This window comes from Marinobacter halophilus (assembly GCF_003007685.1).
Classification (GTDB): Bacteria; Pseudomonadota; Gammaproteobacteria; order Pseudomonadales; family Oleiphilaceae; genus Marinobacter; species Marinobacter halophilus.
Genome location: NZ_PXNN01000011.1, coordinates 399,888 through 455,545, shown reverse-complemented (window position 1 = coordinate 455,545; position 55,658 = coordinate 399,888). Strand labels below are relative to the sequence as shown.

At 58.2% G+C, this 55,658-nt stretch carries 58 protein-coding genes and 1 other RNA gene (2 of these 59 cut by a window edge); 21 read left to right on the top strand and 38 right to left on the bottom strand.

Annotated features, from left to right (window positions below):
* Nucleotides 1-407, top strand: the 3' portion of a protein-coding gene (locus tag C7H08_RS08495) for an SLC13 family permease (RefSeq protein ID WP_106671557.1). Its footprint begins 1,423 nt before the window's first position; only the last 407 of its 1,830 coding nucleotides appear in the window; the start codon falls outside the window, past its left edge; it ends in the stop codon at nt 405-407.
* A 164-nt stretch (nt 408-571) separates the two neighbouring features.
* On the top strand, nt 572-1,909 hold the full coding sequence (senA, locus tag C7H08_RS08490) for a selenoneine synthase SenA (RefSeq protein ID WP_227663157.1): 1,338 nt from the start codon (nt 572-574) through the stop codon (nt 1,907-1,909).
* Here senA and C7H08_RS08485 read toward each other — a convergent pair.
* The 12 genes from C7H08_RS08485 to C7H08_RS08430 all read right to left on the bottom strand — a co-directional run bounded on the left by C7H08_RS08485 (nt 1,898) and on the right by C7H08_RS08430 (nt 14,576).
* Nucleotides 1,898-2,539, bottom strand: coding sequence for a methyltransferase (locus tag C7H08_RS08485; protein WP_106671297.1), 642 nt, complete (start codon nt 2,537-2,539; stop codon nt 1,898-1,900). The genes senA and C7H08_RS08485 overlap by 12 nt on opposite strands.
* A gap of 124 nt (nt 2,540-2,663) precedes the next feature.
* Nucleotides 2,664-3,599 (bottom strand): alpha/beta fold hydrolase, encoded by a 936-nt coding sequence (locus C7H08_RS08480; RefSeq protein WP_106671296.1) that lies wholly within the window; start codon nt 3,597-3,599, stop codon nt 2,664-2,666.
* 105 nt (nt 3,600-3,704) lie between these two features.
* Nucleotides 3,705-4,991, bottom strand: coding sequence for a phosphoribosylamine--glycine ligase (purD, locus tag C7H08_RS08475; RefSeq protein WP_106671295.1), 1,287 nt, complete (start codon nt 4,989-4,991; stop codon nt 3,705-3,707).
* A 22-nt stretch (nt 4,992-5,013) separates the two neighbouring features.
* Nucleotides 5,014-6,594, bottom strand: a complete 1,581-nt coding sequence (gene purH / locus C7H08_RS08470) for a bifunctional phosphoribosylaminoimidazolecarboxamide formyltransferase/IMP cyclohydrolase (RefSeq protein ID WP_106671294.1) — start codon at nt 6,592-6,594, stop codon at nt 5,014-5,016.
* Nucleotides 6,595-6,695: 101 nt separating this feature from the next.
* Nucleotides 6,696-7,013 carry a DNA-binding transcriptional regulator Fis gene (fis, locus tag C7H08_RS08465; protein ID WP_106671293.1) on the bottom strand — a complete coding sequence of 106 codons (318 nt, stop codon included), beginning with the start codon at nt 7,011-7,013 and terminating at the stop codon, nt 6,696-6,698.
* Nucleotides 7,010-8,008 carry a tRNA dihydrouridine synthase DusB gene (dusB, locus tag C7H08_RS08460; protein ID WP_106671292.1) on the bottom strand — a complete coding sequence of 333 codons (999 nt, stop codon included), beginning with the start codon at nt 8,006-8,008 and terminating at the stop codon, nt 7,010-7,012. The genes fis and dusB overlap by 4 nt, the downstream gene beginning before the upstream one ends.
* A 201-nt stretch (nt 8,009-8,209) precedes the next feature.
* The gene (locus C7H08_RS08455) at nt 8,210-9,424 is read right to left on the bottom strand and encodes a DUF3426 domain-containing protein (RefSeq protein WP_106671291.1); all 1,215 of its coding nucleotides are present in this window, start codon (nt 9,422-9,424) and stop codon (nt 8,210-8,212) included.
* 84 nt (nt 9,425-9,508) lie between these two features.
* Nucleotides 9,509-10,405 carry a 50S ribosomal protein L11 methyltransferase gene (gene prmA / locus C7H08_RS08450; RefSeq protein ID WP_106671290.1) on the bottom strand — a complete coding sequence of 299 codons (897 nt, stop codon included), beginning with the start codon at nt 10,403-10,405 and terminating at the stop codon, nt 9,509-9,511.
* A 2-nt stretch (nt 10,406-10,407) separates the two neighbouring features.
* Entirely contained in the window at nt 10,408-11,754 is a 1,347-nt protein-coding gene (gene accC, locus C7H08_RS08445; RefSeq protein ID WP_106671556.1) for an acetyl-CoA carboxylase biotin carboxylase subunit, read from the bottom strand.
* 18 nt (nt 11,755-11,772) lie between these two features.
* Nucleotides 11,773-12,234 carry an acetyl-CoA carboxylase biotin carboxyl carrier protein gene (gene accB / locus C7H08_RS08440; RefSeq protein ID WP_106671289.1) on the bottom strand — a complete coding sequence of 154 codons (462 nt, stop codon included), beginning with the start codon at nt 12,232-12,234 and terminating at the stop codon, nt 11,773-11,775.
* A gap of 27 nt (nt 12,235-12,261) precedes the next feature.
* Entirely contained in the window at nt 12,262-12,702 is a 441-nt protein-coding gene (gene aroQ, locus C7H08_RS08435; RefSeq protein ID WP_106671288.1) for a type II 3-dehydroquinate dehydratase, read from the bottom strand.
* A 260-nt stretch (nt 12,703-12,962) separates the two neighbouring features.
* Nucleotides 12,963-14,576: a diguanylate cyclase gene (locus C7H08_RS08430; protein ID WP_106671287.1), complete on the bottom strand. Its 1,614-nt coding sequence runs from the start codon at nt 14,574-14,576 to the stop codon at nt 12,963-12,965.
* 196 nt (nt 14,577-14,772) lie between these two features.
* Between C7H08_RS08430 and C7H08_RS08425 the strand changes: the two genes are divergently transcribed.
* Both C7H08_RS08425 and C7H08_RS08420 read left to right on the top strand, forming a co-directional pair.
* Nucleotides 14,773-16,776, top strand: a complete 2,004-nt coding sequence (locus C7H08_RS08425; RefSeq protein ID WP_106671286.1) for an EAL domain-containing protein — start codon at nt 14,773-14,775, stop codon at nt 16,774-16,776.
* A gap of 4 nt (nt 16,777-16,780) precedes the next feature.
* On the top strand, nt 16,781-17,833 hold the full coding sequence (locus tag C7H08_RS08420) for a DUF2333 family protein (RefSeq protein WP_106671285.1): 1,053 nt from the start codon (nt 16,781-16,783) through the stop codon (nt 17,831-17,833).
* A 72-nt stretch (nt 17,834-17,905) separates the two neighbouring features.
* On the opposite strand, the gene ppa is transcribed toward C7H08_RS08420, so the two are convergent.
* From ppa to rpiA, 3 genes are all read right to left on the bottom strand, one after another.
* On the bottom strand, nt 17,906-18,433 hold the full coding sequence (gene ppa / locus C7H08_RS08415; protein WP_106671284.1) for an inorganic diphosphatase: 528 nt from the start codon (nt 18,431-18,433) through the stop codon (nt 17,906-17,908).
* 176 nt (nt 18,434-18,609) lie between these two features.
* Nucleotides 18,610-19,749 (bottom strand): acyl-CoA dehydrogenase family protein, encoded by a 1,140-nt coding sequence (locus C7H08_RS08410; protein WP_106671283.1) that lies wholly within the window; start codon nt 19,747-19,749, stop codon nt 18,610-18,612.
* Between the two features lie 149 nt (nt 19,750-19,898).
* Nucleotides 19,899-20,570: a ribose-5-phosphate isomerase RpiA gene (gene rpiA / locus C7H08_RS08405; protein WP_106671282.1), complete on the bottom strand. Its 672-nt coding sequence runs from the start codon at nt 20,568-20,570 to the stop codon at nt 19,899-19,901.
* 132 nt (nt 20,571-20,702) lie between these two features.
* Here rpiA and ilvA point away from each other — a divergent pair, with 132 nt between their 5' ends.
* Together ilvA and C7H08_RS18180 are read left to right on the top strand one after the other, a co-directional pair.
* A complete protein-coding gene (gene ilvA, locus C7H08_RS08400; RefSeq protein WP_106671281.1) occupies nt 20,703-22,232 on the top strand; it encodes a threonine ammonia-lyase, biosynthetic in 1,530 nt (509 codons plus the stop codon).
* A 182-nt stretch (nt 22,233-22,414) separates the two neighbouring features.
* Entirely contained in the window at nt 22,415-22,579 is a 165-nt protein-coding gene (locus C7H08_RS18180; RefSeq protein WP_165793948.1) for a hypothetical protein, read from the top strand.
* Here C7H08_RS18180 and C7H08_RS08395 read toward each other — a convergent pair.
* From C7H08_RS08395 to C7H08_RS08370, 6 genes are all read right to left on the bottom strand, one after another.
* Nucleotides 22,561-23,196 carry a 5-formyltetrahydrofolate cyclo-ligase gene (locus C7H08_RS08395; protein ID WP_106671280.1) on the bottom strand — a complete coding sequence of 212 codons (636 nt, stop codon included), beginning with the start codon at nt 23,194-23,196 and terminating at the stop codon, nt 22,561-22,563. The genes C7H08_RS18180 and C7H08_RS08395 overlap by 19 nt on opposite strands.
* Before the next feature lie 4 nt (nt 23,197-23,200).
* A non-coding RNA gene (gene ssrS / locus C7H08_RS08390) (6S RNA) lies at nt 23,201-23,381 on the bottom strand.
* Between the two features lie 61 nt (nt 23,382-23,442).
* Nucleotides 23,443-23,739 carry a cell division protein ZapA gene (locus C7H08_RS08385; protein WP_106671279.1) on the bottom strand — a complete coding sequence of 99 codons (297 nt, stop codon included), beginning with the start codon at nt 23,737-23,739 and terminating at the stop codon, nt 23,443-23,445.
* A complete protein-coding gene (locus C7H08_RS08380) occupies nt 23,739-23,945 on the bottom strand; it encodes a TIGR02449 family protein (RefSeq protein ID WP_106671278.1) in 207 nt (68 codons plus the stop codon). Before C7H08_RS08380 ends, C7H08_RS08385 begins: the two co-directional genes overlap by 1 nt.
* A gap of 119 nt (nt 23,946-24,064) precedes the next feature.
* Entirely contained in the window at nt 24,065-25,342 is a 1,278-nt protein-coding gene (locus C7H08_RS08375; protein ID WP_106671277.1) for an ABC transporter permease, read from the bottom strand.
* Nucleotides 25,339-26,052 carry an ATP-binding cassette domain-containing protein gene (locus C7H08_RS08370; protein ID WP_106671276.1) on the bottom strand — a complete coding sequence of 238 codons (714 nt, stop codon included), beginning with the start codon at nt 26,050-26,052 and terminating at the stop codon, nt 25,339-25,341. The genes C7H08_RS08375 and C7H08_RS08370 overlap by 4 nt, the downstream gene beginning before the upstream one ends.
* 69 nt (nt 26,053-26,121) lie before the next feature.
* On the opposite strand from C7H08_RS08370, the gene C7H08_RS08365 reads away from it, so the two are divergent.
* Nucleotides 26,122-26,643 (top strand): DUF3299 domain-containing protein, encoded by a 522-nt coding sequence (locus C7H08_RS08365; RefSeq protein WP_106671275.1) that lies wholly within the window; start codon nt 26,122-26,124, stop codon nt 26,641-26,643.
* Here the strand turns inward: C7H08_RS08365 and C7H08_RS08360 are convergent.
* Complete coding sequence (locus C7H08_RS08360) at nt 26,640-27,236, bottom strand: ZrgA family zinc uptake protein (protein ID WP_106671274.1); 597 nt, start codon at nt 27,234-27,236, stop codon at nt 26,640-26,642. The genes C7H08_RS08365 and C7H08_RS08360 overlap by 4 nt on opposite strands.
* A gap of 190 nt (nt 27,237-27,426) precedes the next feature.
* Here C7H08_RS08360 and C7H08_RS08355 point away from each other — a divergent pair, with 190 nt between their 5' ends.
* From C7H08_RS08355 to C7H08_RS08340, 4 genes are read left to right on the top strand one after another with little or no spacing between them, the layout of a single operon-like run.
* Complete coding sequence (locus tag C7H08_RS08355) at nt 27,427-28,026, top strand: UPF0149 family protein (protein ID WP_106671555.1); 600 nt, start codon at nt 27,427-27,429, stop codon at nt 28,024-28,026.
* Nucleotides 28,027-28,038: 12 nt separating this feature from the next.
* Nucleotides 28,039-29,358, top strand: coding sequence for a Xaa-Pro aminopeptidase (gene pepP / locus C7H08_RS08350; RefSeq protein WP_106671273.1), 1,320 nt, complete (start codon nt 28,039-28,041; stop codon nt 29,356-29,358).
* A 4-nt stretch (nt 29,359-29,362) separates the two neighbouring features.
* A complete protein-coding gene (ubiH, locus tag C7H08_RS08345) occupies nt 29,363-30,649 on the top strand; it encodes a 2-octaprenyl-6-methoxyphenyl hydroxylase (protein ID WP_106671272.1) in 1,287 nt (428 codons plus the stop codon).
* Nucleotides 30,639-31,862: an FAD-dependent oxidoreductase gene (locus tag C7H08_RS08340; RefSeq protein WP_106671271.1), complete on the top strand. Its 1,224-nt coding sequence runs from the start codon at nt 30,639-30,641 to the stop codon at nt 31,860-31,862. Before ubiH ends, C7H08_RS08340 begins: the two co-directional genes overlap by 11 nt.
* Nucleotides 31,863-31,879: 17 nt before the next feature.
* On the opposite strand, the gene C7H08_RS08335 is transcribed toward C7H08_RS08340, so the two are convergent.
* The 9 genes from C7H08_RS08335 to ubiE form a co-directional block, all read right to left on the bottom strand.
* Complete coding sequence (locus tag C7H08_RS08335) at nt 31,880-32,599, bottom strand: 16S rRNA (uracil(1498)-N(3))-methyltransferase (protein WP_106671270.1); 720 nt, start codon at nt 32,597-32,599, stop codon at nt 31,880-31,882.
* A complete protein-coding gene (gene tatC / locus C7H08_RS08330; protein WP_106671269.1) occupies nt 32,596-33,369 on the bottom strand; it encodes a twin-arginine translocase subunit TatC in 774 nt (257 codons plus the stop codon). The genes C7H08_RS08335 and tatC overlap by 4 nt, the downstream gene beginning before the upstream one ends.
* Complete coding sequence (tatB, locus tag C7H08_RS08325) at nt 33,366-33,827, bottom strand: Sec-independent protein translocase protein TatB (protein WP_106671268.1); 462 nt, start codon at nt 33,825-33,827, stop codon at nt 33,366-33,368. The genes tatC and tatB overlap by 4 nt, the downstream gene beginning before the upstream one ends.
* A gap of 11 nt (nt 33,828-33,838) precedes the next feature.
* Entirely contained in the window at nt 33,839-34,069 is a 231-nt protein-coding gene (gene tatA, locus C7H08_RS08320) for a Sec-independent protein translocase subunit TatA (protein WP_106671267.1), read from the bottom strand.
* Nucleotides 34,070-34,156: 87 nt separating this feature from the next.
* Nucleotides 34,157-34,486, bottom strand: a complete 330-nt coding sequence (locus tag C7H08_RS08315) for a phosphoribosyl-ATP diphosphatase (protein ID WP_106671266.1) — start codon at nt 34,484-34,486, stop codon at nt 34,157-34,159.
* A 12-nt stretch (nt 34,487-34,498) separates the two neighbouring features.
* Nucleotides 34,499-34,915, bottom strand: coding sequence for a phosphoribosyl-AMP cyclohydrolase (hisI, locus tag C7H08_RS08310; protein ID WP_106671265.1), 417 nt, complete (start codon nt 34,913-34,915; stop codon nt 34,499-34,501).
* A 26-nt stretch (nt 34,916-34,941) separates the two neighbouring features.
* On the bottom strand, nt 34,942-36,585 hold the full coding sequence (gene ubiB, locus C7H08_RS08305; RefSeq protein ID WP_106671264.1) for a ubiquinone biosynthesis regulatory protein kinase UbiB: 1,644 nt from the start codon (nt 36,583-36,585) through the stop codon (nt 34,942-34,944).
* Nucleotides 36,582-37,223: a ubiquinone biosynthesis accessory factor UbiJ gene (locus C7H08_RS08300; protein ID WP_106671263.1), complete on the bottom strand. Its 642-nt coding sequence runs from the start codon at nt 37,221-37,223 to the stop codon at nt 36,582-36,584. The genes ubiB and C7H08_RS08300 overlap by 4 nt, the downstream gene beginning before the upstream one ends.
* Complete coding sequence (gene ubiE, locus C7H08_RS08295) at nt 37,223-38,005, bottom strand: bifunctional demethylmenaquinone methyltransferase/2-methoxy-6-polyprenyl-1,4-benzoquinol methylase UbiE (RefSeq protein WP_106671262.1); 783 nt, start codon at nt 38,003-38,005, stop codon at nt 37,223-37,225. Before ubiE ends, C7H08_RS08300 begins: the two co-directional genes overlap by 1 nt.
* A gap of 116 nt (nt 38,006-38,121) precedes the next feature.
* On the opposite strand from ubiE, the gene C7H08_RS08290 reads away from it, so the two are divergent.
* Nucleotides 38,122-38,400, top strand: coding sequence for a polyhydroxyalkanoic acid system family protein (locus tag C7H08_RS08290; protein ID WP_106671261.1), 279 nt, complete (start codon nt 38,122-38,124; stop codon nt 38,398-38,400).
* Between the two features lie 6 nt (nt 38,401-38,406).
* On the opposite strand, the gene C7H08_RS08285 is transcribed toward C7H08_RS08290, so the two are convergent.
* Together C7H08_RS08285 and C7H08_RS08280 are read right to left on the bottom strand one after the other, a co-directional pair.
* Nucleotides 38,407-39,156, bottom strand: coding sequence for a DUF8198 family protein (locus tag C7H08_RS08285; protein WP_106671260.1), 750 nt, complete (start codon nt 39,154-39,156; stop codon nt 38,407-38,409).
* Between the two features lie 101 nt (nt 39,157-39,257).
* Complete coding sequence (locus C7H08_RS08280) at nt 39,258-40,181, bottom strand: alpha/beta fold hydrolase (RefSeq protein WP_106671259.1); 924 nt, start codon at nt 40,179-40,181, stop codon at nt 39,258-39,260.
* Between the two features lie 342 nt (nt 40,182-40,523).
* On the opposite strand from C7H08_RS08280, the gene C7H08_RS08275 reads away from it, so the two are divergent.
* From C7H08_RS08275 to C7H08_RS08260, 4 genes are all read left to right on the top strand, one after another.
* On the top strand, nt 40,524-41,873 hold the full coding sequence (locus tag C7H08_RS08275; RefSeq protein ID WP_106671258.1) for a WS/DGAT domain-containing protein: 1,350 nt from the start codon (nt 40,524-40,526) through the stop codon (nt 41,871-41,873).
* Between the two features lie 175 nt (nt 41,874-42,048).
* Nucleotides 42,049-43,167: a porin gene (locus C7H08_RS08270; protein ID WP_106671257.1), complete on the top strand. Its 1,119-nt coding sequence runs from the start codon at nt 42,049-42,051 to the stop codon at nt 43,165-43,167.
* Nucleotides 43,168-43,430: 263 nt separating this feature from the next.
* Nucleotides 43,431-44,582 carry a nitric oxide-sensing protein NosP gene (nosP, locus tag C7H08_RS08265; protein ID WP_106671256.1) on the top strand — a complete coding sequence of 384 codons (1,152 nt, stop codon included), beginning with the start codon at nt 43,431-43,433 and terminating at the stop codon, nt 44,580-44,582.
* A gap of 7 nt (nt 44,583-44,589) precedes the next feature.
* Complete coding sequence (locus C7H08_RS08260; protein WP_227663256.1) at nt 44,590-46,830, top strand: hybrid sensor histidine kinase/response regulator; 2,241 nt, start codon at nt 44,590-44,592, stop codon at nt 46,828-46,830.
* Nucleotides 46,831-46,848: 18 nt separating this feature from the next.
* On the opposite strand, the gene C7H08_RS08255 is transcribed toward C7H08_RS08260, so the two are convergent.
* Nucleotides 46,849-47,526 carry a response regulator gene (locus C7H08_RS08255; protein WP_188445235.1) on the bottom strand — a complete coding sequence of 226 codons (678 nt, stop codon included), beginning with the start codon at nt 47,524-47,526 and terminating at the stop codon, nt 46,849-46,851.
* 349 nt (nt 47,527-47,875) lie between these two features.
* Here C7H08_RS08255 and C7H08_RS08250 point away from each other — a divergent pair, with 349 nt between their 5' ends.
* From C7H08_RS08250 to C7H08_RS08240, 3 genes are read left to right on the top strand one after another with little or no spacing between them, the layout of a single operon-like run.
* Complete coding sequence (locus tag C7H08_RS08250; RefSeq protein ID WP_106671553.1) at nt 47,876-48,820, top strand: ABC transporter substrate-binding protein; 945 nt, start codon at nt 47,876-47,878, stop codon at nt 48,818-48,820.
* Nucleotides 48,817-49,593 (top strand): ABC transporter permease, encoded by a 777-nt coding sequence (locus C7H08_RS08245; protein ID WP_106671254.1) that lies wholly within the window; start codon nt 48,817-48,819, stop codon nt 49,591-49,593. Before C7H08_RS08250 ends, C7H08_RS08245 begins: the two co-directional genes overlap by 4 nt.
* Nucleotides 49,586-50,257, top strand: coding sequence for an ABC transporter ATP-binding protein (locus tag C7H08_RS08240; RefSeq protein ID WP_106671253.1), 672 nt, complete (start codon nt 49,586-49,588; stop codon nt 50,255-50,257). The genes C7H08_RS08245 and C7H08_RS08240 overlap by 8 nt, the downstream gene beginning before the upstream one ends.
* Nucleotides 50,258-50,277: 20 nt before the next feature.
* Here the strand turns inward: C7H08_RS08240 and C7H08_RS08235 are convergent, their stop codons facing one another.
* Genes C7H08_RS08235 through C7H08_RS08220 form a run of 4 tightly spaced genes read right to left on the bottom strand, consistent with a single transcriptional unit; the run spans nt 50,278 to nt 53,977 of the window.
* Complete coding sequence (locus tag C7H08_RS08235; protein WP_106671252.1) at nt 50,278-51,081, bottom strand: ABC transporter permease; 804 nt, start codon at nt 51,079-51,081, stop codon at nt 50,278-50,280.
* A 1-nt stretch (nt 51,082) separates the two neighbouring features.
* The gene (locus tag C7H08_RS08230; RefSeq protein WP_106671251.1) at nt 51,083-51,805 is read right to left on the bottom strand and encodes an ABC transporter ATP-binding protein; all 723 of its coding nucleotides are present in this window, start codon (nt 51,803-51,805) and stop codon (nt 51,083-51,085) included.
* Nucleotides 51,802-52,776 (bottom strand): YVTN family beta-propeller repeat protein, encoded by a 975-nt coding sequence (locus C7H08_RS08225; RefSeq protein ID WP_106671250.1) that lies wholly within the window; start codon nt 52,774-52,776, stop codon nt 51,802-51,804. Before C7H08_RS08225 ends, C7H08_RS08230 begins: the two co-directional genes overlap by 4 nt.
* A gap of 31 nt (nt 52,777-52,807) precedes the next feature.
* Nucleotides 52,808-53,977, bottom strand: a complete 1,170-nt coding sequence (locus C7H08_RS08220) for an ABC transporter substrate-binding protein (protein ID WP_106671249.1) — start codon at nt 53,975-53,977, stop codon at nt 52,808-52,810.
* Nucleotides 53,978-54,150: 173 nt separating this feature from the next.
* Here C7H08_RS08220 and C7H08_RS08215 point away from each other — a divergent pair, with 173 nt between their 5' ends.
* Both C7H08_RS08215 and C7H08_RS08210 read left to right on the top strand, forming a co-directional pair.
* Entirely contained in the window at nt 54,151-55,383 is a 1,233-nt protein-coding gene (locus tag C7H08_RS08215; protein WP_106671248.1) for a sensor histidine kinase, read from the top strand.
* Nucleotides 55,380-55,658, top strand: partial view of a response regulator gene (locus C7H08_RS08210; protein WP_106671247.1) — the beginning only. It continues 378 nt past the right edge of the window; only the first 279 of its 657 coding nucleotides appear in the window; the start codon lies at nt 55,380-55,382; its stop codon lies off the right edge, out of view. The genes C7H08_RS08215 and C7H08_RS08210 overlap by 4 nt, the downstream gene beginning before the upstream one ends.

Here is a 55,658-nt window from a genome sequence, read left to right as displayed (position 1 = left end):
CAATGATTCCGGTGGGTCAGGCACTGGAAAAGACCGGCGGTGCGGCGCTGATTGCCGACCAGATATTGGCGATTGCCCAAGGCCAAGCGGCCTGGGTGGCGGTGACCATTATTCTGGTGGGCACCATGTTGCTGTCAAATGTGGTTAACAACGCTGCGGCCGCAATTCTGGTGGCCCCCATTGCTTTGGGCATTTCCGCCCAGCTTGGATTGGCCTCGGATGCGGTGTTGATGGCGGTTGCGGTGGGGGCATCCTGCGCCTTCCTGACGCCGATCGGTCATCAGTCCAACGCCCTGGTGATGGAGCCGGGGGGCTATCGCTTCGGGGATTACTGGCGTCTGGGTTTGCCGTTGTCGGTGGTGGTGACGGTGGTCGGCGTGCCGATGATTCTGTGGGTGTGGGGCTGATCGATGGTCGGTCAGTACTTCGGCGGTTTTCTTTGTTATGGTTGAAAGCTAGCATGGTGTCTGATGAGCGTGTTTTGGAAAGGCTTTCCCTTACCTGCTCTCGCACTGCACCGGATGGTATGGGATGCCGATCTCCGAGGTTCTGGTTTATGGTAGCTGAAGATATGAAGTCACAACTTCTTGATGAACTAGAGTTGGCCAGAGCGCGAACGGTGCAGTTAATCGATTCGCTGTCAGAAGCAGAGCTAAACGTGCCGTACCATCCCGGGGTGAACCCGCCGCTTTGGGAAATGGGGCATTCAGCGTTCTTCTACGAAGTCTTCGTGTTTAACCTGCTGGATGGCACGGCCAGTTACGATCCTTCCATGGACGATCTGTGGGACTCGTTTCATGTCGAACATCGCGATCGCTGGCGGCGGGATCTGTTTCCCGGCCGTGAGGAGACGCTCAGCTACTTCAATACCATCTATGACCGTGTCGCCGAGCGCATTCAGAGTAACGAACTGACCAATCGGGAGCTGTATCTCTACCGTTATGCCATTTTCCACCAGAACATGCACATCGAGTCGCTGATCTGGTGTCGGCAGACGGTGGGCTACCCGGCGCCGGCGGATTTCAAAGGTGATCGGCCGGCGCCCGGTGACAAGGTGGCGGGTGATGCCCGTATTCCGGCCGGTCGTTGGCTGATCGGTATGCCCGGGGAGTCGTCGGCTTATGCCGCCGAGGACTTTGCCTTTGATTGCGAGAAACCCCGTTTTGAGGTGGCGCTTGAGGCGTTTTCGATCAGCCGGACGGCGGTGAGCAATCGGGAATTTCAGGCGTTTGTCGACGATGGCGGCTATCAGCGGCCGGAGTTGTGGTCGTTTGGTGGTCGCAAGTGGCTGGACACCGAGGTGGATGTGGCGTTGGTGCATGGCGCGCATGAGTCGATGATGCGCCTGCCCGGGCACCCATTGTATTGGCGCTGGCACGAAAAGCAGTGGCAGGAGCGGGTGTTTGATCAGTGGTTGTCGCTGGCGCCGGATGCGCCGGTGACTCACGTCAGCTATTGGGAAGCCGAGGCCTGGTGCAACTGGGCAGGGCGACGGTTGCCGACGGAGCACGAGTGGGAAGTGGCGGCGCTTGGCAACAAGCCCGGTGAGGCCTTTCGGCGCTATCCCTGGGGCAACGAGGCCCCGGATTCAGTCCGGGTGGATATGAACGCTCGCGCCCTGGCGCGGAATCCGGTCTGGGATTATCCGGCCGGTGACAGTCCGTTCGGTTGTCGGCAGATGCTGGGGTCGGTGTGGGAGTGGACCAGCAGTCAGTTTCTGCCCTATGACGGCTTCAAGGTGGATATGTATCCGTTTATGTCCACCCTGCAGTTTGGTGATCACAAGGTCAGCAAGGGTGGCAGCTGTGCCACCTCGTCCAATCTGATCCGGGGCACCTACCGGCAGGCCTATCTGCCGCTGCGTAATGACGTCTACACCGGCTTCCGGACCTGCGCGTTAAGCGATTAACTCAAAGGCGGCGGTCTGTGTCGGGTAGCCAACATCCGGGTGCAGATCGCCGATGCCGCCAAAGCTGACGCTGTAGCCGTTTCGTTTGGCGACACCGCTGGCCCACTGGCGGAACTTCATGCGATCCCACTCGAATTTATGGTCTTCCTCGCGAAACTCCCCGGGGGCAAGGTCGAACAGCGGGTTATATTCGCGGTTAGGGGTGGTCATGAACAGGAACGTCGGGCGCATACCGCCAAACACCGCGAGTTCGACTTTCGACAGCTCTGACGGATTAACGTGTTCTATGGTTTCAACCATGGCGGCGACGTCGAAGCCGATGAGTTCGGGTTGCGCTTCGCTGTAGGAACCGGTCACCAGACGAATGCGGTCGGGGCTGGCTTGTATCCAGCTTTCCAGGTTCAACCGGGCCTGGCGGATGGATACGCCGGACTGCTCAAGGCCGACAATCCGCTCGAATTCCGCGTTTCCGGCCAGCCGGAACAGCAACGAGCCGGACCCGCAGCCGAGGTCCAGAACCGTTCGGGCACCACGGCTGCGCAGAGTGCGCGCCACAAAATCCAGTCGCTGCTCATGCAGCGAGGTCATCTGGGTCATGCTGCCGCGGGTCATTTCTTCAAGATCGAACATGTCAGGCCTTCGTCGGGAGTGGTGAGCACCCCGTTCTGGCCGATAGGAGCCGGTACTGGGAGTGCAGCTGGACGCAGCCCCTAGGGTACCGGTTTTCGATACGGGAATGTATGGGCCGGTGGGTTCAGTGCGGCGGTTCTTGCAAAAAGTCCCGGAACAGCTGCGCGGATTGATCCGGAGCTTCGACCATCGGGGCATGACCGATGTCGTCGAGGATGACCTTGCGGGCGTTGGGAATAGCTTCGACGAACACATCGGCATTGCGGTAATTGATGACCCGGTCGAGTTTGCCCCAGACTACCAGTACCGGTGCTTCAATATTGACGATGGCGTTGCGGAAATCCGGCTCGAAGCCGGTGTCCCGGATGGCGGCAAAGATGGTTTCGTTGACCTCGCGGTTGGAGATGGCGTTTTTTTCCATGACCTCGAAGATTGGCCAGGGCACGAAAGGCCGCTTCTCGAGGGCAAAGTCGAGCAAACGATCAAAGTCGCCTTGTTTTTTCGGAATCAGGGGGTTCTCGCCGTCAAGAACCAGATCCACCAACTCGCTTTCGTACTCAAAGATGCCGGCCGGGTCGAACAGCACCGCCGATCGAATCTGGTCCGGGTGCTTAGCCGCGTAAAGTGCGGTGATGGCACCACCCATGGAATTGCCCATCATGTGGGCCCTGGTAATGCCCAGTTCGGCAAAGATCTGATTCAGGTAGCGCACCTGATCCTCAAAGCGGTAGCCGATGTCCAGCGGTTTACTGCTGTCGCCGTGGCCGGGCAGATCGAAGGCGTAGATATTGAATTCGCCTTTGAGCTCCTTGGCCAATCGGGTCCAGTTGTCCTTGTTGGCACCAAAGCCATGAATCAGCACCACGGTGTCGCCGTCGACGGTGTCTTTGCTGCGGAGGTAGGCGATGTCGAGTTCTCCCACCGTTAGCTGTGCGGTTTCCAGTCCTGCACTGGAGCGTTCCCAGCCAATGGCGCTTTCGTAGATGCCCTGCTTGGAACAGGCGCTGACCAACAGCGTGGTGACCAACAGAAGGAAAATGCTGACGGGGGTGCGCTGCACACGGAACTCCTTTTCGTTATGGATATTGTTAAGGGGCTAACACTACCCCAGAAAAAAGCCCGGTCAATGACCGGGCTGACGATGTTGTCGAGCTATGACAAAAATTCAGCCCTGTTCGCGGGCAATGGCTCGGTAGGCAATGTCGTTGCGATAGAAGGCACCCTGCCATTCGATCTTTTCAGCCAGCGCGTAGGCCCTTTGCTGGGCCTCGGTGACGGTGTTGCCCAACGCGGTGGCGCAGAGTACGCGGCCGCCATTGGTCACGACCTGACCGTCTGTCAGGCTGGTGCCGGCGTGGAATACTTTCTCGCCATCCACGTCAGCCTCCGGAAGGCCGGAAATGACATCGCCCTTGTTATAGCTGGCGGGATAACCGCCGGCGGCCAGTACAATGCCCACGGAAGCACGCTCGTCCCACTCGGAATTACACTGGTCCAGCTTGCCATCCACAGCGGCCTGGCACAGCTCCACCATGTCCGACCTCATGCGCAGCATGATCGGTTGGGTTTCCGGATCACCGAAGCGGCAATTGAATTCGATGACCTTGGGGGAACCATCGGTGTCGATCATCAGGCCGGCGTAAAGGAAACCCTTGTACGGGTGGCCTTCGGCCGCCATGCCGTTGACGGTGGGGTAAATCACCTCATCCATAATGCGCTGGTGCACGTCGGCGGTGACTACCGGAGCCGGGGAGTAGGCACCCATGCCGCCGGTGTTGGGGCCGGTATCGCCGTCGCCCACCCGTTTGTGATCTTGGGAGGTGGCCATGGCCAGAACGTTCTCGCCATCCACCATGACGATGAAGGAGGCTTCTTCACCATCCAGGAATTCCTCGACCACGACGCGGCTGCCGGCCTCACCAAACGCGTTGCCTGCCAGCATGTCGCGGATGGCGTCTTCGGCTTCTGCCAACGTCATCGCCACGATCACGCCTTTGCCGGCGGCCAGGCCATCGGCCTTGACCACAATCGGTGCGCCTTTATCTCGTACGTAAGCCAGGGCCTGATCAACGTCGGTGAAGTTGGCGTAGTCGGCGGTCGGGATCTGCTGGCGGGCCAGGAAGTCCTTGGTGAAGGCTTTGGAGCCTTCCAGCTGGGCGGCACCGGCGCTGGGGCCGAAGATGCGCAGGCCGCGCGCTTCGAATTTGTCGACCACACCGGCCACCAGCGGGGCTTCCGGGCCGACGATGGTCAGGCCGACGTTGTTCTGTTCGGCGAAATTGGCCAGGCCGTCCAGATCCATCACGTCCAAGTCGACGTTTTCCAGCCCGGGCTCGCGGGCGGTGCCGGCATTACCCGGGGCCACAAAGACTTTATCCGCCCGCGGTGATTGGGCCGCTTTCCAGGCCAGGGCGTGTTCACGGCCGCCACTGCCGATAACCAGAATGTTCATGCTGAGCTCCTGAATTATTTGATCAGTGACGGAAGTGGCGCATGCCGGTGAAGACCATGGCAATGCCGTGCTCGTTGGCCGCGTCGATCACTTCCTGGTCGCGCATGGAGCCACCTGGCTGGATCACCGCGGTGATGCCGGCTGCCGCCGCAGCGTCAATGCCATCCCGGAACGGGAAGAAGGCATCCGAGGACATCACGGATCCTTTCACTTCCAGGCCTTCGTCGGCGGCCTTGATGCCGGCGATTTTGGCGCTGTAGACCCGGCTCATCTGGCCGGCGCCCACACCGATAGTGCGGCCAGCTTTGGCGTAAACGATGGCGTTGGATTTGACGTACTTGGCCACTTCCCAGGCGAACAGAAGGTCGTTCAGTTCCTGCTCGGTGGGTTGGCGCAGGGTGACCACTTTCACGTCTTCCATGGCGACCATGCCGAGATCGCGATCCTGCACCAGCAGGCCGCCGGTCACGCGCTTGTAGTCCATGGTCTGGGCGCGCTCACCATCGAAGTCGCCGCAGGCCAGCAGGCGCACGTTTTTCTTGGCAGCGACGATGTCGACCGCCTCTGACGCGATGCTGGGGGCGATAATCACTTCCACAAACTGACGGTCAACGATGGCCTGGGCCGTTTGCGCATCCAGCTCACGATTGAAGGCGATGATGCCGCCAAAGGCTGAGGTGGGATCGGTCGCGAACGCCAGTTCATAGGCTTGCAGGATGTCGGCACCGATGGCCACGCCACAGGGGTTAGCGTGCTTGACGATAACGCAGGCCGGATCGGCAAACGGCTTCACGCATTCCAGGGCGGCATCGGTGTCGGCGACGTTGTTGTAGCTCAGTTCCTTACCCTGCAGCTGCTTTGCGGTGGCCACGCAGGCTTCGCGAGGATAGCGTTCGGCATAGAAGGCGGCGCGCTGGTGCGGGTTCTCACCGTAACGCATGTCCTGAACCTTCACGAACTGAACATTGAAAGTACGCGGGAAGTCGGCATTGTCGTTGTCCGGGGTGCGGCCGCCCAGGTAATTGGCGATGGCGCCGTCGTAACCCGCGGTGTGTTCAAAGGCTTTGACTGCCAGGTCGAAACGAGTGCTGTAGGTCAGCTGGCCGTCGTTGTCTTTCAGTTCTTTCAAGACCCGGCTGTAGTCGGAGGCATTGACCACAATGGCGACATCGTTGTGGTTCTTGGCGGCCGCACGAACCATGGTGGGGCCACCGATGTCGATGTTTTCAATGGCAGTGGCCAGATCGCAGTCGGGATTGGCGACGGTGTCTTCGAACGGGTACAGGTTCACCACCACCATGTCGATGGGGTTGATGTCGTGCTCGCTCATAATGGTGTCATCGATGCCGCGCCGGCCAAGAATGCCGCCGTGGATCTTCGGGTGCAGGGTTTTGACCCGGCCGTCCATCATTTCCGGAAAACCGGTGTAGTCGGAAACCTCGGTGACGGGAACCTGGTTTTGCTGCAACAGACGGAAGGTTCCGCCGGTGGAAAGCAGTTCAATGCCGCGTTCGGTCAGGGCACGGCCAAACTCGACGATGCCGGTTTTATCACTCACGCTGATCAGAGCGCGACGGACGGGGGTATTAGCCTGATTTGCCATGGGTCACTTTCTTCGCTGGTCAGATAAGCCGGATGTAGCCTGGGTATAAAGAGCAAGGGCCTCGCGAACGCATCCGGGAGGCCCTTCAGGGACGAGTCTGATTATAGCAGACCATACTGCTTGAGTTTCTTGCGCAGGGTGCCGCGATTCAGGCCAAGCATGGTGGATGCCTTGGTCTGGTTGTTGCGGGTGTATCGCATCACCTGCTCCAACAGTGGCGCTTCGACCTCTGACAGTACCAGCTGGTACACGTCAGAGACCGGTGCGCCATCCAGTTGCGCAAAATAGTTCTTGAGAGCAACTTCCACGCTGTCGCGCAGAGTGACACTGTTGCCGCTGTTGTTCACCGTGTGCAACTGATGTAGATCATCGTTAGCTGGTGTGCTCAGGTTGTCGTTTGCCAAAGTCTCAGCGGTCATGCTGCGAATACCTCTCCATTTCGTAAGCCTGAAAAATACTGTTCGATGCGGTCTTTCTGCTCCAGCGCGTCTTCAATCGCGTTGAAGCGTTGGCGGAACTGTTTACTCTGGTCGTGAGACTGGAGATACCAGCCCACATGCTTTCTGGCGATACGCACGCCCATTTTTTCACCGTAGAAGCTGTGCAGCTCGGCCAGGTGTTCCGTCAGTATCTGCTCGACCTCGTTCAAAGGTGGTGCCGGCAGGTACTGTCCGGTCTGCAGGTAATGCAGGATTTCCCGGAAGATCCAGGGCCGGCCCTGGGCACCACGGCCGATCAGCAAGCCATCAGCGCCGGTGTGTTCCAGCACCTGTCGGGCCTTTTCCGGGCTGGTAATATCGCCGTTGGCGAACACTGGAATGCCGACACTGGCCTTCACCTCGGCGATGGTGTCGTACTCCGCATCACCGTTGTACTTGTCTGCGCGAGTGCGCCCATGCACTGCGATAGCCTGTATGCCGGCATCTTCCGCCATGCGGGCAATCACGGTTGCGTTGCGGTGGTCGCGATCCCAGCCGGTGCGCATTTTCAGAGTGACCGGGATGTCTACCGCGTTAACCACGGCTTCCAGTATTTCCCGTACCAGCTCCTCGTCTTTCATCAGGGCCGAGCCGGCGGCTTTGTTGCACACCTTTTTAGCCGGGCACCCCATGTTGATGTCGATAATCTGAGCACCAAACTCGGCATTCTGCCGGGCCGCGTCCGCCAGCATCTGCGGATCACCACCGGCTATCTGTACCGAGCGGGGTTCCGGCTCACCCTGATGATTCATGCGGGTGCGGGATTTTCGCGTATGCCAGAGCTTGCTGTCCGCTATCACCATCTCTGACACTGCCAGGCCTGCTCCCATTCGCCGGCATAACAGCCGGAACGGACGATCTGTTACGCCGGCCATGGGCGCAACAATAAGCGGGTTGGGCAAGGTGTACGGCCCGATTTTTGCCGTCGGCAGCATGATCTGAGTCCGTGTCACAGCGAGTTAAGCAAGGTTCGGTGCGGGTTGGTTGTTCAATTAATAACCGCCCCCAGCTCCCGAAGGGCGGTAATGATACCGCCGGGGACGGCTCGATTGAAGGGGAGAATGGCTGAAAAAATTGATTATTTTTCGTGCTTTCTGGTTGACTTTTGCGCGCTCAGCCGTGGCCGCCGACTGGCGTCAGGGTGTCCAGGGCCGGAAGTTCAGATTGTAGTTGACCGCATCGCGACCGGGGTCACGAATGCTGATGGCAATTCTGACGGGTGTCTCTGACGGCATGGTGTCCATCGTTTCGGCGTCACCGGCGAGGTAGTCCTCGGGCAGGAAAGTGCTTTGGGCTACAACGTCACCGTTGAGGTTTGAAAAGGTCAGCGCTATGGCCGGGAACGGTTGCACAAATCCGGCACGGTTGATGATGACCGCATCGACAATCAGCTGGTTGCGATTTTCCGGGTCGGTGCGGACGACCAGTTTCCGGCTTTGAATCGCGTCGACGTTGATCAAGGGTTTGAGTTGACACCCTGCCAGCTCACAGCCCTTTTCATAGAATGGCCGCAACTGGGGAATGGCGGAGAGGCGATCGAACTGGAACCAGGTCACCTGGGCAACCAGGGCGCCCAGCAGAGCCAGAACAACCAGTGTCCACAGTGCCGTGCGCAGGCGGCTTTTGCCATTGCCGACCGATACCGGGTCCCGGCGCAAATCCCGGTACAGAGTATCGCTCGGCTGGTGTTGTCGGGGCCGAGGTTCTGGCGCACCGGCTGGCCGGTCATCTTCTGTCGCGGCAAGCGTAAGCTCACTGGCTGAGGCGGCAGTTTGCTCATCATCCGGACGGACCGGTTCAGGCTGCAAACCCGCGGGCTCTTCCTGGGGCGGTTGTGGTTTTGGTGGTTGAGGCGATGGCTCGCCTGCCTCCGGCCCTTCAGGGGGTCGCTTCGGGTGATCGTCCGAGAGCATGGCCTCGGCCCAGCTTTCATCAACGGCGTGCTTTTCCGATGTTGGGTCATCGTCGTGATAGTCGGATCTTTCCGATTCGGCGACCCCACGGAAACTGTCACTCAGCTCGTCCTCTGAGAACGTGAGACTGGTTCCGGCATAGCGGCCTTCCGCGGCATCCTCTTCAGGGTTGTCTGCGAAGACAAAATCCTCTTCATCGGTTCCGGGATCTGAGCCGGGCGCCGGGCTGGCGCCACTTGGTGTTGTGTGCTCTTTGGGTGTCGATTCGCCCGAGGTTGAATCACGATCGGTTTTGATGACCTGGTGCTCAACCGCGTTGAACACTTTCATGCAGCTGCCACACCGCACTTTGCCGCCGGCGATACTGAGTTGCTCGTCAGTTACCCGGAAGCGGGTCTCGCAATTGGGGCATTGGGTCTGCAGGCTGCTTTGGGTCATGCTTCGTTCCTGAAAGCTTGATCGCTGATCGATCGGGGTGCGATCGTTAGGGATGAGGCAGTTTAGTCGTAAACACGGTACTCGTCATCCGTCCTTGCGTCGTCCTGTGAGGCGTATCCAGTCTTCTTTCTGCTCAGGCTCGTCCATCAGGAACCAGGGCTCGTAAGCCGCCATCACTTCCCGTGCCTGATAGGACAGGATGCCGGACAGCACCAGGCTGCCACCAGGCGCGGTGAGTTCGGCGAGTCTGGGAGCCAGGCCAATCAGCGGTTGGGCCAGAATGTTGGCGAGCATGATGTCGGCCCGGGTATCCGGGTCGTTACCGGGTAAGTACAGGTCCAGCCGGCGGTCGTCGACGCCGTTACGGCGGGCGTTATCACGACTGGCTTCCAGGGCCTGGGGGTCGGTGTCGACACCGATAACGTGGTCGGCACCCAGCAGCAGAGCCGCGAGACCGAGAATACCGGAGCCGCAACCGTAGTCGATGATCTGTTTGCCGGCCACATTCTGACCGTCCAGCCATTGCAGGCACAGGGCGGTGGTCGGGTGGGTGCCGGTGCCAAAGGCCAGGCCAGGGTCCAGCATCAAGTTGGCGGCGTCAGGGTCGGGAGCATCGCACCAGCTGGGCACAATCCACAGGCGTTCGCCAAACCGCAGTGGGTGGAAGTCGTCCATCCAGGCCCGTTCCCAATCCTTGTCTTCGACCAGAGTGACGTCTATGTCGGTCAGAGACTGTTGGGTCTGTTGGTGCCAGGCGTCGCGAATATCCGAACAAAGCTGCTCTATATCGCGGTCAGACTGGAACAACCCGGTGACAGTGGTCTGGCTCCACAGAGGTGTAGTGCCGGGATCGGGTTCGTATAGGGGCTGGTCGGCCGCATCTTCCATGGACACAGCGTCTGAGCCCATTTCCATTAATAAGTCTTCCAGCTGATCCGCAGTGTCCGGATCAGCTGGTATCTGGAGTTGTATCCAGGGCATGATTAATCCCGCATCAGTTTCTCGAGGTAGTGGATGGTGAAGTCTACCTGTTTAAAGCCGCCATCGCGTACCAGTTTTCGGTGCAGGGGTTGATTGGTCTTGATGCCCTCGACCACCATTTCATCCAGCGCGTTCTTCATGCGTCGGCGGGCGATTTCCCGGTCGTCGCCCCAGGTGATCAGTTTCGCCACCAGGGAATCGTAATACGGTGGCACGGTATAGCCGCTGTACAGGTGGGAATCGACACGGATGCCATTACCGCCAGGGGCATGGAAGTGTTTGACTTTGCCCGGGCTGGGTACGAAGGTTTGCGGGTCTTCGGCATTGATCCGGCATTCGATGGCGTGACCGGATATGTGGATTTCGTCCTGGCTGTATTGCAACGGCAGGCCACTGGCAATTCGCAGCTGTTCGCGGACGATATCGACGCCGGTCACCATTTCGGACACCGGGTGCTCTACCTGTACCCGGGTGTTCATTTCGATGAAATAGAACTCGCCGTCCTGGTACAGGAACTCGAAGGTACCGGCGCCCACATAGCCGATTTCCTTGCAGGCATCGATGCAGGCCTTGAGCGTGCGCGCCCGGGATTCCGCGTTGACGTTCGGGGCCGGTGCTTCTTCGATCACCTTTTGGTTGCGACGCTGCATGGAGCAGTCCCGGTCACCCAGGTGAATTACGTTGCCGTGCATGTCGGCCAGCACCTGAACCTCCACATGGCGTGGGGTTTCAAGGAACTTCTCCAGGTACACGGTCGGATCGCCAAAGGCATTCTTGGCTTCGGTCTGGGTGATCTGGACAGCCTTGAGCAGTGCAGCTTCGGAGTGTACTACCTGCATGCCCCGACCACCGCCACCAGAGGCCGCCTTGATCATCACCGGGTAACCGATTTGGCGGGCCAGCATCAGGTTGCGCTCGTCGTCTTCGGTCAATGGACCGTCAGAGCCGGGCACCGTCGGGACGCCAGCCTTTTTCATGGCTTCGATGGCGGACACTTTGTTGCCCATCAGGCGAATGGTTTCTGCCCGGGGGCCGATAAAGCGGAAGCCGCTTTTCTCGACCTGCTCGGCAAAATCTGCGTTCTCGGCCAGAAAGCCGTAACCCGGATGAATGCCGACGGAATCTGTCACTTCCGCCGCGCTGATGATAGCGGGGATGTTCAGGTAGCTTTCAGTCGGGCTGTTCGGGCCGATACAGACGGTTTCGTCAGCCAGCCGAACGTGCATCAGGTCGCGGTCGACCTGAGAGTGAATTGCCACTGTCTTGATGCCCAGCTCTTTGCAGGCACGGAGTATGCGCAGGGCGATTTCACCGCGGTTTGCGATCAGAACTTTTTCTAACATAGCCATGGTTACCAATCACCGAATTCAGGAAATGACGACCAGGGGCTGGTCAAACTCCACCGGCTGGCCATTTTCGACCAGAATTTCGGTGACGGTGCCGGCTTTGTCTGCCTCGATCTGGTTCATCATCTTCATTGCTTCAACTATGCAGATGACTTCGCCCGCATTCACCTTCTGACCAACCTCGATAAAGGCGGCGGCGCTGGGTGATGGCGACCGGTAGAAGGTGCCGACCATGGGCGATTTGACGGCATGACCGTTAATGGCGGGTGGCGCGGCGGGTGCATCGGCGGGCGACGCCTCGGCTGCCGTTGCCGGTGCTTGCGGAGCCGGTGCCGAGTAATGGCCCATGTAATGGGCGGGCGCAGCAACCTGTTCACGACGGCGGGAGATGCGAACGGAGTCGTCTCCCTCATGAATCTCCAGCTCCTCGACGTCTGATTCCTCGAGCAGTTCAATCAGTTTTTTGATCTTGCGAATATCCATAGCTATTCCAGTCCCGTTGTCTCTGGTCTATCGGTTAATTCGATGCAGGGCAGCCTGCAGGGCCAGGTCGTAGCCCTGGCTGCCCAGCCCGCAGATAACGCCTTCGGCGATATCCGAAAAATAGGAGTGATGGCGGAAGGGTTCACGCGCATGCACATTGGAAAGATGTACCTCGATAAACGGAATGCCTGACGCCAGCATGGCGTCTCGCAGGGCGACGCTGGTGTGGGTGAAGGCGGCGGGATTGATAAGGATGAAGTCCACTCCTTCGGCCCGGGCCTCGTGTACCCGCTCGATCAGCTCATACTCTGCATTGGATTGCAGGTGCAACAAATGGTGAGCCTGCTGTGCTGCGGTCTCCCGCAAGCGATCGTCAATGTCGGCCAGGGTTTCATGGCCATAAACCTCAGGTTCCCGGGTACCGAGCATGTTGAGGTTGGGGCCATGGAGTACAAGTATGGTCGACATGGTTCTGTCTGCCTTGATGTCTTTTTACCGGATCGCCGAAGATAACGGCACGTTACCCCAATGGTGCGTACTTGTTATCTTCAGATCAACACTTTTTGACAATCTCGCCAAGCGTTTATAGGTCTAGAAAAGATTACACAGCAATTGCCATTTGCGCGATGACATTTCGTTGATGACAAATATTGTGGTGGATGACAGGCAGTGCCGGTATTCGACATTGGTTTCATGGGGCCGGGCACAGGCCGCCCGGCCCGGAAGGATCAGGACTCCGCCAGTGTGACGCAGTTGCGCCCGTGCTCCTTGGAGGTGTAAAGAGCACGGTCTGCGCGTTCGCACAGAATCTGGGCATTGTCGTCCTGCCAGCTTGAAATGCCGCAGCTGAAGGTGACATTAAATTCCCGGTCGCCAGCAGGCTGTAACAACTCAGAGAACCGTTCACGGATTTCATTCAGCACATTGCGGGCGTCACCCGGGCGGGTGTTGGGCAGGATGATGGCAAACTCTTCGCCACCGTAGCGGCCAATGTGATCGGTTTTACGCAGGCGCTGCTTGAGGAACATGGACAGGCTGCGCAGCACCCGGTCACCAATGGGGTGACCGAAGGTGTCGTTTACTTTTTTGAAGTAGTCGATGTCGAGCATGGCGAAGCACAATGACTGATTTTTTTGCCGCGCGCGCACAATCTCCTGCTCCAGCAGATGCAGGGTGTGCGTGTGGTTATACAGGCCGGTCAGGCTGTCGCGGATCATCAGCGCCAGCAGTGAGCGCGCTCGTCGGCCGCGATTGTGCAGCGTGGCGATCAGGTGTTTTGGATCAATAGGTTTAGTCAGGAAGTCGTCGCCGCCCAGACTCATGGCGTGCAGCTGCTTAGTGACGTCTTCTTCGGCCGACAGGTAGATGATCGGTACGCTGTGGAAGCGGTCTTGCTGGCGAATCACCCGGGCGATTTCCATACCGGTGCAGCCGGGCATGTACATATCGAGGATGATGATCTCCGGCGAGAATTCTTCCAGCGCATGAATAATCTGCATGGGGTCGATGATGATATGAGCGGTCATGCCCGCTTTTTTCAGAACCGTTTCCATGTATTTGGCCTGGGCCCGGGAATCATCCAGAACCAGTACCTTATAAGGCTCCACGGTGTTGCCGTGGGTGTAGGTTTCGATCTTCTCGATCAGCTGGCCAGGGTCGACCGCCGGGTAGAAAAATTCTTCGCCGCCGCAACGGGAGGCCCTCAGCCGGGTTTCAATGCTGCCATCTTCATCGCTCATGAAGATGATCGGTATGGGGGTGTCGTGCTGCTCCTGCAGGTGTTCGACGGTGCCGATGCCGGCGTTAGCGACGCCACCGAAGTTGACGTCCATCAGGATGGTTTCCGGCTTGCTGAGTGCGCATGCCTCGGCCAATTCTGCGGCGCCACTGAAGGCTGAGGCCCGGAACCCGAAAAATTCAAGTTGCCGTATCAGCCGGGCTGCCATTTCCGGATTGGACAAGGCAATGTAAACCGGGGTGCGTCGGTATTGCTGGGGTGTGTCCGTGTCTTCCTGATCGGAGCGGCGTTGGGTGCAATGGCGCAACGCTACGGTGGCGTCTTCCAGCTGACGTTCGCGATCCTCGTCCAGCGCGGTATTGTGGTGCCAGCTGGCCAGAAGGCCAAGAATGTGCCCGGCCGCTGCTGCGTGGCTCTCCATCTCAAAGCGTTTGGCGTAACGCACCAGTTTGTCGGTTGCCGCGATAAACTCGTCCCGGTGGCCGGCGGCTTGGTGAAGGTCTTCGCGAATTTTCTGCCAGGTATCCAAGACCACCCGGGCCTGGGTAGTTACACGGCGGGCAAAATGCTGCCTGAGTTTTTCTTTCTGGCTTTCGTCGTTCATTTTGCTCCGGCCTGTCTGTTTTCATTTTTTTAGTGGTCCGATCCGGCAGGACGAACTTTTTAACCTTAGTCGTTTTACAGAGTCTATAGTGTTTAATGTTGTCGGCGTAGGTTGCGCTATGTAAATGTTTGTCAACTCTGCGGTACAGGTCACACACCGTTATCAGACCACTCACTGGACCGGGGCCCGAGTAGCTATGGCAGGGATGCTTGCAAAGTCAATCTGTCAGCAACGGGGTGCCATCACCCTTCAGTCTTCGTTGCTTCTGTTTACCGGAGCGCTGCTGGTATTCATTCTTGCGGCGGCCTTCGTCACCAGCTTCGGCCATTTCAGAGACTATGTGGCTGATCAACTCGGTGACCACGCCCGAGATGGCGCGACGGCCACCGGCCTTTCTTTGTCCAACGCCATTGATGGCTCCGACAAGGTGGCTTCGTCCTCATTAATTGATGCCGTTTTTGACAGTGGCCGGTACCTCTCCATCGAGTATGTAGACCTAAGCGGAGAGGTCGTCGCGGGTCGGCGCACGGCACTGCAAGGCACGGCGTCGCCGGCTTGGTTTATCCGTTTGGTGACTTTGCCTGTACCAATGGCCGAGGCCGAAGTGGTGCGCGGCTGGACTCGCCTTGGCAAAGTGCAGGTGGTTAGTCATCCGGGCCGCGCTTATGACGATCTATGGCGCATCACCGTCGGCCTGTTGGTGAGCGTGCTGGTCATCGGTGGCGCTGGCTTGTTGGCGCTGTTCCTGATGCTGCGCAGGCTGCTTCGTCCGCTCAAGGACGTGGAGGCGCAGGCCCGGGCTCTGGGTCAGCGTGATTTCCGCAAGCGGGTTCAGGTCCGCTCCACCCGTGAACTGAATCAGGTCACCGAAGCGATGAATCAGATGGCGGACGATCTCGGCCAGCTATTCGACGGCCAGGGTAAGCTGATTCAGCATCTGCGTAAGGTCAACAATGAGGATCTGGTGACCGGTCTGGTGAGTCGTTCGGCTTTTGACCAGCGTTTAAAGGCGGAACTGGAATCCGAGGAGCGGGCGGCGCCGGGTGTGCTGATCATGATCCAGTTGGGCTACTTTGCGGATTACACCCGCGCCTACGGGCGCAGTGAAGGCGACCAGCTGTTGAAGCAAATCGCCGGCGGCCTCAAGAATTTTGTCATACAGCATCCAGGAGCTTTCGTGGGCCGCCGAACCGGCGCCGAGTTTGCGGTGTTCATGCCCGGTGCATCCGCGGTGGATGTCCGGGTTTGGGCCGAAGAACTGATCGCAGGGCTCGACAGTATCTATGCCGACCTTGCCGCACCTATGGACACGCTGGTTCATGCCGGGTTGGCGGTGACTGCTGACGGTCTTGGTGCCCGGGATCTTCTGGCGGCCTCTGATGAAGCCTTGCGGGCAGCACAGCAACGCGATGAGTCCGGTTGCTGGCTGGCTGAGAACAGTCTGGAAACACATCACAACATGGAAACCTGGCGGATGATTATCAGTCAGGCTATCACCGACAGCAAATTGTCCTTGTGGCTTCAGCCCATGGTGCAGGGTGAGGCGCAAACGCGTGTGCATTACCAGGTGTTTTCCCGCATCGATACCGTTGAGGGCGTGCTCAAGGCCGGAGTGTTCGTGCCCATGGCTGAGCGCCTCGGGCTGATCATGGACATTGACCGGTTATTGCTGCAGAGAGTGCTGGAGCGGCTGGCAGCGCACCCGCAGGAGCGATTGGCCATCTCTTTGGGCAACGCCTCGGTGGCGGACCCGGCGTTCCGGAATGATGTCGTTGCGAGCCTTCGCGAGGCTGGAGCCCTGGTTGGTCGGCTCTGGGTAGGTATTGCCGAGCAGACCATTCATCATCACCGTAAAGAAGTGGGGCTGCTGGTGCGGGAGCTGGTGCGGTTAGGGGTGCCGGTATTGGTGGATCGTTTCGGTGTTGGCGGTGTGCCATTCAGCTACCTGAAGAATTTGCCGTTCCAGGCGCTGCGTATCGACAACAGCTTTATTCACAAGCTGGACAGCCATGATGAAAATCGGTTCTGGTTGCAGTCTGTGGTCGCCATTGCGCGCAGCCGAGGTGTGAAGGTTTTTGCGACGGGAGTGGAAACCGCAACGGAATACTCGGTACTCTGTAGCCTGGGTATCGATGGAGCCATGGGATACCATCTGGGTCGGCCGTTTGCAGCCGGACAATCATCGACAGGGGAAGCATAGTCTTATGCCAGGCAAAATCAGACAGTACTTCAGTGACAGGAAAGACGACATGCAGGATTACGCCGGAGGCAGCGGCGTGATCGGAAAACTCGTCCTGGTGGTCCTGGTGGTTTACCTGCTGGTTACCATTGCTCTGGGCATGTATTGGAGCAGCGAGCCGGACACATTCTCGGTGCGTGAACATACCCGGACCCTGGCCAGCGAGATGGGGCGGGAGCCAGTGGCAGGTTTTGCGACCACAGCCACCTTGATCCGCCTCACGGAGACCCTGCTGGACAAGCCGGGCGGCTACATCTCCAACGATATTTTCCCTCCGGGCCTGTGGATGGACAACATGCCGAGTTGGGAGTTCGGCGTGCTGGTGCAGTTGCGGGACCTGTCTCGCGCCATGCGCAGGGACATCAGCCGGTCCCAGAGCCAGTCGGCAGAAGATCCGGACCTGATCATCGCCGAACCCCAGTTGCATTTTGACAGCGGCAGCTGGGCTATTCCCTCCACTGAACGGGAATATCGTCGTGGCATTGATGCCCTTAATCGCTACCTGAACCGCTTGTCGCACCCGGGCCAGCCAAACGCACAGTTCTTTGCCCGGGCCGATAACCTGAACAGCTGGCTGGCGGATCTGGAGACTCGTCTCGGCAGTTTGTCCCGGACTCTGGGCGAGAGTGTCGGCAAAGCATCAGTCTCGGAGGCCATGGCCAATCTGAATCCGGACGATCCGTTGCAGGAAGAGACCGGCGGTGCGGAAGTCAAAACGCCCTGGACCAAAATTGACGATGTGTTTTATGAAGCTCGCGGCAGCGCCTGGGCCCTGCTGCATATCTTCCGAGCTATTGAGGTGGACTTCCGCAAAGTGCTGCAGGACAAGAATGCAATGGCCAGTGTGAAGCAGATCATTATTGAGCTGGAAGGCACTCAGGGCGCCATGTGGAGCCCGGTGATTCTGAACGGCAGTGGTTTCGGTGTGTTGGCAAACCATTCGCTGACCATGGCAGCCTACCTGTCGCGAGCCAATTCGGCGATCAGTGATATGCGGGATCTGTTATCACGGGGCTGAACAGAGCTGCCAATACGTAAAAAAGCCGGGCTGCTTCAAAAGCGGCCCGGCTTTTTTATGCCTGCACCGATGTCAGCCTTTGTAGGCGTTGACCGAGTCGACAATGGCTTGCTTCGCTTCGGCAGCGTTGCCCCAGCCTTGTACTTTCACCCACTTGCCTGGCTCGAGGGTTTTATAGTTCTCGAAGAAGTGACGGATCTGGTTGCGCAGCAGTTCTGGCAGATCGTCAACCTCTTTGACGTCGTGGTAGGTAGTGGTCAGCTTGTCGTGAGGAACGGCAACCAGCTTGGCGTCACCACCGGCTTCGTCTTCCATGTTCAGAACGCCCACCGGACGGCAGCGGATTACGGAGCCAGCCTGGAGCGGGTAGGGAGTAACGACCAGGACGTCCAGCGGGTCGCCGTCGTCAGCGAGGGTGTGCGGTATGAAGCCGTAGTTTGCCGGGTAGAACATGGGTGTGGCCATAAAGCGATCAACCAGCAGTGCACCCATGTCTTTGTCCAGTTCGTACTTGACCGGGGAGCTGTTGGCCGGGATTTCGATGGCGACGTAGATGTCTTCTGGCGGGTTTTTGCCAGCGGGAATGTTGTCGAATTGCATGTGCGATCCTTCCTGGTGCGTTAGGTACGTTTAACTGCGCTTGAAAAGTGAGCGTAATTATACGGCACTCTATTGCCATCCGAAACTAAACCTTGGTCTGTGCGGTCGGGTTGGTGCACCCCGCCAGCGTCCGAGGTTTTGGCGAAAGCCCCCTGATACGCCCCTTACTCCACTGATTAAAGCCGGATCTGTTTGGCAATCAGTTCCTTCATGATTTCGGTGGTGCCGCCGCCAATGGACAGAATTTTGGCATCCCGGTAGAGCCGCTCCACCACCGACTCCCGCATGTACCCCATGCCGCCGAACAGTTGCACCGCTTCGCGGGTGACCTTTTCGCACACGTCCACCGAGAAGTTCTTGGCCATGGCCACCTGCTTGATCGGGTTTTTGCCCGCCTGCATCAGTGCCGCGCAGCGGTAGGTGTATTCCCGGGCGATGTCGATCTGAATGGCCATGTCGACCAGCTTGTGGCGGGTTACCTGGAAGCCGGCGATGGGGCGGCCGAAGGCCTGACGCTGTTTGGTGTAGTCCATGGCCGCCTCAAAGGCCAGTTGGGCGGTCATGTAGGCCATGACGGAGAGGCTCAGGCGTTCCGCCAGAAAGTTGCTCATGATGGCGATGAAGCCGGCGTTTTCGGCGCCTATCAGGCGGTCGGCCGGTACCCGGCAATCTTCGAAAAACAGCTCTGCGGTGTCGCTCGCCCACCAGCCCATTTTGCGGAGTTTATTGCCGGTGGAGAAACCCGGTGTATCGCGGTCGATCAGTAGCAGGCTGATACCAGCGTGGCCCTCGCCACCGGTGCGCACGGCGACGGTGTAGTGGTCGGCGCGAGTGCCGCTGGTGATGAAGGTTTTGCTGCCATTGACGATGTAGTGATCACCGTCGCGGACGGCGCGGGTTTTCAGGCTGGCGACGTCGGAGCCGCCGCCGGGTTCGGTAACGGCCAGAGCCGCGATTTTTTCACCGCGCAGGACCGGAGGCACGACCTGCTCCCGGATCTCTTTTTTGGCCCACTTGGCGACCGGGGGCAGGCCGATATCGAGAGAGCCGATACTGGCGACGAAACCACCCGAGGTGGACCGCATCAGTTCCTCGGATACCGCCACTTTCAGAAAGATATCGCCTTCACCGATGCCGCCCAGCGCATCGGGAAAGCCGAGCCCCAGCAGGCCGGCATCGCCTGCGAGCTTGTAGATTTCCCGGGGAAATTCGCCGGCTTCTTCCCAGTCGTCTATATAAGGGCGCACGTGGGTTTCGATGAATTTGCGGGCGGTTTGGCGAACCTGCTCGTGGGTTTCGTTGAAGTAATCGGACACAGTGGGGTCCCCTCTATTTCTGGAAGATGGCCAGAGTGTCGCGCAAATTCCGGTACCAAGCAAGCGCTTGGTTTGGTTTTGTAGGGCAATAAAAAAAGCTGGCCTGGATGGCCAGCTTTTCCGTCGGACTCCGGTGTTGGTCAGACGTCTTAGCGGGAGATGGTCTTGACGCCTTCGCTGGTGCCCAGCAGCAACAGATCGGCAGGGCGGCGGGCGAACAGGCCGTTAGTGACCACGCCGACGATGTTGTTGAGCTGTTCTTCTACCTGGACAGGGCGGGAGATGTCCAGGTGGTGTATGTCGATGATGATGTTGCCGTTGTCCGTGGTGACGCCGTCCCGATACACCGGGTCGCCGCCCAGTTTGACGATCTCGCGGCCGACATGGCTGCGGGCCATGGGGATGACTTCCACCGGCAGCGGGAAGTCACCAAGAATGCCTACTTGCTTGGACTCATCGGCGATACAGATAAAAGTTTTCGCCACCGCGGCGACGATTTTTTCCCGGGTCAGAGCGCCACCGCCGCCTTTAATCAGCTCCAGATGCTCATTGGTTTCATCGGCACCGTCTACATAGAACTCCATTTCGCTGATGCTGTTCAGGTCATAGACCTGAATGCCGTGTTTCTTCAGTCGCTCTGCGGTTGCCTCGGAACTGGCCACGGCTCCGCCGAAATCGTCTTTATATTGAGCCAGATAGTCGATGAAGAAGTTGGCGGTGCTGCCCGTGCCCACGCCGACAATGCTGCTGCGCTCCAGTTTGGGGGCTATGTAGTCCACCGCAGCTTTGGCAACGGCTTGTTTGAGTTCGTCCTGGGTCATGCTGGGCTCCGGGGAATCGGATGGAATTTTCAGACATTATACGCCTGCAAGGTCTCTGCTTATAGACGGCTGCCGTGCAAACTTTCTACACTGTGGGTTTTTCTTAAACCGACACCAGCAACCGGAACCATCATGCCGCAACGCTATATCAAGAAGATACTCGATGCGCGGGTCTATGACGTCGCCATCGAAACACCGCTGACTGAGGCCCGTAGTCTGTCCAAGCGCTTTGGCAACAATATTCTGCTCAAGCGCGAAGACCTTCAGCCTGTGTTCTCCTTCAAGATTCGCGGTGCCTACAACCGAATTGCCCAGTTGTCGGAAGATCAGAAAGCCAAGGGGGTGATATGTGCCTCGGCCGGCAACCATGCTCAGGGTGTGGCGCTGGCGGCCAAAAAACTGGGCATCAAGGCCGTGATCGTGATGCCCCAGACCACTCCCGAGATCAAGGTGCGCTCGGTGCGGGATCATGGTGCGCGGGTGGTCCTCAAAGGCGATGCCTTTGATGAAGCCGCAACCCATGCCCAGGAGCTGGTCAAAAAGCACGGCTACACCTATATTCCGCCCTACGACGATCCGGATGTAATCGCCGGCCAAGGCACCGTTGCCATGGAAATTATGTGGCAATTCAGCAGACCCATTCACGCCATCTTTATCTGTGTGGGCGGTGGCGGCCTGATTGCCGGTATGGCGGCGTACATCAAGTATTTGCGTCCAGAAATCAAGGTGATCGGGGTTGAGCCGGAAGATTCCAACTGTCTGCAGGCCGCGCTGAAAGCCGGTGAGCGGGTAATCCTGGACGAAGTGGGGATCTTTGCCGATGGCGTGGCGGTCAAGCAGATTGGCGCCTACCCCTGGGAAATCTGCAAGGATCACGTGGATGAAGTGATCACCGTGTCCACCGACGAAATCTGCGCTGCCATCAAGGATGTGTTCGAAGACACCCGTTCCATAGCCGAGCCGGCCGGCGCCCTGGGCGTGGCGGGCATCAAGAAATACATCGAGCGGGAACAGATCGAGAACGAAAATCTGATTGCCACGCTCAGCGGTGCCAACATGAACTTCGATCGGCTGCGCTACGTTTCTGAGCGCACCGAGATTGGCGAGAAGCGCGAGGCCATCCTGGCAGTAACCATCCCTGAGCGCCCGGGTGCCTTCAAGACCTTCATTAATGCCTTGCACAAGCGCAACATTACCGAATTCAACTACCGCTATTCCGATTCCGAGAGCGCGACTATTTTTGTGGGCATCCAGGTCCAGGCTGGTGGCCATGGCCGGGAAGAGCTGGTGCGAGATCTTCGTGAAACCGGCTATTCGGTGATCGACCTGACCGACAGCGACATGGCCAAGCAGCACATCCGACATATGGTCGGTGGTCATGCGCCATCAGTGGCCAACGAAGTCGTTTATCAGTTCGAGTTCCCGGAACGCCCGGGCGCCTTGCTTAAATTCCTGATGTCGCTCGGTACTCGCTGGAACATCTCCCTGTTCCACTACCGCAACCACGGTGCCGCCTACAGCCGTGTGCTGCTGGGCGCCCAGGTGAATAATGACGAGATTGCCGACTTTGAGGGGATGCTGGAGAAGGTTGGCTTCCGCTATGAGAATATGACGGATAACGAGGCGTATCGGTTGTTCCTGGGGTCCGGTAACGGCAAGTAATCTGTGGCCCGGCCGTCCGTTCGGGGCGGCCGGGCCATGCCCCCCAAAGTTTACATAACTGTAACCTGTCAAAAATTGTAAAAATCGAGTTACGTGTTAGTCTTTTGTCTAATTCTCGGAGTCAAGAGTAGCCGCTTGATTTTCCAGTTAATTGATTCCAAAAATAAGTAGGAATACGTCTCATGGGTAGCAAGCCGGATATCATTCGCGCCATTGTGCTGATCTTCGCTGCCGGCCTTGTGGTGACCGGGTTTACCTCAATCCAGGCATCGGAAGACAAGCGTGCCGACCGACAGGTTCCGAGCGCCAGCTTTATGCAGCCCGCCGATCAGCGCCTGAATCGATAACAGGCGTCATCCGTCACCACGCCATGCAGTGGAACATCCCACGGCTCAATCGGCAGTGACAATACCTTCTGAAAATCATGGGCCAGCCCGATCAACTTCGGCGCCATCGACGGTCGTATCCGGCTGAACGCAAACGTCCGGTCATAGAAACCGCCGCCCATACCCAGCCTTCCGCCCTGTTCATCAAAACCGACCAACGGAAACAGTACCGCATCCAGTGCCCAGGCCGGCCTGCGTCTTGATCTCGGGAACGGGGGTTCGGGAATGCCAAAGCGGTTGGCGGTCAGCTCAACACCGTCATCATAGGGGCTGAACACCAGTTTGCCCTGGTAGATCGGGTGCAGGATGGGCAAATAAAATTGAATACCCCGACGTCGGCCAAGATCCATATAAAGTTGCGGGTCGATCTCACCGTCGTTGGCCAGGTAAATGCCAATGTGGCGGGCGCGTTGCAAATCCGGGTGCTTCAACAGATTCAGGGCGAGCTGTTCCGACGCCTGCTGCTGTTGTTCGAAGGAGAGAGCGCGGCGCTGCTGGCGTAAAAGCTTTCGCAATTCGCTTCTGGGAAGTTGGTCTGGATGAGGTTCAAACGGTTGAGGGGCGGGGTACTGACTCAAAATAAAGCTTCCCGGGCTGCCGTTATCGGATGTGGCCCTTGAACCCAAAGTTCAAGGTCGGTGGCCGCTGTGACATATTAGGCTTTCCCCCATTGGGGGACGTGCTCACAATGCCCTAAAGTGGCCACCTGGGTAGTGCGCATCGGCTCGAGGACGTACCCGACCAGCGAACAGCCCAGGAAGTTGAATCCATTATACGGGCAGTGACGGGGCCGATTGCAACCCCCTTTCGGTAATCTTTGCTGATCAGTTACCGGATGGCCCGCCAAGGGCGTCGTCGAGCCGGTTGTCCATCGCCCGGAGCAGGCTGCTGGTGGCGTCCGACATGGTGTCACGCTCCAGCAACTGGTGAGCAATGTTCAGCGCGGCCATCACCGCAATGCGCTCGGTGCCGAACACTTTGCCGCTTGAGCGGATTTCCCGCATCTTGCCGTCCAGGTGCCGGGCCGCGCGCAGCAGGGCCTCTTGCTCTTCCTGCGGGCAAGCCACCAGGTATTCCTTGTCGAGAATTCTGACTTCAACGGTGGTTGACTGCTGTGACATCAGTGGTGCTCCAGCGCCCTGAGGCGGCCAATCATGGCTTCAATCTTGTTTTTGGCAAGATCGTTTTTGTGCATTAGCTGGGCTCGTTCCCGATTCCAGTCGTCCTGTAGCGATCGCAACAGGGCATTATCTTTCTCCAGCTTTTGGCAGTGCTGGATCAGCTTGTCCAGCTTGTCCGCTAATGCTTGTACTTCGGACTGTTCCATGACGGGCCCAACAACAGTGATTTAAGTGTGTGTAACTATAAGTGCCGACGCCAAACCGGTCAATTTAACGCCTTGTCATGGCGAGGCGCCCCGTGACGTGTGTCACCCTTGGCAACAGCTCAAATTTCGCCGCCTGGGCCAAAGCCCAGTTTCCGGCTGCGCCACCAGGTAGCCATCGCGGGCAGCAGGGAGACCAGCAAGGCCGCGACCGGTACTGCGCCGAGTAGCAGCCATTCCTGCTGATTCAGAGCGCGCAGGCTGATCTGAATGCCGTATTGTTCCAGCAGCCAGGGGCTGAGTCCGGCGATGGCTACGGCACCCAGAATCAGGGCGAAGGCACAGGCGGCAAGCGCCAGGGCCACACACTCAAAGCTGTAGAGCGAGGCAATCAGTGCCGGTGAGGCTCCGGTCGCGCGCAGCACGGCCACCTCCCGTTGGCGCTGGGCCTGCAGGGTAAGCAGTACGGCGATCAGCCCGATCAAGCTGGTCACTACCACAAAGGCGCTGATGCCAAGCAGGGCTTTTTCGAATTGCCCCATCATTCGCCATAATTCGCTCAGCGCAACCCCTGGCAGGATTGCCGACAGCGGCTCCTCCCGGGACTGGTTCAGTTGCCGTTGTACCTGAAAGGTCAGAATCGGCTGGCTCAGGCCCACAAACGCGGCGGTGATGGCGTCGGGCGTGTAAGCCCGCGCCCGGGCCCGGTCTGCAGAAAGGGTTCGGCCGGGGATGGCAACGCCAGACTCCCAGCCCACGTGCATGGCCTCCATCGCCTCCAGGCTGATATAGACCGCCTGATCCACGGGCGTGCCGGTGGGGGCCAGCACGCCAGACACCCGGAAGGGCAGGTCGGTGTGGTTGGAAAAGCTGGTGCGACCACCGCCGTGAGACAGGACGATGTTATCGTCGACCTGATGATTCAGTTGCCGCGCCGCGCCGGCACCCAGTACCACGTCAAAGAGATCGTCAAACCATTGGCCCCGGGTCAGTTCAAGGGCCTGGCTATTGCCGTACTGAAACCGCTTCAGGAATTGATCGTTAGTGCTCACTACCCGGTAGCCTCGGTAACTGTCGCCGAGCGAGATGGGGATCAGCCAGTCGATCCGGCGATCCTGTTCCATGGCCTGAAACGTCGACCAGCGGATGTTGTTGGTGGCATCGCCGATATGGAACACCGTGTACAACAAGAGATTGAGCTGGCCGCTGCGGGCCCCGACGATCAGGTCGGTACCGCTGATGGTGTTGGTGAACGACTGTCGGATTTCAGTGCGAAGATACTGGATCCCGAGCAGCAGGGTTACGCTCAGGGTCAGCGTCAGGCACACCAGGGCCAGAACCCGGCGGCGATACCACAGGCTGGCGGTGGCCAGTGACAGCGCCAGGCGGACTTTGCTCATGCCTCACCTCCCAGTGCCAGTTGATGGTGAAAATGACTGGATAACGCGCGATCGTGGCTGACAAAAACCACCGAACAGCGGCGTTGTTCCGCCAGGGTTAACAGCAAATCCAGAAACCGGTCACGGTTGTCGGCGTCCAGCGCCGACGTGGGCTCGTCGGCCAGAATGATTTCGGGGGCGCCAATCAGTGCCCGGGCGGCAGCAACTCGCTGCTGCTGGCCAATCGATAACCTGGTCACGCCCTGGTGCCAGTGGCTTTCGGGGATGGCCAGTTGCCTGAGTAAATTCGCAGCGGCGGCATCAGGACCTGAGTCGGTGCGCGCCCGGCGGATGGGAGACAGGCGGCAGGGCAGGGTCACATTCGCCAGCGCGCTCAGGTAGGGCACCAGATTGAACTGCTGAAAAATCACGCCCATGTGGTTGGCCCGGAAGCGGTCCCGGGCGCCGGGTTTCAGGTTGGTGAGCGCTTGCCCCAATAATTCAACGGAGCCGGAATCGGGTGCCAGCATGCCCGCCAGCAAGCCGAGCAGGGTGCTTTTGCCGGTACCGCTGGGGCCGTGCAGGAACAGATGCTCGCCCTGGTTCAGTTCAATGTCCGGGAATGACGGCGCATTGGCCTGGCCCGGCCAGCAGAATCGGAGCTGGCGGGTTATGATGGCTGGCGGTGATGTAATGGAACTGGCCTGCGTTTGTTCTGTCTCGGTGCTCATATCGGTATTGTCTTTGCCGTTGTATGATGGCGCCCGTTACACGGTTGACCCCATGGGGAGTGGTGTTTGATGTTCGTTACCTTGCGAGTCCGGAAATTGATCGCGCGGCTTGGACCGCTGTTGCTGCTGATGGTTTCATCGGTTGCCATCGCAGAAACCCGGGAAATCGACTGGCTGGAGCTCATGCCCGCCGAAGACCTCGCCTTGCTGGAAAGTATGCCTGAAATCGAGCACGACGGAGAGGGCCCGGCGCTGTTGCCGGATGAGATCATGACCGGGCGGGTCGTGCCAGAAATGGGCGATGTCGATGGCAAAATTCCCGGGTTTGTGGTGCCACTGAAAGTCACCAACGACATGCGCATCCTCGAGTTTTTCCTGGTGCCGTATTACGGCGCCTGCATTCATGTGCCGCCACCGCCGCCCAACCAGATCATCCACGTCAAATACAGTGAGGGCTTTACCTTGCAAGCCCTGTATGACCCGGTCTGGATCGAAGGCACGCTGGTGATCGATCGTACCGAGAATGAGCTCGGCACCTCCTCCTATTCAATGGTAGCGTCGTCCGTCAGGCCCTATACCGAGTTTGATTAACGGCTCAGCCGGAATTGCGAATTGCCCGGTGTTAGGCGGGTTGCGCCCTGTCCCTGCGGTCCTACCCACTGCACGTTCAGGTGCTCCAGCTCGGGAAAATGCGTCATCAGGCTGGTTTGCAGACGGCTGGATTCGGACAGTCCCGGACAGTTGAGTGTCTGGGTGATTTCCACATCGGAGTGGGTGGCGCTCTGAGCGTGGTCATCGTGATGTTGGTGGCCGTGCTTGTGCTCATCGTGTTTGTCGTCATGCTTGTGATCGTCGGTGTCGCCCCAGCTGGCGTGCATGGACGCCGACGTGATGGTGCAGTCGATCCCCAGGACTGTGATCAACGGAGTTTCCACCGCCCAGCTTTCTACCGTCTGTACCCGTTGGCGCTGGGCCTCGGTCCGGGGCTTGTGCTCGAACCCCATCAGATTGTAGGCCGGCGACAGCAAGACAAGGTCTATTCGCTCGTGATCAACCGCGAGCTGTAAGTCGGCATGGCCGTGCTGATGTGCGACGGGGTTATCCGCCGCCAGTACGGGCATGGCCGCAAGGCTGAGGGACAGTAGCAAAGATGATGTGCGGGTGGGGGTGTGCCGGGTGGGCATATCCGATACCTTTGGCTGTTTTTGATATGTTATAACATTTTTAATTTTTGGCCGGATAAAAGCAAGCCCGCTGTCTGCCCGCAAGTGTCACAAGTCTGCCGGAATGCTAGGATACGGGTTTGCAAAAATGAATGTGGAGCTCCGGGAAGGTTATCAGACCGGCTCCCCCGACACAGGAACACACGGTTTCATGACTGACACCGACACCACGGGTGCTGCCCGCGCCGCCGAGTTTGAGCGCTGGGCCAATGTTTACACGGTTCACAAGGCCTTCAGTCATCCTTCTGAGCTTCACGGCTCGCTCTGTGGTCGGCTGGCGGCCGGCGCTCGTATTCAGGAAAACGAATGGCTGGCGACGGTTTGCGAGCAGATGGGTCTGGCCGAACAGGCTATGGATGAGTCCGAAGATCTGGCGCCCTTTATGAACGGCGCTTATGACAAGGCGCTGGCTCAACTGCAGTCTTCGGATCTCAGCTTTCAGCCCCTGCTGCCGGATGATGACTATGCCATTGAGCAACGCCTGGAAGCACTGATCGCCTGGGTGCGCGGCTTCCTCGAAGGCATGGCTCTGGCCGCTGGCGAATCGCTCGGTCAGGCGCCCGATGAAATCCGCGAGTTGATTGAGGACATGGTGGCGATCAGCCAATTGTCAGAGGACGAAGAGTCCGGCGAAGAAAGTGAGCAACAGTTGCTGGATATTACCGAATACGTCCGTCTGGGTGCGCTGGCGGTGTTTACCGAATTCAATGAGCCGGAAAGACCGGTCAGAGATACCCCGACCCTGCATTAATCTGGAGACATCATGACCTCAATGATTCCCATGAAAGAATTTGCCGAACGCCGGCGCAAGCTGATGGACCGGATGGCGCCAGACAGCATCGCCATTGTGCCCGCAGCGCCGGAACGGGTCAGGAACCGGGATGTGCTGCATCCGTTCCGTCAGGACAGTGATTTTCATTACCTGACCGGTTTTGGCGAGCCGGATGCCGTGCTGGCACTGATTCCGGGACGTGAGCACGGGGAGTCCGTGATGTTCTGCAAGGAGCGGAACCCTGAAAAGGAACTCTGGGATGGTTTTCTGGCCGGCCCCGAAGGCGCGATTGAGCGTTACGGCCTGGATGATGCCTTTCCGATTGTCGACATCGATGACATCCTGCCGGGCATGATTGAAGGCCGCAGCCGGGTATATTATCCGCTAGGTAAGGATCACACCTTTGATAACCGGGTGATGGACTGGGTCAAGATAATCCGCAGCAAGGTGCGCGCCGGTGCCCATCCGCCCGGAGAATTCGTGGCGCTGGAGCATCTGCTGCACGACATGCGTCTGTACAAGAGCGCGGCCGAGATTAAAGTGATGGCCAGGGCCGGCCAGATCAGTGCCGAGGCCCATTGCCATGCCATGAAGCGCGCCCGCCGGGGTGGCCATGAGTACAATCTTGAGGCCGAGCTGATCCATACCTTTATGGAACACGGTGCTCGCTCTACCGCCTATCCTTCTATCGTCGGTGGTGGTGCCAACGGTTGTATCCTGCATTACATCGAGAATGCTGCGCCCCTGAAAGCTGGCGACCTGGTGCTGATTGACGCCGGTTGTGAGCTGGAGTGTTATGCCTCCGACATCACCCGTACCTTCCCGGTCAGCGGCAAATTCAGTCCGGAACAGAAAGCCCTTTACGAAGTGGTGCTGTCGGCCCAGGACGAGGCGATAGCGGCCGTGCGCCCGGGCAATCACTGGAATCATCCACACGAAGCGGCCCTGAAGGTGCTCACGCAGGGTTTGATTGATCTGGGCCTGCTCACGGGTACATTGGAAGACGCCATCGCCAACGAGGCTTACAAGCCGTTCTTCATGCATCGTACCGGCCACTGGCTGGGCATGGATGTGCATGATGTCGGCGATTACAAGGTCGGCGATGCCTGGCGCGTGCTGGAGCCCGGTATGGCGTTGACAGTGGAACCGGGGCTGTATGTCGCACCGGATAACACCGATGTCGAAGAGAAATGGCGGGGCATCGGTATTCGTATTGAAGACGACGTGGTAGTCACCAAAGACGGCTGCCGTGTACTGACCGACGATGTGCCGAAAACCGTTGCTGACATCGAAGCCCTGATGGCGGACTAAACCTGTGACCAAAGCCCTTACCGATACCGACCTGATCATTGCCGGCGGTGGCCTGGCCGGCGCTACGTTGGCGCTGGCGCTGGCGCGCGTGGTGCCAGAGCTTCGGGTGACTGTAGTGGAAAGCTTTCCGCTGTCGCCGGAGGCGCTGCCGGAAGACTATCAGCCCAGTTACGACGCCCGTTCTACCGCGCTGGCCTGGGGCTCCCGGCTGATTTTTGAAGAGCTGGGGCTGTGGTCGGCGCTGTCCGAGCATGCGACCCCCATTCACCACATTCACGTGTCGGACCGCGGCCGCTTCGGCGCGACCCGCCTGAACGCACAAGATCACGGTCAGTCTGCGCTGGGCTATGTAGCGGATAACCGCTGGATGGGTCTGTGCCTGATGCGGGCGTTACTGGCCACTGAGGTGAGCTGGCAAGCGCCGGCGGAGGTGGTCGGTATGACCAACACCCCGAGCGGTGTCAGTGTCCGAATCCGTAAAGATGGCGAAGAACACAGCCTCACCGGTCAATGCCTGGTGGTGGCCGACGGCGGGCGTTCCTCGCTCCGGGAGCAGCTGGGCTTTGTCACCCGCAGCGAAGACTATGGCCAGCATGCCCTGATTGCCAACGTCTCGACCGCTGAGCCGCACCGGTTCACCGCCTTTGAGCGCTTTACCGAGGCCGGCCCCATGGCGCTGTTGCCGCACGGCTCACCGGCCCGCGCGGAAAACCAGTCGGCCTTGGTGTGGACGCTCACCGACAGCGCCCTGGAGCAGGTGTTGGCGCTGTCAGATGAGGATAAATGCCGCAAACTGCAGGAGCGCTTCGGCTGGCGCCTGGGGCGTTTCACCCGGATTGGCGAGTGCCATCATTACCCGCTGAAACTGATCACGGTGGATGAAGCGGTGCGCCCCGGCGTGGCACTGGTGGGTAACGCGGCGCACGCCTTACATCCGGTCGCCGGCCAGGGGTTCAACCTTGCCCTGCGCGGCCTGATCACGCTGGTTGAGCAGTTCCGCCGGGCGGTGACCGAAGGCATTGCGCTTGGCGACCTTGCCATACTCGGTGAGTACCAACGCCTGCACCGGCAGGACTGGCAGCAAACTGTGCAGTTTTCGGATTCCCTGATTCGTATTTTCGGGCAATCCTTACCACCCCTCGCGCTGGCCCGAGACACCGGTCTGGTGGGGCTGGACCTGGTGCCTGGCGCCAAGCGTTGGTTTGCCCGCAAAGCCATGGGCACTGGCGGTCGCAAGCCGGTGATTGCATCCGTTGACGCTGTTAAGGAGCCTGCCCGTCATGACCACTGATTCCGGAGTTCAGTCGTTCGACATCCTGATTGTGGGCGGGGGCATGATCGGCTCCGCGCTGGCGTTGGGGCTGTCCCGGCAAGGGTGGCAGGTGGCCCTGATCGAAGCTGCGCCGGCGGATGAGTTGATGACTCTGCCGCAACCGGCAACCAGCGTCGAAGACTTTGAACCCCGCGTCAGTGCCATCTCCCTGGCCAGTCAGCGGCTGCTGGAACAGCTGGGCGCCTGGCAGCGGGTTGAGGCTGGGCGGCACTGCAGTTATCGGGAAATGACCGTGTGGGATGGCGATGGCACTGGTCGCATGCATTTTGATGCGGCGGAACTCCACGCCCGGTCACTGGGCACCATTGTTGAGAACCGGCATGTGGTTCGCGCTTTGTTTGACGAGCTCGCCGACAGCCAGGTGACACTGCTGGATGGCGCTCGGGTCAAGTCCTGGTGTCGCGCACAGGGCGCTGAACTGGACGATGGTCGTCGTTTCACTGCCAAGCTTGTGGTTGGCGCTGATGGAGCCCTGTCCCGACTGCGGCAGTGGGCCGGGCTGCCGACCCGGGAATGGGATTACGACCAGCAGGCCATCGTCTGTACCGTGCGCACCAGTCAGTCTCACCGCCACACCGCCTGGCAGCGATTCTCCCCCACTGGCCCGCTGGCGTTCCTGCCGCTGCTCAATGAATCCGGTGACGAGTATTTCTGCTCCATTGTCTGGTCCCAGGATACTCAGGAAGCTCGGCGCTTGATGGCGCTGGACACCGCTGCCTTCCGGCAGGCGCTGGCAGTTGCCATAGAGCGCGAGCTGGGTGAGGTGGTGGCCGTGTCAGAACGCTTTGCCTTCCCCCTGCGCCAGCGCCACGCCAAGGATTATGTCGGCGATGGCCTGGTGCTGGTGGGAGATGCCGCCCACACCATTCATCCGCTGGCCGGCCAGGGTGCCAATCTTGGCTACGGTGATGTCCGAGTGTTACTGGAAGAGCTGGAACGCGCCAAAAAGCTTGCTCTGGAACCGGACGATGCCCTGGTGCTGGCCCGCTATCAGCGCCGTCGCAAGGGTGAAAATCTCACCATGATGGCGGCCATGGAAGGTTTCAAGCAGTTGTTTGCCCGGGATGAGCTGCCGGTACGCTGGTTACGCAATACCGGCATGCGCTGGCTCAATCAGCTGGCCCCGATTAAAAATCGGATTGCCGCTCAGGCCATGGGTGTGCACGAGTAATCGGAGCGTGATGGCGGTTACTGGCAGGCGTCAAATAACCGGCTGACCAACACAGGTACCGCGGTTTCCACACGCAGAATCCGCCGGCCCAGATGCACGCCCTGGCAGCCGGCTTCTCCCAGTTTGGCGACTTCGTAGTCGGTAAAGCCACCTTCCGGGCCGATGCACAGGGCTGCAGGCCCATCGAGATGGGTAGGGCAGGGTGTCGTCATACCTGGATGGGCGACCAGCGCGCGCTTGTCGGCCAGCAGGGTCGGCAGTTCGTCTTCCACGAAGGGTTTGAACAGTTTGCGGATATGCACTTGGGGCATCACCGTGTCTTTGGCCTGTTCCAGTCCCAGCGTCAGGTTTTCCCTCAGATTGTCCTCCGACAACCATGGCGTCTGCCAGAAGCTTTTCTCGACTTTGTAGCTGTTGATCAGCCAGATATCTTTAACGCCCAGGGATGCACAAGTCTGCAGCACCCGTCGGAACATTTTGGGGCGGGGCATGGCGAGAATCAGCGTCAAAGGTAATGCGGGTGGCGGTGAATGCGCCAGCGTGACCTGTAGCTCTGCTTCCTGGTCGGAGAGTTTCAGCACTTCGCCAAAACCCATGGCCCCATTCACCCGGCCAACCGGAATCCGGTCGCCGGTACTGGCCTTGAGGATGCCATTCAAGTGCTCCAGCCGACGGCCCCGGAGCAGGACGCGGTCGGCACTGATAAAGTCGCCATCAAACAGCAGGGCCAGGTTCATTCGGGCGAAGACTCGCCCTCAGACGCATCTTCGGTGCGGCGATAAGCCAACCGGCCAAACAGTATCCCGACCTCGAAAAGAATCCACATAGGCACAGCCAGTAGTGTCTGGGAGATGATGTCCGGGGGCGTCAGCAACATACCAATAATAAAGCAGCCGACCACTACATAGGGGCGTTTTGAGGCCAGATCCTGCGGTGTGGTGGCGCCGGTCAGGATCAGCAACACCGTGGCGATGGGTATCTCGAAGGCAATGCCGAAGGCGAAGAACATTTTCAGAACAAAATTCAGGTAACTGCTGATGTCGGGCAGTTCCACGATACCTTCCGGCCCGATGGCGGTGAAAAAGCCGAATACCAGAGGAAACACCACATAGTAAGCAAAGGCGGCACCGGCATAGAACAGCAGCACCGAGGTGAACAGCAGTGGAAAGGCCAGCCGCTTTTCGTGAGCGTACAGGCCGGGAGCTATGAAGCTCCAGAGCTGGAACAGAATGACCGGGATAGCGACAAACACGGCCAGCACCAGTGCCAGCTTCAGCGGCGCAAAAAATGGCGAGGTGATGTCGGTGGCGATCATGGTCTGACCGACCGGTAACAACTCTCGCAGGGGTAGCGACAGCCAGAGATACAGCTCGTTGGCGAATGGGTAGATAAACGCAAAGCAGATGACGACGGCCAATACCATTTTCAGTAGCCGGTTGCGTAATTCGAGCAAATGCTCGATCAGAGGCATCTCCTGCTGCTCGGGCGGTGTCTGGTTAACACTCATGAACGATTATCCGGTGTGCTCTCTGGCGATGGGCTGGCGGCCTGACTATTGCTGTCGGTCTTGGCGATATCCGACTGATCGCCCGCAGGCTCTGGCGGTGTCGTTTGCCTGACGTCGGTTGCTTCGGCAACCCGGCGGGTGGCTGGCGCCGGGTTGGGCTTGCGGGTCTCGCTGTCGGGAAGAATCATGTGCTCGTACTTCTTTGCCTCGTCCAGAGCGCCGCGTACGGTTTTTTCCATATCCTCCAGGCCAACGTCACCGGCCTTGCGTAATTCTTCCCGAAGTTCTTCAGCCTTCAGCTGCCGGTCCAGTTCCGAAGTGAACTGGCTGACCATGCGTCGGGCGCCACCAATCCAGCGCCCAGCCGCCCGCGCAGCCGTTGGCAACCGCTCGGGGCCGAGCACAAGCAAAGCGATGACGCCGCAGATCAGCAGCTCAATAAAACCGATATCGAACATTCAGGTGCGGCTCAGCTCTGCTTTTCCCGGGGCTTTTCTTCGGCCTGGGTTTGGGCCTGCTTTTCCTGCTGACCTTCCAGCGTGTCGGGATCGGCAGGTTTTTCTTCGTCGTCACCCATGGATTTCTTGAAACCACGAATGGCGCCGCCCAGGTCGGTACCGATGTTGCGCAGTTTCTTGGTCCCGAACAGCAGGATGACGATGCCGAGTACAATTAAAAGTTGCCAGATGCTGATACCCATGAGGGGTCCTCATTCAATTGTTTCTGTTGCATGACATTGTACGCCAAGGTGCACCGTTCCCGGAAATCCCCGTTAGGGGTACCTCCTTTACGGATTCCGCGACGCTTTTTCTTCCAGACCAGACAAATCAAACCGGCTGGCCAGTTCATCAATCACGTCTTTCGGGCCGAGGCCCAGCCGAGACAGCATCACCATGCTGTGAAACCACAGGTCGGCGGTTTCGTACACGACATCCCGGGTTTCCCCGGAATGCTCAGCGTCCTTGGCGGCCAGCAGAGTTTCGGTGCACTCTTCGCCCACCTTCTCCAGAATCTTGTTCAGCCCTTTGGCGTGCAGGCTGGCAACGTAGGAGGTTTCGGGATCGGCTTGCTTACGGGCGTCTAGCACCTGTCCCAGGCGTTCCAGTACATCACTCACGGTGTCTGCTCCTCAATTACTGCCGTAGATGGCGTTCGGGTCTTTCAGCACCGGCTCGGCACTGACCCACTGGCCATCCTGCAGCGTCCGGTAAAAACAGCTTCGTCGTCCAGTATGGCAGGCAATGCCGCCCTTTTGTTCGACTTTCAGCAGAATCACATCGGCATCGCAGTCGAGCCGGATGTCCTTGAGCACCTGCTGATGCCCTGAGCTTTCGCCCTTGCGCCAGAGTTTGCCCCGGGAGCGGGACCAGTATACCGCCTGGCCCTCGGCAACCGTGAGCTTAAGCGATGCCCGGTTCATCCAGGCCATCATCAGGATGTCGCCGTTGTTGGCATCTTGGGCAATGGCGGGCACCAGGCCATCATCGGTCCAGCGGATCTCGTCAAGCCAGTCAAACCGTTCGACATTAGCGGTGGAATCTTGCATTTTTGTGAATCCTGACTTTTTTCTGTTTAGCGGCTACCCCGGAGCATGACCCCTGCCGCTACGGCAAGCAAGACCCAACTCCAGGGTGGCATGTCGATAACCAGCTGACGGGCTTCCGGTTGGCTGCCGACAATGGCGGCGCCGGCGAGAACCGCCGCAATGAAGCCCCGGCGCCAGCGTCGTTCACTGCGAAGCTGCTGTTCCTTCATCAGCGCCAAAGTCGCCCGATTCTGCTCTTCGGTCGGGCCGCTGCCGCGCAGTTGCAGCAGGGTATCGTGCACCAGTTGCGGCATCTCCGGAGACTGCTCCAGCCAGGCCGGCAGGTGCATCTGCAGCGATTTGATCAGTCCGGCCGGGCCAATGCGCTGGCGCATCCACTTTTCCAGAAACGGCTGGGCGGTACTCCACAGGTCCAGCTCCGGGTACAGTTGGCGGCCAAGGCCTTCGACGTTGAGCAGGGTTTTCTGCAGCAGCACCAGTTGCGGCTGGACTTCCATATTGAAGCGGCGAGCGGTCTGGAACAGGCGCAGCAGGAAGTGCCCGAAGGAAATGTCTTTCAGTGGCCGCTCGAAAATAGGCTCGCACACGGTGCGGATGGCGGCTTCAAATTCGTTGACCCGGGTGTCTGGCGGCACCCAGCCCGACTGGATGTGCAGCTGGGCGACCTGGCGGTAATCCCGGCGGAAAAACGCGAGCAGATTGCGGGCCAGGTAGCTCTGGTCGTCCGGCGCCAGGGTGCCGACGATGCCGAAATCGATGGCGATGTATTTCGGGTCGGCCGGGTTGGAGACGTCGACAAAAATATTGCCGGGATGCATGTCGGCGTGGAAGAAGCTGTCCCGGAATACCTGGGTGAAGAAGATCTCGACGCCTTTCTCGGCCAGCACCTTCATGTTGACACCAGCGTCTTGCAGCTTGGCGACATCGGCAATCGGGATGCCGTGGATGCGCTCCATCACCAGCACCGATTTGCGGGTGTAATCCCAGTCGATAAAGGGGATGTAGATCAACGGCGAGTTATCAAAGTTGCGCCGCAACTGGCTGGCGTTGGCGGCTTCCCGCTGCAGGTCCAGTTCGTCGTGAATGGTGGAGTCGTAATCCGCCACCACGTCGACCGGGTGCAGGCGCTTACCTTCCTCCCAGTATCGTTCGAGCAGGCCGGCCATCAGGTACATCAGGCCCAGATCCTGACGAATCACCTTGTCGATTCCAGGGCGTAATACTTTAACCACCACTTTCTGGCCATTGCGCAGGGTAGCAGCATGCACCTGGGCCACCGAGGCCGAGGCCATCGGATCCGGGCTGAATTCAGCAAACAGCTCCGACACCGGCGCGCCCAGCGACTTTTCTATGATCGTCCGGGCCTGGTCACTGGGGAAAGGTGGCACCCGGTCCTGCAGTTGCTTGAGGGATTCGGCCATATCATCCGGCAGCAGATCCCGACGAGTCGAGAGTATCTGGCCGAATTTGACGAATACCGGACCGAGTTCCTCCAAGGCCAGGCGCAGGCGATCACCGCGGCTGAGTTTAGGTTGGGGAAACAGGTGCCAGGGGGCCAGTAGAAAGAAGACCTTCAGGGCCGTCGGCAGTTCCGCCAGGGGCAAAAAGGTGTCCAGCCGGTAGCGGCAAAATACCCAGGCAATTCGGAACAGGCGTCGCAGGCGGGTCACAGGTTCTCCGTATCGTTAGTGCGGCCGGTGTTGTCCAGTTGGTTCAAGCGTGCTTCGAGACGTTCTGTGCGCAGACTCAACGCGTCGATATCCTGAAAGGTAGCTTCCAGTTCACGGCGCCCGGGCAAGGCATGGCTCTCTTCGTGGATGTATTCTTCCAGGTTGCTGCTCATGGTGCCGGCGGCTTGCCGGCTCCACTGCACGGCACTGCGAATACCGTTACCGAGAAAATGCGCCGGCAGGTCGCCCAGATGGCGGGCCATGGCCGCTTCCCAGTCCGGTTCCAGCTGGTTCAGAGCTCGCTGCAACTGGTGCGCCAGGGCGGTGTTACCTGCCACGCTTAACCGCTCGTCGGCAAACACCCGGTCATCGCCCAGCGCGAGTGCGGCAAAGGCCATCGGCCGGCCGGTAATGGCCAGAGCCGGTTCCTCGGTTGGTTGGCTGCGCACTTGAACCCGGTCGCCAACACGGTCCAGCGTCCAGGCCATCGGGAGCGGCGCGGAAATGTTAAACTGTACGGGCCCTACCAGCGCCGTCAGCAGCGCCTGGCGGCCTGCGGTGTCCAGCTCCAGCGCTCGGTTCAGGGCCACTTCAACAATGGCGCTGGCGGCGGACGACAGGGTCGGGCCGGGAAACATCAGGGCTTGATCCCGACATGCAGGGCGACGATGCCGCCGGTCATGTTGTAGTACTTGCAGTTCACCAGGCCGGCCTGTTCCATCATGCCCTTCAGGGTGTCCTGATCCGGGTGCATGCGGATGGATTCGGCCAGGTACTTATAGCTTTCGCTGTCACCGGCGATCAGCTGGCCCATCAGCGGCAGCGCACTGAATGAGTAGGTGTCGTAGGCCTTGCTCAGCAGTGGATTGGTGGGTTTGGAAAATTCCAGCACCATCAGTTTGCCGCCGGGCTTCAGAGTACGGGTCATGTCCCGCAGCGCTTGATCCTTGTCGGTGACGTTGCGCAGGCCGAAGGCAATGGATACCGCGTTAAAGCTGTTGTCCGGAAACGGCAGGTGTTCGGCATCCGCCTGTACGTACTCGATGTTGCCGGCGTATCCCCGGTCGGTCAGGCGGCTGCGCCCGACCTGCAGCATGGAGGCGTTGATGTCGGCTAGCACCACTTTGCCGGAAGGCCCGACCAGGTCGGAGAACTTCATGGTCAGATCGCCGGTGCCACCGGCAATGTCCAGCACCTGATGCCCGGGGCGAACACCGCTCAACTCAATCGTAAAGCGCTTCCAAAGACGATGGACGCCCATCGACATCAGGTCATTCATGAGGTCGTATTTGCCGGCGACACTGTGAAAAACTTCGGCGACCTGGCTGGCTTTCTGGTTTTTCGGCACGTTGCGAAAGCCAAAGTGGGTCACGTCGTCCTGGCCGTTGCCGGGTGCGCCGGGCGTTTGCTGCTCGCTCATGAGAGATAGTCCTGTCAGAATCTGAATTCCGTATTCTAACCGCTGAGGTGTTGGCTACAAGTTTATTGCCGACTTACACTGTAAATACGTTTCCAAATCATCGAGAAAAACGACCCATGTCAGTCATTGATATTCACCGCGCTCATTCTATGGACAAAGTGCACGCTCGCGAAGCGGCGGAGACTCTGGCCAAAGATCTGTCGGAACAGTTCGACGTCAACTATCAATGGGAGGGCGACCTGCTCAAGTTCAAGCGCAGTGGCGTGAAAGGACAGCTGGATATTGCTGAGAACGATCTGCACATTCGTTTAGAACTGGGGCTGATGTTGCGCCCGTTCAAATCACGCATCGAGCAGGAAATTCAGTCCCAGCTGGACCAGATTATCAAGGTCTGAAGCGGGCTACAGGTCGCCCGGTAATGAAAACGGCTCCGGGTGGCTTGCCAGTATGTTGCGCATTACTTGTTGTTCCCGGCCAATCAGCCGGACGATCAGCTGGTCTACTTTGTCCATGTTACGAAACGCGCTGTAGCCCCGGTGCAAAAAACTGTGCAGATCGCCCAGTTCGGCCATGTCAGCGGGCCCCCGAGTGATCGATAACAGCCAGCCCAGGGTGCGGTTGCGTACGTAACGGTCGAGCTGTTGGCCGGTGTCTGCGACCAGCTGCAGTTGTCGCTCCCGAACCGGTAGCTGGCGGCTGGCACGATAAGCCTCACAGTAAATCTCACCACTGAGCTGACGGGTGTTAATGCTCCGGTCGCCAAACCACTCGGCCAGCTCCAGGTCCAGGCTCTGGGTAATCAGGTTCAATTCCACCAGGCCGGCAAAGGTGTTCAGCAGGTGGTCAGGCAACCACTTCACCATCTTTGGGAAAACCCGGTCGATGTTGTCGTCCCGGCGGGTCATGCCGGCCGGGGCGTACAAATCGGTGAGCAGAAATTCCAGACCGGTGTGGTAACCCGGGTGCAGATAAAGATCCTGATGGGTAGATTTCAGGCGCTTGGCCTGCCAGTCGGCAATGTTGCGAGTGTCGTCGAGCAAGGGATGAGCCGATTTAAGCTGTCGGAAATCGTGGTATTCCAGCAGCAGGCGTTTGAGCCGGTGGGCGTTCTCCGAATTCACTTCCGTTGTGACCAGACGCTCACGATACATGCAGGGGCTCCAAAACCGGGGTAACTGAGGCGTTGCCGTGAAAAAGCGTTCAGTTTAACGAAGCGGAGCAGGTACTGCATCTATCCTTCTGTCATCCGACGTTAGCCGTGGGCCGTTGCTGGCAATGTCTCCAGACCAGGCAGCCATTCTTTGCTGTCGAGGGTAATGAAGTGGCTGGGGGCATCGGTTTCAACAATGCGCATGGTGGTGGGACTGGTGCGGGCGCTGGCCAGCATCGCAGTGCGATCCAGAATCCGGTCGGTGGCAGGAATCAGGAAGGTGCCGTGGCAGACATGCTGGTAGACGGAACTGTCGGTTCGCACCATCCACTCCATGATATTTTCGATGTTACGGACGATGGTCAGATGATCTTTGGTGGCAAAAAACAGCTTGCCCAGCAATTGCCGTTTCCGTGGGTTCATCTTGCCAAAAAAAGTCTGGCCATAAGCGGACTGGGGCGCACTGTTGATCAGGCGGATCAGCCAGGGCCACATGCCGTGGCTGACCGGCTCCAGCAGTGTCGTCACCAGGGCATGCAACTTACCCTGGGGCAGTACCGGCGCCTCCAGTACGATTTCCGTATCTTCATAGAGTTCTGGCCACTGGCGCATGGCTTCCAGGATGACGGCGCCGCCCCGTGAATGGCCATGAATGCGCACGTTTCGGGTGGTCGGGAGGTTCTGCAGAGCCTGGTTAAGAATGCAGGCATCATATTCAATGGTACCTTCCAGGTGCTTGATCGGCACTTCCCAGTCAGGATTGTCGGGTGTCACACCATTAACCGGTATATGGTAGTTACTGCAAGTTAGCAGAATCAATTCCGTGGTGGGGCCGTCGTAGGCCTGAGTGAAATAACAGTGATTTTCCAGAAAGCCATGCACGCCGACCACAGTATGTTCAGCGGTTCCGCTGTGATTGCGCACGGAGACTGCGCCCTTGCCGACACGGTATACCCGCCCGGAGAACATTTCAGAGTAGGCGTTCTCGATGGGCTTAATCAATTTACGGACATGACTGGCTTTCATGATTCATCTCCCCCCGGCATCGCAATGGTTGATTTTTTTTAATTGTGATTGTGCCGATTTGTTATTTGTACCGCGTTTTCAGAAGCGAGATAGTGGCGCCACTGCCCAAGTTCCGGGAATCTGTAGCCAATTGCTTTCGATTGCGGCTTGTCTAATAACCATTGCATTAAGACATATAACCAGTATAGGACCGAAGGGTTACCTGCGGGTAATTTTTTGTAACTCTGAGCGGAGCGTAAGGTTTATGGAGCCGCTACCCCGACTCTGGCACAATGCCCGATTGGCTTTTATCAGTTTACTGACCGGGGAACGACAGGTTTGAACCAAGAGCAATCGCATCTCATGCTGCCTTCGGATTCGGCCTGGCTGGCTTTGGAGCGGCCGGAAAATCCCATGACCATCACCATCATGCTTCGGGTTGATGGGCTGACAGCGGGCCGCTTGCGGGAATTCCTGAGCGTGTACTGGGTCGCCTGGGAGCGTTTTCTGTGCCGGCCGGTGTGGAAAGCGCCGGCCTGGTACTGGCAAAAAGACCCTACCTTCTCGGTTGCTCACCACCTGGATGTTGTTATCGATCGCTTTGATCAGGCGCAGTTGCAGGATTGGGTGTCTGACCGGCTGAACGAACCCTTGCCGCTGTATCGTCCAGCCTGGAAATTCTGGCTGGCGCCGAATGCCGAGGGTGGCGCGGCGGTGTTGTTGCGGCTGCACCATTGTTATGCCGATGGTTTGTCGTTATTGGGCATTTTCGCGAGGCTTTGCCCGGCGTCGCCGAGGCAGTATCCAGCGGTCTATGGCGCACCGGAATTGCCGCGCCTTGGGCGCTGGGTGGAGTCGGCGCAGCAGTGGCTTGGCTCGGTGGCCTCTCAGGCCACCCCTGCGAATCAGGGGGCGGCGTCATCGGCAGGGCCTGGTTTTGCGGAACGGGCAGTGCAGAGTGGCGCCCGTCTGGTGCATGAACTGAGCGAGTTTCTGGTAACTCAGGAAGATACGCATTCAGACCTGAAGCGTCCGCTCTTGGGCAGGCGGCGTTGTCGCTGGTCGATCCCGGTCCCGCTTGACCGGTTTCGTGCCATTGCGAGCACCACCAACACGACCATTAACGATGTGTTGCTGGCCTGCGTGGCGGCCGCCATTCGCCCGCGCCTGGGCATGACGCCGGAACAACTGGACGATGCGGTGATGCATGCGGCGGTGCCGGTGGATATCCGGTCCCGGATGCCGGAGGGGATGGCGCCCGATCAGGACGAGCCTGGCAATTGCTTCGGCACCGTGTTTGTGCCGCTGCCGGTGGATGGCGAAAGTGCACTTGAGCGCCTGTTCCGCATCAAACATGAAACCCGCCAGCTCAAGAAAAGCTGGCAGCCCGGCATTGCCTGGGGGCTGACCGCCTGCGCCTCCCTGCTGCCCGAGGTCGGGCGCCGGCCCTTGGCTGACCTGTTTTTCCGCAAGGCCTCTGCCGTGGTTTCTAACGTGCCAGGCACGGCAGAAACGCGCTACCTGGCTGGCTGCGCGATTACCGAACAAATGTTCTGGGTGCCCCAGGCCGGCGATATCGGCCTGGGTGTCAGCATCGTCAGCTACGCCGGCCAGGTACAGTTTGGTGTGGTGGCTGATGAAGCTATCCTGGCGAACCCCCAGGATTTTCTCGACGATTGCCTGTTGGAACTGGAGCAGTTTCCGGACAGGTAGTACTCCCAAAGTTTCATTTAAGATGCCTCCCAAATGAGCAGAAAACCTGCTCCCTAGACGCATTCCCCCCCGCTGCGGCTTCATCGACCATGGAATACAGGCGCCAAACCTCGCCTGGAGCGGTCGGATAACCTGGCCCTCCGATCCCAGATTTCTAAAAACAACCGGGGGATGTATGAAAAACAACAACTTCAGAAAGTCAGGGTTGGCGATCGCCATGATGGCAATCATGGGTGCCAGTGCTGGCGCCCATGCGGCCATCGAGCTCTACAACGAAGATGGAACCAGCTTTTCTGTAGATGGCTATTTCAACGCGTTTTATGTCAACCGCAATGACAAGGCCCGTGATGTTCGTAATTCGGACGTCAAAATGGGCTTTCTACCCAACACCATCGGATTTAACTTCAGCAAAGAAATTGGCGACCTGACACTGGGTGGCCGTTCGTCGTTCTGGAGCACCATCAATGACAGTATTGAATCACCGACTGACACCGCAATTGATGTGCGTCAGCTCTATGCGACCGTCGATGGCAGCTTTGGTCAGGTTTTGATTGGTAAGGATTTTGGTTTGTACGGCCGCTCCAATATTTTCCTGGATGAAATTCTGATGGGCTTCGGTTCTCCGGGAGCCTCCTCTACAGGCGTGTCTTTCGGTAATATCCGGACCGGCTACCCTTACCCGAATCCTTCAGCACAGATCACCTATCGCTCACCGGATATGGGTGGCCTGAACGTTGCCGCGGGTATTTTTGAACCTGCTAACACCACACCTGGATCTCAGTCCGAGCAGTCCGCACCGCGCTTTGAAACGGAAGTTAGCTACAGTGCAGACCTGAGCGGTGTGGCTCTGACTGGCTGGGTGAACGGCCGCCAGCAAAGCTCTGAAAATGCCACGACCAAGATCGATAGCCGCGGCGTTGGCTATGGCCTGAAAGCGTCCGTAGCAGGATTTTCATTGACTGCGTCCGGGTTTTCTTCCAAAGGCGATGTGCCGATCCTGATAAACGAAGCCACCATTCCTACTGGTCTTTCATCAGAGGAAGATGCCGACGGCTACCTGCTGCAGGCTTCTTACACGCTGGGTGCAAACCGTTTTGTTGTGTCCTACGGTGAAACCGACTCCGACCAGGGTAACTTTGAAACTGACAATACCTCGATTGCCGTTTTCCATGACGTAAACAGCAATTTCAAGCTGGTCGCGGAATACAACATGTTTGAGCAGGAAACCAAGTCGACCGGCGTTAAAGCCGCTGATGCGAATACCCTTGCTCTCGGTGCTGTTGTGATGTTCTGAGAGCACTTGCTCTCTTAATGGCTAGGCAAGCACCTGCGTCTATGTCGGGGTGCTTGCAGTGACCGCATGAGACTAAAGTGCCGGTTTGCTGTGGTTCAACCTTCAGCAGACTGTGACGCCTTCTGTGAAGGAGTGCTGAATCAATGGTTTACGGTCTATTTGGGGCGCCCATGAAAAGCACTGAAGTCGCATTGGCCGATTGTGGGGAACGCGTAAAATCGTCAGAAGATTCTCGCATTCCCGGCAATTTACCCAGGAAGCCAATGACTACCTTTCCCGCCATATGCGTCGCCAGTTCTTGTCTTCGCGATCCTGAGCAGGCTGCTGCTGACCTTGCCAGACAGCTCTCTCACGATCACTTGGGGTGCGTGCTGTTTTTCTGTTCCGTGGAGTACGATCTCCCGAGGCTGGGTCCTGCCATGAAGGACATTTTTACGGGTGTCCGGGTTTATGGGTGCACGTCGGCCGGGGAAATTACAGAACAGGGATACGACCGAGGCTGTATTAGTGCGATCGGGTTCGATACCAGGTACTTCGCGATTGATTGTGCTCTGATCCGACAGCTTAATCGTTTCACCCTGCAGGACGCCCAGGGCGTCATTGACGGTTTGCTGAGTACCTGCCGGGACGCCCGATTGGCACCGGTCAAAGGTAATACGTTTGCAATTACGCTGCTTGATGGCCTGTCGAGTCGAGAGGAACTGGTGCTCGCCACGCTGAATGCGGCCTTGGGCACGATTCCTCAATTCGGTGGTTCTGCCGGCGACGATGAACGGCTGGCGGATACCCATGTTTACTATGACGGCGAATTCCATTGCGGTGCCGCCACCGTGATGCTGGTGAACACGCCTCTGGATTTTCGGGTGTTTTCGACTCATCACATGAAGCCTCTGGATGAAAAGCTCGTGGTTACTCGCGCTTGCCCAGAAAGCCGCACGGTGTTTGAACTCAATGCCGAGCCGGCGGCGGAAGTCTATGCCCGTGCCGTTGGCGTGCCCATCGAGGAGCTCGATCGCAAAGTGTTTGCGTTGCGGCCCTTGGGGGTACGGGTGGGGAGTAATTTTTTTATTCGCTCAATCCAGCGGGTGAATCCGGACCGGAGCTTGACCTTCTACTGTGCTGTTGAAACCGGCATTGTGATGGTGGGCATGACGCCAGGCTCTTTGCTTGACAGCGTTCGCAATCAGATTGAGGCATCAGAGCGGGTAGTCGGGAAGCCCCTGGTCACAATCGGGTGCGACTGTTTTCTGCGACGACTGGAGGCAGAAGTGACCGGCCAGGTCGAGGAGGTCTCGGCCTTTTTAAGGGCGCATCGCGTTGTCGGCTTTAACACATACGGAGAGCAGTTCAACGGCATGCACATCAACCAGACATTTACGGGGGTGGTGATTGGCCAGCCAGAGTTCAGCGCCTGATAGTCTGTTGCTCTGCGACGAGACGAGCAAGGATAAGCGCATTGCTGAACTGGAGGTTGAGAATCAGCGCCTCCGGCGCATCCGGGATGCTCTTATCGTAAGAGTCGAGTCCGGCTCGGCCCACAAACCAGAACCTTACGCTGCGTTTGAGCATTCGGTGATTCTGGCCGAACAGGTGCGGGAGCGGACGGAAGCGCTCAATCAGGCTATGGAAGAGCTCAAGGCCAGCAATAAGGCGTTGATTCGGGCTCGTCAAGAGGCTGAAACCTCACGCCAGCGGTTAAATGATGCCATTGAAAGCATAGCAGATGGCTTCGTACTGTTTGATCGCAACCATCGCCTGATCCAGACTAACAGCCGTTTCCGCAGTTATTGGCGCCATGCCAGTGTCCCCGTTCCCAGAGCCGGCACCTCCATCGATGACGTCAAGGCCCTCGCGGTAAGCTCCGGATTAATTGTGGAGGAGCACAGCCATGAGGAAGCCGAAGGCGCGGTTTTTCTGTTATCCAATGGCCGTTGGGTACAGATGACGGAGAGGTCGACCCGGGAGGGCGGTCTGGTAGTGCTCTATTCAGACATTACGGATGTTAAGAACAGTGAGATGGCCCGACGCATCAAGGCGCTTGAAGAAAGCGAGCGCTGGATTCGCGTGGTCACCGATCACGTACCGGCATTGATCGCGTATGTCGGGGCTGATCTTACCGTTCAGTTCTGCAACCGGGTCTATCAGGCCTGGTACGGCCACCAGGGCGAATCGCCACTCGGCAAACGGCTTGATGAGGTGCACACCCCGGAATTCTATCAGCGTTTGTTACCTCAGGTTCTGGAGGTCATGGATGGTCACAGCGTGACGTTCGAGTTTGATGAAAAGGGCGGCCGCGGTGAGCAACGCTATATGCTGCGTTCTTATGTGCCCAATGTTGATGAAACCGGTGCTGTCACCGGCTTCTTTGTGCTGATCCGGGACATTACTGATCGCCGCAAGACGGCGCTGGCCCTTGAACAGGCCTACGACAATCTGGAACGGCGAGTACGCGAGCGAACCGCGGCACTCACCGGGCTAAACGATCAACTGCGCCAAGAAATTGCCGAGCGTGCGGCTGTTGAGGCCCGGCTGCGGGAGGCCAAGCTTGAGGCGGAGAAGGCGAATCTCTCCAAAACCAAATTTCTGGCGGCGGTCAGTCATGACTTGTTGCAGCCTTTGAATGCCGCCCGTCTGTTTACCAGCGCTCTGCAGGAGCAGAGCTTTGGGCCGAAAGCCGAAAGCCTGGTTCGTTCCGTGAGTGTTTCTCTTGACGATGTCGAGAATCTGCTGGGGACACTGGTGGATATCTCCAAACTCGACGCCGGTGTGATCAAGCCGGATGTCATGGCTTTCGATCTGAGAGACTTGCTCAACAATATCGCCAGGGAGTTCCGGCAGATGGCGCTCGCGGAAGGGCTTCGGCTGGATTTTGTTCCGTCATCGGCGGTGGTGCATTCTGACCCCCAGCTTCTGGCCAGAATCCTTCGCAACTTCCTGACCAATGCCATTCGCTATACCGGTCAGGGGCGGATCTTGCTGGGTTGTCGACGCCAGGGTGACCATATTCTTTTGCAGGTGTGGGACACCGGCCCTGGCATTCCGGAAGACAAGCTCACGGAGATCTTTCAGGAGTTCAAGCGTATTCGCCCCAGTGGCTCGCCGACCGATAAAGGTCTGGGGCTGGGCCTCGCAATCGTAGACAAGATTTCCCGAATGCTGGGCCACGAGGTGTTCGTTTCTTCTCTTGAAGGTAAGGGTTCGGTGTTCAGTGTGCGGGTACCCTTGGGACACCTCAAACCGGAAACGCCGTTGGCGCGCGATTCATTGTGCGCGGAAGTTGACCGGAACTTGTCCGGGGTCCGGGTGTGGGTTATTGATAATGATCAGGCGATTTGCAAGGGTATGAAAACATTGCTGGAGGGATGGGATTGTAGGGTGGTGACGGCTGTCTCGGTGGCGGATCTTGATGCCCGGCTGGACATTGCCGAAGCGCCGGTTGATCTGATTCTCGCAGATTACCATCTCGACAACGATGAAAATGGCGTGGATGCGGTTGCGGAAATCAACGGGCGCCGGAGCCAACCGGCTCCTGTGTTGATGATCACGGCGAACTACACCAGTGAGTTGAAACAGCATATTCGCGAACTGGGCTATCTTTTAATGAACAAGCCGGTGAAGCCACTCAAGCTGCGCAGCGTGCTCAACCATGTGGTGAGGGACTGAAAGCGAAGCTTTTAAATGTTAACGCTTGAGATACTGGCTGAAGTCGACATCACTGGCGGAGAGAATAGCCTGTACCCGGTTATGCACGCTCAGCTTACGCAGAATAGCCGACACATGGGCTTTTACCGTGGTTTCAGCAATATTCAGGTTATAGGCGATCTGTTTGTTGGATTCGCCTTTGGACATTCTCTCCAGAACCAGCAACTGGCGGCGGGTCAGGGAGCTGAGTAGTTCTGGAGAGATGGGGTTGTCGTCGCGCCTGGACCGACGGTTAGTGCTTTCCCTGCCGGTACGGATAATGTCAGAAGGTAGGTAAACGTTCCCGTTCAGAATTTGCTGAATCGCCTCAGTCATCTGAGCCCGTGGTGACGACTTGGTAATGAAGCCGACCGCACCATAGGTTATGGCTTGCAGCACGACTTGTTTGTCCTCTTCGGCAGACACAATAACCACAGGAATGGTTGGTGCCTCATTGCGCAGAGTAATCAGGCCGTTCAGCCCGTGCATGCCAGGCATGTTCAGGTCCAGCAGGATCAGGTCGAGATCATCATTGGTCTTGGTCATCTCCAGTGCGCTGTCCAGATCGTCCGTTTCGATGATCTGGCTACCCTTAAATCCCGACGCAATAACGCTGCTGATGGCTTCCCGGAACAAGGGGTGGTCGTCGGCAATCAGGATTTTGTAAGCCGGCTCCATGGGTACTTCTACCTGTTTATTTTCGTGCTTGGGGGTGGTTGCGGGCTCATCATATTGGTTTTCCGATGAGGATTCGGCATCGAGCTCAGTCAACATGGTGGCCTCCTGTGCAGGGAGTTTCGCGACGAACACGAAAATCCCGATTTATTATTGTGATGATTTCATTACACGTCATATCGGCCTGCGGTTAAATGCGACTATCGCACCAAAAAACAGACACCAAAGTACTATTCTTGTTGGGCGGTGGTCTTCGTATCTTGAGTTAATGAAACAACCGTTAAAAACAAAATCGATGCCGCGTCTGAGAAACGATTTGTCATTTCTCCCCCGAGGTTTCGTCCTGACTCTGATGTTAATCCTCAACGGGCATGTTGCGCCAGCATTCGCAAGTGAGGTGCGCGAGCAGCCGTTACCCACGCTCAGCATCAGCGTTCTGCAATTTGGGACCGCCCATTGGGAGCTGGACCACATACAGCATCGTAGGCTGGATCGGGAGCATGGTTACCGGCTTGATCTCAAACTGGTGGCCAACCTTCCCGCTTCCAGGCTTGCCGTTACCAGTGGGTCGGTCAACGGCGCCGTGGCCGACCTGTTGTGGGCTCAGGCTCGTTACCAGGCCGGAACCGCCTATCAGTTCGTACCTTTCTCTTCTCAGATCGGGGATATCGTGGTCGCGGAGCGTTCCGACATTCACTCAGTCCAGGATCTGGCTGACAAGCGCATTGGCGTGGCCGGAGGCCCTGACAGCAAAGGCTGGGTATTATTGCAACAGGTTGCTGCTGCCCAGGGGCTGGACATCACCGCTGACGCAAGCGTTCAGTTCGCGGCGCCGCCCCTGCTCAGCCAGGCACTCAAACGCGGGCAGGTAGATGTAATTATAACCTATTGGCACTTTTCTGCCCGGCTGCGGGGAGAGGGCGGCTGGCGGTCTGCATTCCGCATGGCGGATTTGTTGACTGCCCTGGCGCTGGACCCGGATTTGCCGGTACTGGGTTATGTGTTCGCTGACCAGTGGGCTAAAGATAATGCCCGACTGGTTGAACGTTTTGCTAACTCGCTGACGCAAGCAAAAGCGGAACTGGCGGCTATGCCTTCGCACTGGGAACGGCTGCGGCCATTGATGGGCAACCCCGGCGACGGCGTATTTGTCGAGCTCAGGGACGGTTTTGTTGCTGGTACACCGGCAAACCTCACGGCTGACCGGTTATCAGACCTTCGGCGCCTGTTGGTTTTGGCTGGCGCAAGCGAAGAATCGGTGATGGGCGAGGCATTGTTTTACCGGAGCCAACCGTGACCGCTCGCACAGGACGTCCGCCGGCCTGGAGCTATTGGGTGGTGCTGCCCTTGTTTGTAGTGTTTTGGGGGGTGTTCGCCTGGTTTCTCCGGTCACCCCTGTTGCCCACTCCGTTGCAGGTTCTGGAAACCCTGATGGTAGAGTCTGCCAGTGGGCAGCTTTGGTATCACTTGGGGGCAACGCTGGCCCGGGTAGCGGTGGCCTTCACCCTGGCCATGTTTGTCGGAACCGTTATTGGCATTGTCATGGGGCGGTCGCGAACCACCAATGCTCTTTTTGATCCGATGCTGGTGCTACTGCTGAATTTACCGGCCCTGGTCACAATTATTCTAATGTACGTCTGGTTTGGTTTGATTGAGTTGGCGGCGGTGATGGCCGTGGTGATCAACAAAGTTCCGAATGTGGCGGTGACCGTTAGAGAGGGCGCGCGCAGCCTGGACTACCGTCTTGAACAAATGGCCACAGTTTATGACTTTACTCGCTGGCAACGACTGCGAGAAGTCTGGGTGCCGCAGCTGTTCCCCTATCTCATGGCGGCCACTCGCGGGGGGCTGTCGCTAATCTGGAAAATTGTACTGGTGGTGGAATTGCTGGGCCGGTCCAGCGGGGTTGGTTTCCAGTTGCATCTTGCCTTTCAGGTGTTTGATGTGGCCGCCATCCTGGCCTATAGCCTGGCCTTTATTCTGGTGGTCCAACTGATTGAGCTGGCGATTCTGCAGCCGCTGGAGAGGCGGTCGAATCGCTGGCGGCAGCCGGAGATGGCACATGCTTGAGCTCAGGATTGCCGGCCGTGACTTCGGCCAACCGGTACTTGGTGAAGTATTTGTGAACATAACGCGCGGCGACCGGATCTGCTTGCTTGGCCCATCCGGTATCGGCAAAACCACACTCTTGAACGTCATTGCGGGCCTTGATACATCCATTCCTGATGGTGCCGTTGTGGGGCGGGACAAGCTGCGGATCGGTTATCTGTTTCAAGAGCACCGGTTGCTACCCTGGAGGACGCTGTGCGCCAATCTAATGCTTGTCGGTGTCAGTGAGCGGGAGGCCGAAACCTGTCTGGCCCAAGTGGGCCTTCCGGGTTATGGCCAGTATCTGCCAGATCAGCTCTCTTTGGGGATGGCGCGCAGGGCTGCGTTGGCGCGGTGCTTGGCTGTTAGGCCTGACCTGTTGCTGTTGGATGAGCCGTTCGCATCCCTCGACCCAATGATGGCCGATGAGCTGAGAACGTTAATTGCTGGCATCCTGGATGCGAACCCGAGCATGGCCATGATTTGCGTGACCCACGACGGCGTTGATGCGGAAATGTTGGCCAACCGGCTGTGGTACTTGGACGGCAAACCTGCGCGGCTAAAGTGGAACGACGAACTAGGCGGCCCGGGTGTGGTGACTGATCTGCTCGGCAAGCTCCGGAAATGTGAACTTGCCGACTCTTGACGGGTAGCGGTAATCGGCCGTCAGGCGAGCTTGCCCCCGAGAATTCGGGTTCGTTGCGGTTGAAAACCTGCTGTGGCGAACAGTGCCAGAATGACCGTGACTGCCGTTGTGATACCAAAAGCCGTCGGGTTCCACTGAAGGTACATTGAAAACCGAATGGCCTCGATCGCGTGGGTAAACGGATTAAACTGACAAATCCAGTACAGCCAGGGGCTGGCCTCGTTCATCCGCCACAGTGGATACAAGGCCGAGGACATGAAAAACATCGGGAAAATGACGAAGTTCATCACCCCGGCGAAGTTTTCAAGTTGTTTGATCCAGGTAGCGATAAGCAAGCCCAGTGCCCCCAGCATCAGGCTTGTCAGGATCAGCGCTGGGAGCACTGCAAGGTAGCCCCACAGCGGTGGTTCGACACCCACCAGTAACGCCAGCAGTAGGAACACATACACCTGACCCACTGAGACCACACCCATTGCTAACAACTTCGTTATTAACAGAAAAGGCCGTGGCAGGGGGCTCATCAACAAAACCCGCATGCTGCCCAGCTCCCGGTCATACACCATGGATAAGGCGCCCTGCATACTGTTGAACAGGATGATCATCCCGCACAGCCCCGGGGCGATGTAGGTCTCGTAGGTAATATAGGTCTGATAGGGCGGGATAATGGAAATGCCCAGCACCGCCCGGAAGCCGGCTGCGAACACTACCAACCAGAGCAGCGGCCGAACCAGGGCGCTGGCGAAGCGGGTGCGCTGTTGCCAGAAACGCAGCCACTCGCGGGTCTGGATGCCCACGAAACAGTGCCAGTAATGGGCGACTTTCATATCAACCGGCTCCTGTCAGGGTATGGAAGGTTTCCGCTAGGTCGCGGGTGCCTTCGGCTTCGCAGATGTCATGCCCTGCGCCGTCGGCCAGCAGTTTGCCTTCATGGAGGATCAGCACCCGGTCTTCCGGGCGAACCTCCTCGATCAGGTGCGTGGCCCAGAGCACGGTCAGGCCATCGGATTCACAGAGCGTGCGCACGTGATCGTTCAGCCCCCGGCGACTGGCGACATCGAGCCCGACTGTGGGTTCATCAAGTAATAGCAGGGAAGGTTCATGGAGCAGGGCGCGGGCAATTTCCACCCGTCGGCGGTGACCGCCGTTGAGCTTTCGTACTGGCTCGTCGGCTCGGTCAAGGAGTTGGAAACGTTCAAGTTCGAGGTCGCCTCGAAGGCGGGCCTGTTTGCGGGAAAGACCGTGAAGGGCAGCGTGATAAAGTAGGTTTTGACGCACACTCAGATCCAGGTCCAAGGCATTTTGCTGGAACACCACGCCGATTTTGCGCATGGCCTCAGCCGGCTGCTTCTTGAGGGATTGTCCGGCCATCAGCACATCGCCCTGCTGCAGTGCGAGAAGCCGGGTCAATAATCCAAACAGCGTCGATTTGCCTGCACCGTTGGGCCCCAGCAGGGCATGAAAACCGCCAGAGATCAGCGCGAAGCTGACCTCCTTGAGCACCGGCTTATCGCCGTAACGAAAGCTGATGTTGCGAGCTTCAATGGTCATGAATTCGGATCAATGACCACGCCCCAGGGATAGCGGCCTACCTTGATGGATTTGATCACTTTCAGCTCTTCTACATCGATGACCGATACATCACCGGAAACGCCATTGGTGGTATAAAGATACTTCTCGTCCTTGTCCAGGTCCAGCTGCCACACTCGCGCACCTACCAGCAGGTAATCCAGCACTTCGTAAGTCTGGGCATCCACCACCGCTACGTGGTTGGACGGGCCGAGGGCCACGAAGGCGTACTTGCCGTCAGAGGTGAGTTGGATGCCGACCGGCTGTACTCGATCCTGGGGTACACCCCTGATCTGGAAATCGATCTGTTTGATCTCTTCGATGGTATTCACATCGAAGATGTGCACGGTGCCGCCGATCTCTGCTGATGCCCAGGCAAGTTTGCTGTCCTTGGTAAACTCTACGTGGCGTGGGCGCTGGCCCACCACAGTGTTTTTTTCGATTTCGAAGGTCTCGGTATTGATCCAGTGCAGCATGCTGGAGGTTTCACTGGTATTTACTGCCCACTTACCATCCGGGCTGACCGCCATGCCTTCGGGTTCTATACCGACATCAATCTGGGCCAGAACCTCCTTGGTTGCCACATCCACCACGGTCACGATGGCATCGTCCTCATTGGCGATGTATAGGTGACGGTTGTTGGGGTGCAGAGCAAACTGCTCGGGGTCTTCGCCAGAAGGCAGGGTGTCGATTATCTTGCGGGTAGCCAAGTCCAGAACCTGAACGGTGTCGTCGTCGCTGGCACAGATGTAGAGCTTGGTGTAGTCCTTGGACAGCAGGATACCCCTGGGCCGTGCGCCTACCTCAATGGTATCCACCACCTCATTGGTTTCCGTGTCGATGATCGACAGAGTATTGTCTTTTTCGTTGGACACGTAGGCCAAGCTTGCCAGCGCTTGGCCAGAAAGGCCGATGGCGGCTGCCAGGGTCGCAATCTTGAAAGCATTTTTCATGGTCAGTATTCCTTTTTGTTTTTCATTGGGGTCAGTTGATCTGGCAGTCACTTTCCGGCTTGTCGTAGCCCAGGGTGTCCAGTTCGGTATCAGGGTGTAAGAAGCCTTCCAGGGGGGGTGTCGCAACCAGACCCTGGGGGTGAACCAGCGGGATCGGCTGGCGAAGCTGTCCATTCCATGGGCGGTAGGTCAGCTTGCGGCCCTTGAAGGCAGCTAGCTGGAATTGGTCAGAAAACAGGTACTCGCGAATGTTCGAATGGTCAGCTTCGCTGAGCCCGGTTACGGTGGTGCCGATGGAGCGGATGGCTGCCCAGGCGGCATAATCTTCGCTGTTCATTTCGCGCCCGGCGAGGTCGCGGAAGCGGTTCTGGAGCTGCGCAGCACCCCAGGCCTCAACCACCCGATGCCAGGCTTCCGGCCCCATCCCCTGGGTGCCTACTACCGGACGTGGGAGCCAGGTATTGAACGGCACGTATTCCCCGAAATCACCACGCACGTCCGCAACCACTACCGCATCGTAATCACGGGCCTGGGTGAAGACAGGCAGTTCCTTTGAGGCCGTGCGGCGGAGGTCCGAGTCGAAGGTCCAGGACTTGTCGGCAATGATGTCCAAGCCGAAGCGCTTGCTGGCACGGCGAAAAGCCTCCGCCCAGGCTTTGTCCTGATCGGTGGGGCCGGTAATCAGGAACACCTTGTTCCAGCGTCGCATGTTCAGCCATTGGGCCAGCGCGTCCGTCAACATGGCGTAGGAGGGGATGGTATGCAGCACGTTGGGTTTGCATTCGCTGATTCGCAGGCCATCGTCAGCGGCGCCGGCATTAAACAGCAGTGCCGTATCACCTGCCCGCTCGGCCATCGCCTGCAGTGTATCTGCAGGAACGCGGGCCACAAGCAGGTCAATTCCGTTCTCCAGCATGTCGTCGAGCGCAGCCATGGCCTGGTTTTCATCACTGGCCATGACGGATTCGAGGAGATAGTTCTGGCCGAGGAACTTGCCAGTGGCGCTGTTGTCCGCGATTCCCAGTTCAGCCCCGCGCAGACCGGCGTCTTCCGGTTCCGGAGTTACGTTGGAGAGTACCGGACCCTGATCGGGTACCCACTGGATGTAGCCGATCTTTACGTCGAGAGTTGCTGCCGAGGCTGGTCCCAATAGCCAGCTATAGAGCACTGCGGTGATCATAAGCTTGCTGTTAAAACTCATAAAGCTGTCCTTCCTGAATGCATTTATTGCTCTTGTAACCAGCTTAGAGAGGGAAGAAAGCCGCGAAAATATTCAGAAAGTAGGAAAGTGGCGGTACTAAAGAACTATTTCGGTGAAAGCTTGGGGCTTTACCATGGATGAAGATTGGGTCTGTCACAAAATGGACAGTAAAAATGACCGTTTACCGGAAGATTTTTGTGCTGATGCTGGCAGTGTTTGCTGCCATTTATCTAATTGGTTCCTTGCTGTACGCCCATCAGGCTCGCCATGATGTCCAGCGAGAACTCGACGGGGTTGCCGGGCTGGCGCAAAGTCTTGGAGATCCGGCAAATCTTCCGGTTTCGATTGTTGCCAATATTCGTCACCTCCGCCCGGCCGACAATCTTCATCCTGATTCCGGTGACGAGGTTCCACGCTGGTTTTCAGCAATTATTGCAGGCGAGTCATCGCGGCCGGCGATCAGCGGATGGCAAGTGGATCCGGCCGATGAAGTCGAGGAAATATGGGAGGGCTTCCTGCTGATTTCCGCGTCCTATGCGATTGGCATGACTCTCTGTTTTCTGACTTTCTTTGCTCTTATCCGAAGTGGCATGCGCACGCTATCAAGCCTTTCCGACGGCATGACTGCAGTTTCTAAGGGAAGGCTTACCTCCCGTCTGCCAAACCAGAGAGAACAGGAACTGAATGCACTTGTCTGCCGTTTTAACTCGATGGCCGATGCGCTGGAGTCCGAACAGCAAACGGTCAGCCGGCTGCTGAATGAATTGCTGCAATTGCAGGATCGGGAGCGGGAACATATCGCCAGGGTCCTTCACGATGATCTGGGCCAGTATTTGACCGGGATACGAGCACAGGCGTTCAGTCTGCTTTACGATCCAGATCTGACCGATCCGCAGAAACAGCGAGCCCGGATTCTGGCCGAGCATTGCGAAACGATGCAGGAGCATTTCCGACACCTGTTGCAGGATCTGCACCCGCTGGTTATGGAGCAGTTGGGGCTGGGCAGCGCGATCTGTCATCTAACGGAACAATGGCAACAGATTAGCGGTCTTGACTGCCATCTGGCCATGGATGACCAGTTACCGGAGTTTACGGGTGACCAGCAAACACATCTTTACAGATTTCTCCAGGAAGCCCTGAACAATATTTCCCGCCATGCCCATGCCTCCTGTGCAACTCTGGCGGTCGCTCGTCGTGACAACGAGCTCAGTATTGAAGTGCGAGACGATGGTGTCGGAACTGACACATTGCCTGATAATGCCGGTCTGGGCGTGCGCTCCATGCGCGAGCGTGCGCGCTGTCTGGGTGGGGAGGTAAAGTTCATGAGCCGCACCGGATCAGGAACCTGCATTCGGCTTGCGGTGCCGCTGTCAAAACTCTGTCCATCATCTGGAGGTGCCCTATGAAACTGATGATTGTGGATGATCACCAAGTCGTCCGGCAGGGGATCGCCAACCTCCTGAGTTCAATGCTGCCAGCGGTTGCCATTACCGAAATTGAAAATGGCCTCGATGCCGTATCCCGATACGGCGAGTTGCGCCCGGATGTGGTTCTGCTGGACATGGGGTTGCCAGATATCTCGGGGCTGGAAGTGGGGCGCCGAATCCGGCTGCGCTGGCGCGGTGCCGCAATCCTGTTCTTCACCATGCACGATGAGTTGCCCATGGTGCGGCAGGCTCTG

Bases quoted from the DNA above. Each gene is read 5' to 3' on its own strand.
- senA (WP_227663157.1), top strand. From the start codon at position 572: ATGAAGTCACAACTTCTTGATGAACTAGAGTTGGCCAGAGCGCGAACG.
- C7H08_RS08485 (WP_106671297.1), bottom strand. From the start codon at position 2,539: ATGTTCGATCTTGAAGAAATGACCCGCGGCAGCATGACCCAGATGACC.
- purD (WP_106671295.1), bottom strand. From the start codon at position 4,991: ATGAACATTCTGGTTATCGGCAGTGGCGGCCGTGAACACGCCCTGGCC.
- purH (WP_106671294.1), bottom strand. From the start codon at position 6,594: ATGGCAAATCAGGCTAATACCCCCGTCCGTCGCGCTCTGATCAGCGTG.
- fis (WP_106671293.1), bottom strand. From the start codon at position 7,013: ATGACCGCTGAGACTTTGGCAAACGACAACCTGAGCACACCAGCTAAC.
- dusB (WP_106671292.1), bottom strand. From the start codon at position 8,008: ATGCTGCCGACGGCAAAAATCGGGCCGTACACCTTGCCCAACCCGCTT.
- C7H08_RS08455 (WP_106671291.1), bottom strand. From the start codon at position 9,424: ATGACCCAAAGCAGCCTGCAGACCCAATGCCCCAATTGCGAGACCCGC.
- prmA (WP_106671290.1), bottom strand. From the start codon at position 10,405: ATGCCCTGGATACAACTCCAGATACCAGCTGATCCGGACACTGCGGAT.
- accC (WP_106671556.1), bottom strand. From the start codon at position 11,754: ATGGCTATGTTAGAAAAAGTTCTGATCGCAAACCGCGGTGAAATCGCC.
- accB (WP_106671289.1), bottom strand. From the start codon at position 12,234: ATGGATATTCGCAAGATCAAAAAACTGATTGAACTGCTCGAGGAATCA.
- aroQ (WP_106671288.1), bottom strand. From the start codon at position 12,702: ATGTCGACCATACTTGTACTCCATGGCCCCAACCTCAACATGCTCGGT.
- C7H08_RS08430 (WP_106671287.1), bottom strand. From the start codon at position 14,576: ATGAACGACGAAAGCCAGAAAGAAAAACTCAGGCAGCATTTTGCCCGC.
- C7H08_RS08425 (WP_106671286.1), top strand. From the start codon at position 14,773: ATGGCAGGGATGCTTGCAAAGTCAATCTGTCAGCAACGGGGTGCCATC.
- C7H08_RS08420 (WP_106671285.1), top strand. From the start codon at position 16,781: ATGCCAGGCAAAATCAGACAGTACTTCAGTGACAGGAAAGACGACATG.
- ppa (WP_106671284.1), bottom strand. From the start codon at position 18,433: ATGCAATTCGACAACATTCCCGCTGGCAAAAACCCGCCAGAAGACATC.
- rpiA (WP_106671282.1), bottom strand. From the start codon at position 20,570: ATGACCCAGGACGAACTCAAACAAGCCGTTGCCAAAGCTGCGGTGGAC.
- ilvA (WP_106671281.1), top strand. From the start codon at position 20,703: ATGCCGCAACGCTATATCAAGAAGATACTCGATGCGCGGGTCTATGAC.
- C7H08_RS18180 (WP_165793948.1), top strand. From the start codon at position 22,415: ATGGGTAGCAAGCCGGATATCATTCGCGCCATTGTGCTGATCTTCGCT.
- C7H08_RS08385 (WP_106671279.1), bottom strand. From the start codon at position 23,739: ATGTCACAGCAGTCAACCACCGTTGAAGTCAGAATTCTCGACAAGGAA.
- C7H08_RS08380 (WP_106671278.1), bottom strand. From the start codon at position 23,945: ATGGAACAGTCCGAAGTACAAGCATTAGCGGACAAGCTGGACAAGCTG.
- C7H08_RS08375 (WP_106671277.1), bottom strand. From the start codon at position 25,342: ATGAGCAAAGTCCGCCTGGCGCTGTCACTGGCCACCGCCAGCCTGTGG.
- C7H08_RS08370 (WP_106671276.1), bottom strand. From the start codon at position 26,052: ATGAGCACCGAGACAGAACAAACGCAGGCCAGTTCCATTACATCACCG.
- C7H08_RS08365 (WP_106671275.1), top strand. From the start codon at position 26,122: ATGTTCGTTACCTTGCGAGTCCGGAAATTGATCGCGCGGCTTGGACCG.
- C7H08_RS08360 (WP_106671274.1), bottom strand. From the start codon at position 27,236: ATGCCCACCCGGCACACCCCCACCCGCACATCATCTTTGCTACTGTCC.
- C7H08_RS08355 (WP_106671555.1), top strand. From the start codon at position 27,427: ATGACTGACACCGACACCACGGGTGCTGCCCGCGCCGCCGAGTTTGAG.
- pepP (WP_106671273.1), top strand. From the start codon at position 28,039: ATGACCTCAATGATTCCCATGAAAGAATTTGCCGAACGCCGGCGCAAG.
- C7H08_RS08340 (WP_106671271.1), top strand. From the start codon at position 30,639: ATGACCACTGATTCCGGAGTTCAGTCGTTCGACATCCTGATTGTGGGC.
- C7H08_RS08335 (WP_106671270.1), bottom strand. From the start codon at position 32,599: ATGAACCTGGCCCTGCTGTTTGATGGCGACTTTATCAGTGCCGACCGC.
- tatC (WP_106671269.1), bottom strand. From the start codon at position 33,369: ATGAGTGTTAACCAGACACCGCCCGAGCAGCAGGAGATGCCTCTGATC.
- tatB (WP_106671268.1), bottom strand. From the start codon at position 33,827: ATGTTCGATATCGGTTTTATTGAGCTGCTGATCTGCGGCGTCATCGCT.
- tatA (WP_106671267.1), bottom strand. From the start codon at position 34,069: ATGGGTATCAGCATCTGGCAACTTTTAATTGTACTCGGCATCGTCATC.
- hisI (WP_106671265.1), bottom strand. From the start codon at position 34,915: ATGCAAGATTCCACCGCTAATGTCGAACGGTTTGACTGGCTTGACGAG.
- C7H08_RS08300 (WP_106671263.1), bottom strand. From the start codon at position 37,223: ATGTTTCCCGGCCCGACCCTGTCGTCCGCCGCCAGCGCCATTGTTGAA.
- ubiE (WP_106671262.1), bottom strand. From the start codon at position 38,005: ATGAGCGAGCAGCAAACGCCCGGCGCACCCGGCAACGGCCAGGACGAC.
- C7H08_RS08290 (WP_106671261.1), top strand. From the start codon at position 38,122: ATGTCAGTCATTGATATTCACCGCGCTCATTCTATGGACAAAGTGCAC.
- C7H08_RS08285 (WP_106671260.1), bottom strand. From the start codon at position 39,156: ATGTATCGTGAGCGTCTGGTCACAACGGAAGTGAATTCGGAGAACGCC.
- C7H08_RS08280 (WP_106671259.1), bottom strand. From the start codon at position 40,181: ATGAAAGCCAGTCATGTCCGTAAATTGATTAAGCCCATCGAGAACGCC.
- C7H08_RS08275 (WP_106671258.1), top strand. From the start codon at position 40,524: ATGCTGCCTTCGGATTCGGCCTGGCTGGCTTTGGAGCGGCCGGAAAAT.
- C7H08_RS08270 (WP_106671257.1), top strand. From the start codon at position 42,049: ATGAAAAACAACAACTTCAGAAAGTCAGGGTTGGCGATCGCCATGATG.
- nosP (WP_106671256.1), top strand. From the start codon at position 43,431: ATGACTACCTTTCCCGCCATATGCGTCGCCAGTTCTTGTCTTCGCGAT.
- C7H08_RS08255 (WP_188445235.1), bottom strand. From the start codon at position 47,526: ATGGAGCCGGCTTACAAAATCCTGATTGCCGACGACCACCCCTTGTTC.
- C7H08_RS08250 (WP_106671553.1), top strand. From the start codon at position 47,876: ATGTTAATCCTCAACGGGCATGTTGCGCCAGCATTCGCAAGTGAGGTG.
- C7H08_RS08240 (WP_106671253.1), top strand. From the start codon at position 49,586: ATGCTTGAGCTCAGGATTGCCGGCCGTGACTTCGGCCAACCGGTACTT.
- C7H08_RS08235 (WP_106671252.1), bottom strand. From the start codon at position 51,081: ATGAAAGTCGCCCATTACTGGCACTGTTTCGTGGGCATCCAGACCCGC.
- C7H08_RS08230 (WP_106671251.1), bottom strand. From the start codon at position 51,805: ATGACCATTGAAGCTCGCAACATCAGCTTTCGTTACGGCGATAAGCCG.
- C7H08_RS08225 (WP_106671250.1), bottom strand. From the start codon at position 52,776: ATGAAAAATGCTTTCAAGATTGCGACCCTGGCAGCCGCCATCGGCCTT.
- C7H08_RS08220 (WP_106671249.1), bottom strand. From the start codon at position 53,977: ATGAGTTTTAACAGCAAGCTTATGATCACCGCAGTGCTCTATAGCTGG.
- C7H08_RS08215 (WP_106671248.1), top strand. From the start codon at position 54,151: ATGACCGTTTACCGGAAGATTTTTGTGCTGATGCTGGCAGTGTTTGCT.